General features: G+C 37.3%; 57 protein-coding genes and 1 tRNA gene (1 of these 58 running past the window's edge). 11 read left to right on the top strand and 47 right to left on the bottom strand.

The genetic code is table 11. The features are described from left to right. The 5 genes from bglX to J4Q03_RS02820 all read right to left on the bottom strand — a co-directional run. On the bottom strand, nucleotides 1-399 hold the 5' portion of the coding sequence (gene bglX, locus J4Q03_RS02840) for a beta-glucosidase BglX (protein ID WP_426046706.1). Its footprint begins 1,929 nt before the window's first position; the window shows 399 of its 2,328 coding nt (coding positions 1-399); it begins with the start codon at nucleotides 397-399; its stop codon lies off the left edge, out of view. Nucleotides 400-578: 179 nt separating this feature from the next. Next, nucleotides 579-1,286, bottom strand: a complete 708-nt coding sequence (locus J4Q03_RS02835) for a prolyl oligopeptidase family serine peptidase (RefSeq protein ID WP_426046705.1) — start codon at nucleotides 1,284-1,286, stop codon at nucleotides 579-581. A gap of 96 nt (nucleotides 1,287-1,382) precedes the next feature. After that, a complete protein-coding gene (locus tag J4Q03_RS02830) occupies nucleotides 1,383-2,774 on the bottom strand; it encodes a glucoamylase family protein (RefSeq protein WP_426046704.1) in 1,392 nt (463 codons plus the stop codon). A 75-nt stretch (nucleotides 2,775-2,849) separates the two neighbouring features. Beyond that, entirely contained in the window at nucleotides 2,850-4,268 is a 1,419-nt protein-coding gene (locus J4Q03_RS02825) for a RagB/SusD family nutrient uptake outer membrane protein (protein WP_426046703.1), read from the bottom strand. Nucleotides 4,269-4,279: 11 nt separating this feature from the next. After that, nucleotides 4,280-7,108: a SusC/RagA family TonB-linked outer membrane protein gene (locus tag J4Q03_RS02820; RefSeq protein ID WP_426046702.1), complete on the bottom strand. Its 2,829-nt coding sequence runs from the start codon at nucleotides 7,106-7,108 to the stop codon at nucleotides 4,280-4,282. Between the two features lie 349 nt (nucleotides 7,109-7,457). On the opposite strand from J4Q03_RS02820, the gene J4Q03_RS02815 reads away from it, so the two are divergent. Beyond that, a complete protein-coding gene (locus J4Q03_RS02815) occupies nucleotides 7,458-8,129 on the top strand; it encodes a DUF4197 family protein (protein WP_426046701.1) in 672 nt (223 codons plus the stop codon). Between the two features lie 41 nt (nucleotides 8,130-8,170). Next, a complete protein-coding gene (locus J4Q03_RS02810; protein WP_306846047.1) occupies nucleotides 8,171-8,476 on the top strand; it encodes a DUF493 family protein in 306 nt (101 codons plus the stop codon). A gap of 37 nt (nucleotides 8,477-8,513) precedes the next feature. Here the strand turns inward: J4Q03_RS02810 and J4Q03_RS02805 are convergent, their stop codons facing one another. From J4Q03_RS02805 to J4Q03_RS02700, 22 genes are all read right to left on the bottom strand, one after another. After that, on the bottom strand, nucleotides 8,514-8,864 hold the full coding sequence (locus J4Q03_RS02805) for an arsenate reductase family protein (RefSeq protein WP_426046700.1): 351 nt from the start codon (nucleotides 8,862-8,864) through the stop codon (nucleotides 8,514-8,516). 83 nt (nucleotides 8,865-8,947) lie between these two features. After that, nucleotides 8,948-9,562: a deoxynucleoside kinase gene (locus tag J4Q03_RS02800; RefSeq protein ID WP_426046699.1), complete on the bottom strand. Its 615-nt coding sequence runs from the start codon at nucleotides 9,560-9,562 to the stop codon at nucleotides 8,948-8,950. Between the two features lie 28 nt (nucleotides 9,563-9,590). Beyond that, nucleotides 9,591-10,556 carry a hypothetical protein gene (locus tag J4Q03_RS02795; RefSeq protein ID WP_426046698.1) on the bottom strand — a complete coding sequence of 322 codons (966 nt, stop codon included), beginning with the start codon at nucleotides 10,554-10,556 and terminating at the stop codon, nucleotides 9,591-9,593. A 78-nt stretch (nucleotides 10,557-10,634) separates the two neighbouring features. Continuing rightward, nucleotides 10,635-11,660 (bottom strand): glutaminyl-peptide cyclotransferase, encoded by a 1,026-nt coding sequence (locus J4Q03_RS02790; protein ID WP_426046966.1) that lies wholly within the window; start codon nucleotides 11,658-11,660, stop codon nucleotides 10,635-10,637. A gap of 101 nt (nucleotides 11,661-11,761) precedes the next feature. Continuing rightward, nucleotides 11,762-12,784, bottom strand: a complete 1,023-nt coding sequence (locus J4Q03_RS02785; RefSeq protein ID WP_426046697.1) for a glutaminyl-peptide cyclotransferase — start codon at nucleotides 12,782-12,784, stop codon at nucleotides 11,762-11,764. A gap of 193 nt (nucleotides 12,785-12,977) precedes the next feature. Continuing rightward, the gene (locus J4Q03_RS02780) at nucleotides 12,978-13,487 is read right to left on the bottom strand and encodes a GNAT family N-acetyltransferase (RefSeq protein WP_426046696.1); all 510 of its coding nucleotides are present in this window, start codon (nucleotides 13,485-13,487) and stop codon (nucleotides 12,978-12,980) included. Between the two features lie 6 nt (nucleotides 13,488-13,493). Further along, nucleotides 13,494-13,919 carry an SRPBCC family protein gene (locus J4Q03_RS02775; protein ID WP_426046695.1) on the bottom strand — a complete coding sequence of 142 codons (426 nt, stop codon included), beginning with the start codon at nucleotides 13,917-13,919 and terminating at the stop codon, nucleotides 13,494-13,496. A gap of 21 nt (nucleotides 13,920-13,940) precedes the next feature. Beyond that, on the bottom strand, nucleotides 13,941-15,554 hold the full coding sequence (locus J4Q03_RS02770) for a Na+/H+ antiporter (RefSeq protein ID WP_426046694.1): 1,614 nt from the start codon (nucleotides 15,552-15,554) through the stop codon (nucleotides 13,941-13,943). A gap of 114 nt (nucleotides 15,555-15,668) precedes the next feature. After that, nucleotides 15,669-16,673, bottom strand: a complete 1,005-nt coding sequence (locus J4Q03_RS02765) for a bestrophin family protein (RefSeq protein WP_426046693.1) — start codon at nucleotides 16,671-16,673, stop codon at nucleotides 15,669-15,671. 87 nt (nucleotides 16,674-16,760) lie between these two features. After that, nucleotides 16,761-17,438 (bottom strand): DUF2490 domain-containing protein, encoded by a 678-nt coding sequence (locus J4Q03_RS02760; RefSeq protein WP_426046692.1) that lies wholly within the window; start codon nucleotides 17,436-17,438, stop codon nucleotides 16,761-16,763. A 137-nt stretch (nucleotides 17,439-17,575) separates the two neighbouring features. After that, a complete protein-coding gene (locus tag J4Q03_RS02755) occupies nucleotides 17,576-17,968 on the bottom strand; it encodes a DUF1398 domain-containing protein (RefSeq protein ID WP_426046691.1) in 393 nt (130 codons plus the stop codon). Between the two features lie 137 nt (nucleotides 17,969-18,105). After that, nucleotides 18,106-18,555 carry a VOC family protein gene (locus tag J4Q03_RS02750; RefSeq protein ID WP_426046690.1) on the bottom strand — a complete coding sequence of 150 codons (450 nt, stop codon included), beginning with the start codon at nucleotides 18,553-18,555 and terminating at the stop codon, nucleotides 18,106-18,108. A 37-nt stretch (nucleotides 18,556-18,592) separates the two neighbouring features. Then, nucleotides 18,593-19,135, bottom strand: coding sequence for an SRPBCC family protein (locus J4Q03_RS02745; protein WP_426046689.1), 543 nt, complete (start codon nucleotides 19,133-19,135; stop codon nucleotides 18,593-18,595). Nucleotides 19,136-19,144: 9 nt separating this feature from the next. After that, nucleotides 19,145-19,516: a VOC family protein gene (locus J4Q03_RS02740; protein ID WP_426046688.1), complete on the bottom strand. Its 372-nt coding sequence runs from the start codon at nucleotides 19,514-19,516 to the stop codon at nucleotides 19,145-19,147. Further along, nucleotides 19,513-19,920 carry a hypothetical protein gene (locus J4Q03_RS02735; protein WP_426046687.1) on the bottom strand — a complete coding sequence of 136 codons (408 nt, stop codon included), beginning with the start codon at nucleotides 19,918-19,920 and terminating at the stop codon, nucleotides 19,513-19,515. The genes J4Q03_RS02740 and J4Q03_RS02735 overlap by 4 nt, the downstream gene beginning before the upstream one ends. A gap of 2 nt (nucleotides 19,921-19,922) precedes the next feature. Then, nucleotides 19,923-20,393, bottom strand: a complete 471-nt coding sequence (locus J4Q03_RS02730; protein ID WP_426046686.1) for a hypothetical protein — start codon at nucleotides 20,391-20,393, stop codon at nucleotides 19,923-19,925. 12 nt (nucleotides 20,394-20,405) lie between these two features. Next, nucleotides 20,406-20,861 (bottom strand): DUF1569 domain-containing protein, encoded by a 456-nt coding sequence (locus tag J4Q03_RS02725; RefSeq protein WP_426046685.1) that lies wholly within the window; start codon nucleotides 20,859-20,861, stop codon nucleotides 20,406-20,408. A gap of 218 nt (nucleotides 20,862-21,079) precedes the next feature. Then, nucleotides 21,080-22,264, bottom strand: a complete 1,185-nt coding sequence (locus J4Q03_RS02720; RefSeq protein ID WP_426046684.1) for an ABC transporter permease — start codon at nucleotides 22,262-22,264, stop codon at nucleotides 21,080-21,082. A gap of 2 nt (nucleotides 22,265-22,266) precedes the next feature. Further along, nucleotides 22,267-23,223 (bottom strand): HlyD family secretion protein, encoded by a 957-nt coding sequence (locus J4Q03_RS02715; RefSeq protein WP_426046965.1) that lies wholly within the window; start codon nucleotides 23,221-23,223, stop codon nucleotides 22,267-22,269. Nucleotides 23,224-23,241: 18 nt separating this feature from the next. Continuing rightward, nucleotides 23,242-24,651, bottom strand: a complete 1,410-nt coding sequence (locus tag J4Q03_RS02710) for a TolC family protein (protein ID WP_426046683.1) — start codon at nucleotides 24,649-24,651, stop codon at nucleotides 23,242-23,244. Between the two features lie 466 nt (nucleotides 24,652-25,117). Next, on the bottom strand, nucleotides 25,118-25,606 hold the full coding sequence (eco, locus tag J4Q03_RS02705; RefSeq protein WP_426046682.1) for a serine protease inhibitor ecotin: 489 nt from the start codon (nucleotides 25,604-25,606) through the stop codon (nucleotides 25,118-25,120). 44 nt (nucleotides 25,607-25,650) lie between these two features. Continuing rightward, nucleotides 25,651-31,500, bottom strand: a complete 5,850-nt coding sequence (locus tag J4Q03_RS02700) for an alpha-2-macroglobulin family protein (RefSeq protein WP_426046681.1) — start codon at nucleotides 31,498-31,500, stop codon at nucleotides 25,651-25,653. 78 nt (nucleotides 31,501-31,578) lie between these two features. Here J4Q03_RS02700 and J4Q03_RS02695 point away from each other — a divergent pair, with 78 nt between their 5' ends. From J4Q03_RS02695 to J4Q03_RS02685, 3 genes are all read left to right on the top strand, one after another. After that, complete coding sequence (locus tag J4Q03_RS02695) at nucleotides 31,579-32,274, top strand: hypothetical protein (protein ID WP_426046680.1); 696 nt, start codon at nucleotides 31,579-31,581, stop codon at nucleotides 32,272-32,274. Nucleotides 32,275-32,277: 3 nt separating this feature from the next. Further along, entirely contained in the window at nucleotides 32,278-33,381 is a 1,104-nt protein-coding gene (gene recF / locus J4Q03_RS02690; protein ID WP_426046679.1) for a DNA replication/repair protein RecF, read from the top strand. A 145-nt stretch (nucleotides 33,382-33,526) separates the two neighbouring features. Next, nucleotides 33,527-33,823: a DciA family protein gene (locus tag J4Q03_RS02685; protein ID WP_426046678.1), complete on the top strand. Its 297-nt coding sequence runs from the start codon at nucleotides 33,527-33,529 to the stop codon at nucleotides 33,821-33,823. 313 nt (nucleotides 33,824-34,136) lie between these two features. Here J4Q03_RS02685 and J4Q03_RS02680 read toward each other — a convergent pair whose 3' ends face one another. From J4Q03_RS02680 to J4Q03_RS02670, 3 genes are read right to left on the bottom strand one after another with little or no spacing between them, the layout of a single operon-like run. After that, on the bottom strand, nucleotides 34,137-36,167 hold the full coding sequence (locus J4Q03_RS02680; RefSeq protein WP_426046677.1) for a recombinase: 2,031 nt from the start codon (nucleotides 36,165-36,167) through the stop codon (nucleotides 34,137-34,139). Between the two features lie 13 nt (nucleotides 36,168-36,180). Further along, nucleotides 36,181-36,825, bottom strand: coding sequence for a monofunctional biosynthetic peptidoglycan transglycosylase (gene mtgA / locus J4Q03_RS02675; protein WP_426046676.1), 645 nt, complete (start codon nucleotides 36,823-36,825; stop codon nucleotides 36,181-36,183). 43 nt (nucleotides 36,826-36,868) lie between these two features. After that, the gene (locus tag J4Q03_RS02670; RefSeq protein ID WP_426046675.1) at nucleotides 36,869-37,915 is read right to left on the bottom strand and encodes an ABC transporter substrate-binding protein; all 1,047 of its coding nucleotides are present in this window, start codon (nucleotides 37,913-37,915) and stop codon (nucleotides 36,869-36,871) included. Nucleotides 37,916-37,974: 59 nt separating this feature from the next. Between J4Q03_RS02670 and J4Q03_RS02665 the strand changes: the two genes are divergently transcribed. Beyond that, a tRNA-Arg gene (locus J4Q03_RS02665) sits at nucleotides 37,975-38,048 on the top strand. Here J4Q03_RS02665 and J4Q03_RS02660 read toward each other — a convergent pair. Then, a complete protein-coding gene (locus J4Q03_RS02660; protein WP_426046674.1) occupies nucleotides 38,014-38,418 on the bottom strand; it encodes a hypothetical protein in 405 nt (134 codons plus the stop codon). The genes J4Q03_RS02665 and J4Q03_RS02660 overlap by 35 nt on opposite strands. 446 nt (nucleotides 38,419-38,864) lie before the next feature. Between J4Q03_RS02660 and J4Q03_RS02655 the strand changes: the two genes are divergently transcribed. Next, nucleotides 38,865-40,058 carry a hypothetical protein gene (locus J4Q03_RS02655; protein WP_426046673.1) on the top strand — a complete coding sequence of 398 codons (1,194 nt, stop codon included), beginning with the start codon at nucleotides 38,865-38,867 and terminating at the stop codon, nucleotides 40,056-40,058. A gap of 77 nt (nucleotides 40,059-40,135) precedes the next feature. On the opposite strand, the gene J4Q03_RS02650 is transcribed toward J4Q03_RS02655, so the two are convergent. From J4Q03_RS02650 to J4Q03_RS02630, 5 genes are all read right to left on the bottom strand, one after another. Then, entirely contained in the window at nucleotides 40,136-40,498 is a 363-nt protein-coding gene (locus tag J4Q03_RS02650) for a nuclear transport factor 2 family protein (RefSeq protein WP_426046672.1), read from the bottom strand. Nucleotides 40,499-40,801: 303 nt separating this feature from the next. After that, nucleotides 40,802-41,350, bottom strand: coding sequence for a putative glycolipid-binding domain-containing protein (locus J4Q03_RS02645; RefSeq protein WP_426046671.1), 549 nt, complete (start codon nucleotides 41,348-41,350; stop codon nucleotides 40,802-40,804). 22 nt (nucleotides 41,351-41,372) lie between these two features. Beyond that, nucleotides 41,373-41,918, bottom strand: a complete 546-nt coding sequence (locus tag J4Q03_RS02640; protein WP_426046670.1) for a hypothetical protein — start codon at nucleotides 41,916-41,918, stop codon at nucleotides 41,373-41,375. An 83-nt stretch (nucleotides 41,919-42,001) separates the two neighbouring features. Further along, complete coding sequence (locus J4Q03_RS02635) at nucleotides 42,002-42,193, bottom strand: DUF3606 domain-containing protein (RefSeq protein ID WP_426046669.1); 192 nt, start codon at nucleotides 42,191-42,193, stop codon at nucleotides 42,002-42,004. A gap of 344 nt (nucleotides 42,194-42,537) precedes the next feature. Continuing rightward, nucleotides 42,538-44,004 (bottom strand): T9SS type A sorting domain-containing protein, encoded by a 1,467-nt coding sequence (locus tag J4Q03_RS02630; protein ID WP_426046668.1) that lies wholly within the window; start codon nucleotides 44,002-44,004, stop codon nucleotides 42,538-42,540. 615 nt (nucleotides 44,005-44,619) lie between these two features. On the opposite strand from J4Q03_RS02630, the gene J4Q03_RS02625 reads away from it, so the two are divergent. Beyond that, nucleotides 44,620-44,796: a hypothetical protein gene (locus J4Q03_RS02625; protein ID WP_426046667.1), complete on the top strand. Its 177-nt coding sequence runs from the start codon at nucleotides 44,620-44,622 to the stop codon at nucleotides 44,794-44,796. Nucleotides 44,797-45,305: 509 nt separating this feature from the next. Here J4Q03_RS02625 and J4Q03_RS02620 read toward each other — a convergent pair. Genes J4Q03_RS02620 through J4Q03_RS02610 form a run of 3 tightly spaced genes read right to left on the bottom strand, consistent with a single transcriptional unit; the run spans nucleotide 45,306 to nucleotide 48,474 of the window. After that, nucleotides 45,306-46,364, bottom strand: coding sequence for a hypothetical protein (locus J4Q03_RS02620; protein ID WP_426046666.1), 1,059 nt, complete (start codon nucleotides 46,362-46,364; stop codon nucleotides 45,306-45,308). A gap of 10 nt (nucleotides 46,365-46,374) precedes the next feature. Next, nucleotides 46,375-47,412 carry a hypothetical protein gene (locus J4Q03_RS02615; RefSeq protein ID WP_426046665.1) on the bottom strand — a complete coding sequence of 346 codons (1,038 nt, stop codon included), beginning with the start codon at nucleotides 47,410-47,412 and terminating at the stop codon, nucleotides 46,375-46,377. Between the two features lie 9 nt (nucleotides 47,413-47,421). Further along, a complete protein-coding gene (locus J4Q03_RS02610; RefSeq protein WP_426046664.1) occupies nucleotides 47,422-48,474 on the bottom strand; it encodes a hypothetical protein in 1,053 nt (350 codons plus the stop codon). 934 nt (nucleotides 48,475-49,408) lie between these two features. On the opposite strand from J4Q03_RS02610, the gene J4Q03_RS02605 reads away from it, so the two are divergent. Both J4Q03_RS02605 and J4Q03_RS02600 read left to right on the top strand, forming a co-directional pair. Beyond that, nucleotides 49,409-49,591: a hypothetical protein gene (locus J4Q03_RS02605; RefSeq protein WP_426046663.1), complete on the top strand. Its 183-nt coding sequence runs from the start codon at nucleotides 49,409-49,411 to the stop codon at nucleotides 49,589-49,591. A gap of 136 nt (nucleotides 49,592-49,727) precedes the next feature. Then, entirely contained in the window at nucleotides 49,728-50,543 is an 816-nt protein-coding gene (locus J4Q03_RS02600; RefSeq protein WP_426046662.1) for a hypothetical protein, read from the top strand. A gap of 140 nt (nucleotides 50,544-50,683) precedes the next feature. On the opposite strand, the gene J4Q03_RS02595 is transcribed toward J4Q03_RS02600, so the two are convergent. From J4Q03_RS02595 to J4Q03_RS02575, 5 genes are all read right to left on the bottom strand, one after another. Further along, a complete protein-coding gene (locus tag J4Q03_RS02595) occupies nucleotides 50,684-51,016 on the bottom strand; it encodes a helix-turn-helix domain-containing protein (protein WP_426046661.1) in 333 nt (110 codons plus the stop codon). Nucleotides 51,017-51,036: 20 nt separating this feature from the next. Continuing rightward, a complete protein-coding gene (locus J4Q03_RS02590; protein ID WP_426046660.1) occupies nucleotides 51,037-51,327 on the bottom strand; it encodes a hypothetical protein in 291 nt (96 codons plus the stop codon). A 200-nt stretch (nucleotides 51,328-51,527) separates the two neighbouring features. Further along, on the bottom strand, nucleotides 51,528-51,692 hold the full coding sequence (locus J4Q03_RS02585; protein WP_426046659.1) for a hypothetical protein: 165 nt from the start codon (nucleotides 51,690-51,692) through the stop codon (nucleotides 51,528-51,530). 417 nt (nucleotides 51,693-52,109) lie between these two features. Further along, complete coding sequence (locus tag J4Q03_RS02580; RefSeq protein WP_426046658.1) at nucleotides 52,110-53,162, bottom strand: hypothetical protein; 1,053 nt, start codon at nucleotides 53,160-53,162, stop codon at nucleotides 52,110-52,112. A gap of 212 nt (nucleotides 53,163-53,374) precedes the next feature. Beyond that, entirely contained in the window at nucleotides 53,375-54,943 is a 1,569-nt protein-coding gene (locus J4Q03_RS02575) for a helix-turn-helix domain-containing protein (protein WP_426046657.1), read from the bottom strand. 435 nt (nucleotides 54,944-55,378) lie between these two features. Here J4Q03_RS02575 and J4Q03_RS02570 point away from each other — a divergent pair, with 435 nt between their 5' ends. Continuing rightward, nucleotides 55,379-55,555, top strand: a complete 177-nt coding sequence (locus tag J4Q03_RS02570) for a hypothetical protein (protein WP_426046656.1) — start codon at nucleotides 55,379-55,381, stop codon at nucleotides 55,553-55,555. Nucleotides 55,556-55,904: 349 nt separating this feature from the next. Here the strand turns inward: J4Q03_RS02570 and J4Q03_RS02565 are convergent, their stop codons facing one another. The 3 genes from J4Q03_RS02565 to J4Q03_RS02555 all read right to left on the bottom strand — a co-directional run bounded on the left by J4Q03_RS02565 (nucleotide 55,905) and on the right by J4Q03_RS02555 (nucleotide 57,555). Then, nucleotides 55,905-56,285 carry a VOC family protein gene (locus J4Q03_RS02565; RefSeq protein WP_426046655.1) on the bottom strand — a complete coding sequence of 127 codons (381 nt, stop codon included), beginning with the start codon at nucleotides 56,283-56,285 and terminating at the stop codon, nucleotides 55,905-55,907. Nucleotides 56,286-56,309: 24 nt separating this feature from the next. Further along, on the bottom strand, nucleotides 56,310-57,041 hold the full coding sequence (locus J4Q03_RS02560; RefSeq protein ID WP_426046964.1) for a helix-turn-helix domain-containing protein: 732 nt from the start codon (nucleotides 57,039-57,041) through the stop codon (nucleotides 56,310-56,312). 295 nt (nucleotides 57,042-57,336) lie between these two features. Next, complete coding sequence (locus J4Q03_RS02555; protein WP_426046654.1) at nucleotides 57,337-57,555, bottom strand: aldo/keto reductase; 219 nt, start codon at nucleotides 57,553-57,555, stop codon at nucleotides 57,337-57,339. Nucleotides 57,556-57,671 lie beyond the last annotated feature (116 nt).

Raw genomic sequence — 57,671 nt, 5'->3', positions numbered from 1 at the left:
ACCCAACGGAATCGGGAAAGTGGTTTCGTAACCATGGATAACATCCATACCGAAGATCAAAGGAATTTTCAGACGGCTTTTTTCCATAGCGACTTTCTGAACTGCTTTGATCTTTTCAGCTCCTTTTATATTGAATAGTCCTCCTACTAATCCCTGTTCTACTTTTTTTCCGATGTCTGAACTTTGAGCCTGCCCTGTTGTAAAATCTCCGGAAGTAGGCAAGTTGAGCTGGCCAATCTTTTCATCTAAAGTCATTTTAGACAAAAGATTTTCTACGAAAGCCTTTCTTTTTGCCTGATACTGGGCTGTCTGATAAGACTGAACCGGCTTTGTTACCATTTCCTGTGCGGAAAACACGGGAGAAAGCGCTAAGGCTGCAAGTACAATTAACTTTTTCATAAATCTATCTTCTTAAATTATAGTTCTAATTTTATTGTTTACTGGGGTGTTTTTTGTTGATAACGCAAGTGCTAGTTTTTCCAAACTTCATGTTTTAGGGCTCAAAATTGGTTACATTTTCATTTTCCGGCCTTTTTTAAACATATATAATTCTTAGTTCTTCACTATTTATCCAATCTCTATTCTCCTTTTTTCTTAGACAGCATCCATTCGTACAGTTTAGGGTCTGAATAGGTGGAATCCCAGGAATTATGATTGTCATCGGGAAAAATAGTTAATGTAGCCGTTGGGTTTACTTTTTTTAAAGCCTGATACATTTCTATCGAATTCATTGGAGAAACGACATCATCATTCCCCCCGTGAAAAATTTTTACAGGCAACTGTTTAAACCGATCAATATTGGCTCCCATTACTCTGTCTGCCGGAGCACATACAGGAACTACCGCTGCAAACATTTCCGGATGTTCCATAGCTAATTTCCAAGTTCCCCAGCCTCCCATCGAAAGTCCTGTAAGGTAAATTCTTGAGTCATCAATTTTATATTTTTTCTGAATTTCTTTGATCAGGTTATAAACCGTTATGGTATCCCACCATGAATCTGCAGGACACTGTGGTGCCAGAATAGCTACGGGTTCCTTGATCAGGTTTTTATAAGTAAACGGACTGTGCGCCTTGACAGCTTCAAGATTATTTCCTCTTTCTCCAGAACCGTGAAGGAACACGATCAGGGGAACGCTGCCTTTTTCCTTTTGAGGGTAATCGAGAATGTAGGATATTTTCTCTGTCCTTTTAATTTCTTTATTGAGCTCTGCTTTTATTTCCTGGGCATTCACCTGTAATGAAAATGCAAGGAGTAAAAAAGGCAGATGTTTCAGTTTTAATTTCATATTGTTATTCGATTTTGGCTAATTGTTTAAACGAACGAAAGCTTTCTCGATTGAATATAATTTATTATTGAATAAAAATAGCATTTAAAAATCAGATTATTTGATTCCGTACTTCTCGGACTGGAAACTTAATTTTTTAAGCCCCTGCTGAATCTCGGGTGCATTCATAAATAATTTCCAGAGGAATCCGGTTCTGTAGTTTTCAATCATAGGCGCTATTGTTCCCTGATCTATGGCTAAATACCTTGGTGTAAACCAGTTGTTGTAATTCACTGACGTTGCATCATAAGGTCCTGCCGACCCAATAAATTCCGGTTTCTGGGTATATAGGAATCTCAGAAAGTTCATAGATTCTTTTGGGGTGTACGGAAAGCTGCTCAGTGCTGCGGTAGGTGTGATCACGCCATTGTCATTGGTTGGCATATGAGCGGTGTATCCTGTACTTCCGTCTTTATTTCTTGTATAACCGGCTGTCAGTCCCCAGTAGTTTGGGCCGTAACCTTTCCACTGTTTTGGATTTTCAACGCAGTATTTATAGTCGATAAGGACTTGATTTTTGTTTAAATCAAAATAATTTTTCACGAGTTTATCAGAAAGCCCGGTAGGATCCAGACCGATATAGGAATATTGTGACCAGAAAAGCGGTCCGCCGTATTCTTCGGCATAATTGTGTTTTACATACAGAGGAAGTCCGTATTTTGTTTTATCTGTAAGGTATTTCCCGTTTCTCGTCCAGCCTTTGTAATAGGTTTCGGCATCAATAGGATGTGTAGGTGATGAAGCGGCTAAGATGTAGGTAATCAGACATTCATTGTATCCTTCCAGCGGAAAATTCATTTCCCACTGATATTCCGGTGACCAGTGCCAGTACAGGACTTTTTCACCTCCTTTTGTATACCAGTTCCATTGAATTCCTTTCCAAAGCTCATCGCATTTTGAGGCAAGAGCTTTTTCTTCTGTATTCCCGTTTTTAAAATATTCGCGTACCATCAGGATTCCTGAGGTCAGAAATGCCGTTTCAACGAGGTCTCCGCCGTTATCTTTCTTTCCGAAAGGAACTGTTTTTCCTGTTTCTCCGTTGATCCAGTGAGGCCAGGCACCTTTATGACGATCTGCTTTGGCAAGGAAATCCATCATATGGGTCAGCCTTTTTACAGCTTCTTGTCTTGGGATAAAACCTCTCTCTACTCCTACCAGAAGCGTTGCCAGTCCAAATCCTGAACCACCTGTAGTCACTACATGTTTGTCATTATCCGGATAAATATTGTCTTCGTGATAGCGCTCTCTTCCCAGCATGGATGTTGGTTCAGCATAATCCCAAAAATATTTCAGGGCATCTTTCTGAACCCTGTCCATGAGCTGTTCATCGGTGATGTTACTTTTCACAGCGTTGGCTTGAGCAGTTTCCTTTTTTAATGTCTGAGAATTTTTGCAAGAATATGCAAAGAATAAAGATGCTACAGCAATTGATAATACGGTCCTTTTCATGAAATCTTTTTTTTACCTGGTTCAACTAAAAGAAGAGGAGAACTTTCATTCTCCTCTAAAGTTTATGGTTTATTTTTAATAACCGGGGTTTTGGGTAAACACCCCTCCACTTTCGTTCATAGCATCCAGCGGAATTGGGAAAACCTCGTTTTTTCCAGCTTTGAATCCGTAAGGAGCCAACACTGTTGCTGCCTCACCAGTTCTTACAAGGTCTACAAAACGATCACCTTCTAAAGCCAGCTCTACTCTACGCTCGTGCCATATTGCTGCACGCAATGCTGTCTGAGTGGAAGCTGTTGTTCCTAAAAGATCTGCTCTGTCTCTGACTTTATTCAGATTGAGTATAGCTGTAGCAGTGTTACCCAATTCATTTGCTGCTTCTGCATTTATTAAGAGAATTTCTGCAAAGCGTAAAATTCTAATATTCTGAATAGATCCATAGCCACAAGAATTATTATTGAGTGCTTTAGGTACATAAATTTTCTGATTGTAGGTAGTAACCGATTGAGGATCACCCATTGCAATCAAATCTCCTTCCGGTGTAGTTTCTCCATTTCTCAGAATGGTTAATTCTTTACGGATATCTCCCGGCTCAAATGCATTTTCCAATGACTGAGAAGGGGTAAAGAATCCCCAGCCAAACTGGTTTCTTACTCCCTGAACTTCAGCATACTGGCTACCTCCAAACTGTGCTGAACACTGGCAGTTAACTTCAAATACAGATTCTGATCCAAATTCACCCGCTGGTCTGAATAAATGGTTAAAATCCGGATCCAAACTATACCCCATTCCAATAACCTGATTAGACGTGTCGTACGCCTTTTGCCAATCCTTTTTATAAAGATAAACTTTGGAAAGCAGTCCCAATGCTGCTCCTTTTGTCACTCTTCCCAAATCTGCTGCCCCATAGCTCTGAGGAAGAACTGACGCTGCTGCAGTAAGATCTGAAATTATAAAATCATAAACCTCATTTACAGAATTTCTTGGTTTCTTATAATCCGCCTGAACACCATCATATATAGGAACTCCACCATAGATTCTCACTAAATTGAAATAGAAATATGCTCTCAGCATTTTTGCTTCTGCAATTAATCTGTTTCTCAGCGTAGTGTCCATATTGATATTAGGAACATTTGTAATCACCTGGTTAGTTCTGTTTACAGCCTGCCACTGCCCAATCCAATATCCTCTTACTCCTTCATTGCTTACGGTGTAGGTGAAATTATCATACTCATTGATAAATGAGGAATCTCCGGGATTTGATCCTTTTAAAACATCATCTGCGGGTACTCCAAAAACAAATTGATAAGGAAATGCTGAATTTTCCCAACTTCTGAGAAAACTATAAATAGCATTGGTTGCGTTCATAGCATCCTGTTCTGTTGTAAAGAATGTAGATGCTTCAATTTCTCCTTCTTCTTTTATATCTAAAAAATCATCATTGCAACTAGCTAAAAGAGAAACTAATGCGATTGACAAAAATATTTTTTTCATAAGTCTTCTAATTAAAATGTTAAATTCATACCGAATGTATAGATTGCAGAAATAGGATAGATATTTTGATCAACACCCATTTGCACTCTGTCCGTATTCATAATCTCAGGAGAAAAACCTTTGTACTTAAAGCTTGTCCATGGGTTCTGTGCACTTAGGTACAATCTCAGTTTAGTGATAGACATAGCACTTGTAAAGGCTTTCGGCAGGTTGTACCCGATCTGGATGTTTCTGATTCTGATATAGCTTCCACTTTCCACATAGAAACTACTAGGCAGAATTACTGACTGGTTATTTGTTGTCAGTGCATAGCTGTTAGACGATCCTTCTCCCCTCCATCTGTTATTATAAAAATCTAAATCCCAATTTTCATTTCCGAAACGCTGTTCACGGTTATAGTTATAGATTTTATTACCGAAAACTCCCTGGAAGTCAATAGCAAAGTCAAAATCGTAAATATTCATATTAACACCAAAGCCATAAGTTCCTTTAGGAATAGGATTTCCTAAGAATGTTTTATCTCGTGTGTCAATAACTCCATTTCCGTCCAAATCTGCAAACTTAAACCATCCTGCTTTTGCCAGCCCTCCATTTTGTCCTGATGCAACAGCTTCAGCATCTGTTTGAAATACTCCTGTTACCTGATATCCATAGTAAGAACCCACAGCCTGACCTTCCTGCAATCTGATAACGGAATTACCAAATAAACTTGCTCCTGCCGCTAAATATGAATCACGATATACTGAAGTGATTTCATTTTTTAATGCAGTATAATTACCATACACTCCTATACCAATATTTTCATTAATTTTAGTGTTATAATTTATAGAAGCTTCAAATCCTCTGTTATTGAAAGAATAGGCATTTGTAACAAAATCATTCCAGTTACTCGCACCGGAAACTGTTCCCTGAACAATACCATATACAACATCTTTAGAATCCTTACTAAAATAGGTAGCATCTATTTTCAGTTTATTATTGAATAAAGCCATTTCCAAACCGACATCTCCACCAGAGGTAGTTTCCCAGCCAATGTTCGGATCTATTATTTCGTCAATAGTTTGTGCTGGGTACCCAGTATTTCCATAATAGGCACCGCCGGCAATGCTGGAAACATTTAAAGTATATTTTCTTCTTATGTTAGGATTTCCCAATTTACCATAGCTTGCTCTTAACTTCAAAAGATTGAATGTATTTTGCTCACTCATGAAATCTTCTTTAGTTACTACCCATCCTACGCTAACTGCCGGAAAAATCTTGTTTCTATCATCTGCAGAAATCTGTGAGGTTCCGTCTCTACGGATAGAGGCATTCAAGAGGTATTTCCCTTTATAATCGTAATTCAATCTTCCAAAGAATGATTCAATTCGGTATTGATCCTGATTTAGATTTAAATCTTTTCTGTCATTGTTATAAATCACAACATTCGTTCCGTTGCTTATACTTAAAGATTCGTTTGTTCCGTCATAAGGTACATTTTGTGCTTCGGCATATGTTTCAGCATAAGAATTTCTTGTTCTGGAAAAACCTGCCAACACTTCAAAATTATGATCCCCAAAACTTTTTTTCCAGGTCAGGGTATTATCCCAAACATAATTTCGATCTCTGGAATCCCTCGTAATTAATTTTGTTGGTTTTTGGTCTGATACAGGAACGTAAGTAAGCGTTGGCGAATATTCATATTTATTTGTATTAATATTATCCGAAGTATAGCTAACCCTTAACGTGAAGTCTTTCAGGAATTTGTATTCTCCCCAAATATTATTCAGCAACCTTTCCTGTCTGATCTGTGAACGGAATAAATCCAGCTTGGCTCTCGGATTAGGTATAGAATATCCATTGAAAAACTGATAATCTCCTGTTGTAGGATTCATTGTTGAAAATATCGGAGGAGCGGTATAAGCATCTAATAATGGATTTTGTGCAGCATCCGTACGCATTTTCGAAAATGAAAAATTATTTCCAATGGTAATATTGTCCGTTATTTTGTAGGTAAGATTTAACTTTGTATTTAATCTGTTGAAGCCGCTTCCTGAGTTTATACCTCTTCCTGCAGCCAGATTACCCTCATCCTGCAAATTTCCGATACTTCCATAGTAATTCAGTTTTCCTAGATTACCGGAGGCAGAAAAATCATTTGAATTAATAATACTTGTTCTAAAAATTTCTTTAAACCAATTGGTATCTGCAGGAAAGTTTGACCTGCTTAAGAATTTTGTAGGATCAGTTACATTTTCATTTCTTAATTTTTCATTATATAATTCAATATACTGATCCGAATTAGCCATTTCTGGAATATTCGTTACTTTTTTGATGCCCAGATAGGAGTTAAAATTAAAAACAGGTTTCTTTCCTCTTCCTGTTTTAGTTTTTATAATGACAGCTCCGTTAGAAGCTCTGGCTCCAAAAATTGCCAAACTGGAAGGGTCTTTTAAAACACTCATAGATTCAATATCCTGAGGATTTAAAAAGGAGATATCATCAGTAATCATCCCATCCACAATGAATACAGTTTTACCTGTAAGTGATCCTACTCCCCTTATATCTACTCTGGGAGAGCCTCCGGGAGCACCAGAGTTAAGAATCTGCACACCGGACAACTTACCCTGTATAGAGCTTATCGGATTAGCATTCGGTTTATCAGCAAGATCTTTTGCTGTCACCAGCCCGATACTCCCTGTAACATTTTCTTTTTTCTGAGATCCATATCCGATCAAAACCACCTCCTCGATCTTCTGCTCTTTCACAGCAGTATCTTTCGGAGTAGTCTGCCCATTCACATTCATACCGAAGTATAAAACTGCAATGAGGCATGAATACTTTAAATCACGTTGTTTCATATAGTTCAATTTTATTCGTACAATCAAATTTTAAAACATGTCCTTCATGGTGGAGTTATTTAAATTCTCAAAAAAAGACATTACTCAAAAATAGAAAAAAAATCGAACATTGTTAACATATCATAAAAATTTAAAAAAAACAGAAAATTAATAAACAGAAAGTTGAATAAACAGAATTAAGGTAATTAAAATTTATTATAACCATCAAATTATAATAAAATACCCAATTGAAAATCTTTAAGTTTTCATAAGAAAACCCCCAAATTGGTAATAAGAATTTAATATTTTGTTAATACGGTTATAGTGTTTACCTTTGGCGCAATATTTGGAAAAATAAGAAAAAAGATCAATGAAAAAATACATTATAGCAGCAGCGCTATTAATTGGAACCGGAACATTAATTTTCACCAGTGTCCAATCCTGCACAACAGTGGCGACTTCTGACCTTGGCCTGTCTATTATTAAAAGAGTTTTGCTGAACGGTATAGATAAAGGGATGGGTATTTACAGCAACAAGGAAGCTTTCCTTCAAAATAATATGGTAGATAAGGCCCTTCCAAAGGAGTTAAGAGATATCAACTCTACCCTTGAAAAAATTGCCCCTTCACTGGTAGCTAAGGAAAGAGATTTTATTGCGCAGGCAGCAGCGTATACCGTTAACATATCAAAACCTATTCTGCAAGGAGCTGTAAACAGTTTAAACGCACAGGACGTTACGAGAATCATTCAGGGTACTACAGCAACACAGATTTTAAAGGAGAAGACCTCTCAACAGCTCGTAGCTGCCATCGCTCCCAAAGTGGATGAGAAGCTGAACGAATACGGAATTGCAAAAACAATCAATACGGCTCTTTCAGGAAATAATCTTTTGGGAAGTCTTCTTGGTGGAAGCAACACTAACGTAAATACCGGTGGATTAAGCAAATTAGCCTCTGAACAGCTGGTAAATGGACTGTTCAACATCATCGAAGATTACGAGCATCAGAACTCCAAAGCACTGCTTGGACCCCTTGGAAAATAGAAAAATTTTCGCTATATTTATATATAATTTAACAACTGCAGATGGACATATTACAAGGAAACCAACACGCAAGCCCACAGGATTTTTACAATTCCCTGAAGGAAAAACTGGAAGGTCACCATGACTTTCCTGAGGATTATTTATTTAAATTTATCATTCCCACAGATCAGGCAAAGCTTACTGAAATTTATAAAGTTTTTGACGGCATCAAGTTTACGCTAGGAAACCGTGAAAGCAAAAACGGAAAATACACTGCATGCAATATCAACGCATTCGTTCTGGATGCAGACCAGGTAGTGAATATTTATAAAGAAGTCGCCAAAATAGAAGGCGTTATTCTATTGTAGAAAAAGAAAAGTCAGCTTCCGCTGACTTTTTTATTTGTTATTTTTCAATAAAGAATTTCACATTTTCAATAGGTCTTCCCAGCATGGCAACAGATCCTTTGATCAGGATAGGCCTCTGTATCAGGGAAGGATTCTCAGACAGAATCTTGATCCACTCTTCTTCAGAATAATTTTTATCAGCGTAATTTTCCATATACAGCTTATCCGTTTTACGGATCATATGAAATACGCTCTGATTCAGCTTTTTCAATACTGTTTTTATTTCTAAGACGCTCAACGGTTCTTCCATGATGTTGATGATCTCAAAAGGCACACCGTTTTCATCAAGATACTCGAGTACAGCATTTGATTTAGAACAGTTTCCATTATGTAAAACCTTAACCATCATAATATAATCTTTAAATTAAACTCATTCTCTCAAATTTAGGAAGAAATGAACTGAAAGCTGTCTTAAATTCTGATAAAAATTTGTTAAAACAAGCCGTTCAGCTCTGCTTCAATCTTTTCAAGGATAAATCCGAAATCTTCAGGCTTTTCTACGAAATCCAAATCATCCACTTCGATGATCAGAAGTTTTCCTTCGGTATAATCGGAGATCCATTTTTCGTATTTCTGATTAAGCTTTGACAGGTATTCAATACTGATTGATGCTTCATATTCCCTTCCTCTTTTGTAAATCTTCTTTACAAGGTTCGGAACATCAGACTTAAGGTAAATTAAAAGATCCGGAGCAGAAACGAAAGACTTCATCAGTCCAAAAACAGATACATAGTTATTGAAATCCCTGTCCGAAAGCAGTTTCATATCATTCAGGTTTTCAGCAAAAATATGGGCATCTTCGTAGATGGTACGGTCCTGGATAATATTCTTACCGCTCTCTCTGATCTCTTTTACCTGGCGGAATCTGCTTCCTAAAAAATAGATCTGCAGTGCAAAACTCCACTTGCTCATATCTGCATAAAAATCTTCGAGGTAAGGGTTGTGGTCTACATCCTCAAACTGTGCATCCCATCCGTAATGCTTGGCAAGCATCGTGGTTAAAGTTGTTTTACCGGCTCCAATATTTCCTGTAACTGCAATATGCATTCTCCTTAGTATTTTTTATTAATCCTGACTAAACACCTGCATCCTGAACCTCGGAAGCATCTTCCATCAGCTTCTGGAGAGTATTATCAGGAGCCTTTTCATCAGATTCCTTCTTCTCCTCCCCGTCAGTTTTCTTCACCTCTTCTGTTTTTTCAGATGACGGTTCTGTGGCTGGCGGTACAGTTTGCTGCTTGATTTCGGGCTCTATCTGCTGTTTAGTTTCTTTTATTTTTTCAAGGCTGTAAAGATAGAGTTTGTTCGCTTTGATTTCAAAATAAGAAAGGATGTTTTTATCCACAATTTGCGCCTCTTTATCTTCAAAAATTTTAATCATTCCTTTTTCGGGATCATACTTCAGAATCGAATTGTCGGCGACTACCAAAATAACATCGTTCTCCCGTCTGAATCTTTTCCCGTTTTCCAGCGGAGCTTCAAAGAGTTTTTCAAATTTCAGCGAGTATACTCTGATATGCTTTCTGGTTAAAATATAGACTTTATTTTCAAATACCAACAGATCCATCAGATCATCAAAACTGATATCAAAGGGAAAAGAATTGATTGTTGTATCGTTTCTGAAGTTATACTGGATCAGTCGTTTCGTACTGTCATCCAGCAGCCACAGCTGCTGAAGATCTTCAGCGTAGGCCATTTTTATAAAACCGAATTTCTGTCTGAAATCAATCTTTTGGATTTCATTCATATTCTGGTCCACAAATTTCATTTCCTGGGCATTCTCTGAAAATAATGCCAAGCTCAGCGGATTCTGAACAGACTGTACTTTGTACGGCACTGTCAGCATCATTTTACCAAGCTGTTTTCCTAAAGAATCATATTTGGTAAAACTGAAATCTTTATTTTTATAGATATACAGATTCCCGTAATCATCTGCCAGCATATCTTTAGCTTCCTTCAGTTTCAATGTATCCAAAGGAAGGGATTTCTGTGCATTTGCTGTACAGAAAAAGGAGATAAATATGATGTAAAGTAATCTCAAAGTCTATTTTGGTAAAGATAACTTTCCTATGCGGAATGTCGGCAATTTACACACTTTTATTTAAATTAAAAAAATCAATTATTTAATAATAATCTCATAAATCTTTGCCCAATTTTTTCCTGTTACCAGCATGTTTTCACCTTTAAAAGCAATTCCGTTCAAAACATGTTCACTGTTGCCCTGATCATTCCCAGCAGTAATTTGGGTGAAGTCAAACTTTCCCACCGCTTCTCCAGTTGAAGGATTAATCTTTAAAATAATTGGTTTATGCCATACATTTGAATAAATGAAGCCATCGTGATATTCCAGTTCATTAATATTATTGTAAGTTTCGGTATGCCCGGCAACAGCCACTGTTCTTACAACTTTTGAAGGATCATTTACATCCAGAAAATAAAGGTTTTTTGAACCGTCAGTTGCGATAAGGTTTTTGCCGTCATACGTTAAGCCCCAACCTTCTCCGATCACATTTGGTAGAGGAAATTGGGAAAGTTTCTTTAATGAGTTTTTATCGTAAACAAATCCAACTTTATTTTTATACGTCAATTGATATATTTTATCACCTACAATTGCGCAGCCTTCAGAAAAAATATCAGCAGGCTGCTTTTCTATAATACTTGGAATGGATGAACCTAAAGTATATTTTATCAGTTTAGAAGCACCGTCTAATCCTGCACTTTCATAAACCGTACTGCCTTCTATAAGAAACCCTTCAACAAAATTCGTCGGATCATGAGGATATTCTGCTATAATATTGTAGGGAATATTCTTTTCAGGATTTTTTGCAAAAACATTGATTGTAGCATCTTGGTTTAAGCTTTCCCCACCTTTGGTTTTGATGATAAAGGTAATGTTGTTATCTCCCAATGTAAAAAACTTAGGATCAATGGTCAAATTTGAAGTTTCATTTTCTCCAAAGCTTACCGTAATGGCTTCTGCATTATCTGTCACTTCTTTTGGAAGACTAAGTCGATCTCCAAAATGGTAACCCTTTGTTTCTTTTGAGTTATTATAATCAGCCAATGAATCGAGCATTTTTTCCTTATTATTACATGATAATAAAAGGGAAATGACCGCTAAACCTGCTATACTATTTCTTTTCAGTGACTTCTTAATCATTTGTCAAAAATAGTAAATTTTAATCCTTTCATGAAAACAGCGCTCCTGAGGAACGCTGTTTTTTTATCGATAAATCTTTATTGAGATTATTTGATCTGAACTTCATAGATTTTCGGCCAGTTTTTGCCGGTTACAAGCATATGATCACCTTTGAAAGCGATACCGTTCAAAACATCATCACTTCCCTTGGTATTCTGCTTGGCAATATCAGTAAAGTCAAACGTACCTACTACTTCTCCCGTTGCAGGATTAATCTTTAACACAACAGGTTTCTGCCATACATTTGCATAGATAAATCCGTTGTGGTATTCCAGCTCGTTCAGCTGATCATAGATCTGTGAGCTTCCTGCCACTGCAACATATTTGATTAATTTTGAAGGGTCGTTAACGTCAAGGAAGTATAAAAGCTTGCTTCCGTCTGATGCGATCAGACTTTTTCCGTCATAGGTAAGTCCCCAGCCTTCCCCCAAAACATTCGGGTAAGCAAATTCTGAAAGGAGCTTTAAAGAGCTTTTATCATAGATATAGCCTTTTTTGCTCTGCCATGTCAGCTGATAAACTTTATCACCTACAATGGTGCTTCCTTCTGAGAAATCTTCCTGAGCCTGTTTTGTAGAAGCCAGCGGAGTTGTAGTTCCTAATGTATATTTAAGGATTTGTGAAGAACCGTTCTGCCCGTCACTTTCATAGATCGTATTTCCTTCAATCTGGAAACCCTGCACAAAATTCTTTGGATCATGCGGGTATTCAGCTATGATCTGATAAGCGATGTTTTTTTCAGGATTTTTTGCAAATACATTAATGGTCGCATCCTGATTAAGGGTTTTCCCGCCTTTTGTTTTGATATTAAAGGTCACCGCATTGTCACCTAATGTAAAGAATTTAGGATCAACAGTTAAACTTGAAGTTTCTTTGTCTCCAAAGCTGATACTGATACTTTCTGCATTCTCCGTCACCTCTTTCGGAAGCTCAAGTTTATCACCGAAATGATATCCTTTTTCTACCATTGAATTATTATACTCATTCAGAGTGTTCAGAATTTTCTCATCTTTGTTACAAGACGCCAACATCAAAACCACTGCTAAACCTACTATTATATTCTTTTTCATTGAATTTCTAAATATTTCCCCAAAAATAGCAAATTTTATTCCGTATTGCCAATATTATCAGCTGCCTGAACGAATTGTAATATATAATCACTGTTTCCATACACCGCAACTCCCTCCTGTCCTATTCAAAATTCTGATCTCACAGAAGATTTACTTTTGTTTAAATCTTTCGGAGTATAGTGCTGTAATACTGTTATTGTTTAAAGGATTCAAATGCATCCTTATTAATTTTCATATTAACGGAAAGCCATAGCTCATTATCGATACTGACTTCGCTCATGACATCCGGATCAATCTCAAACCCCACTTTTTTATAGCATTCAATGGCTCCGGTATTCCAGTCGTATACATTAAGCTCGGCTGTTTTTCTATCAAAATGGCTGAAGCCATATTTCAGCAGTTCCTGTACAATTTTCTTTCCATAGCCTTTTCCTCTGTTGTTTTCATCCCAGATCAGGATTCTACCAAGCAGAAAGGTATAGTCTTTCAAAAAAATCTGGGCATGCCCTATCCCATTTTGTTCTGTTCTGTCAAAAATTCTGAACATGAATCGGTTTTCGTTTTCCAGATCATTTTCCAGCTGTTCTTTTGTCAGGGGAAAATGATAGGCAGGACCGGCAAACTGAAGAAGTGCTCTTTTATCTTTTATTTTAGAAATCAGTTCAGGAGCATCTTCTGCTTTAAAGAATTGCAGTTCGACCATATCTTTTTATTTTTCCAGGTATTCTTTCAGGCTTCCTCCAATAATCCCATTCCAGCCTTCGGTAAAACTTTTTAAGGAAAAATTTTCACCCAAACCATCGAAACCTTCAATATGATCATGAGTCAATGTTATCAACGTTCCAATATCTTCTTTCTCAAGCTCCCATGTTACGGTAGTTACAACATCTGACAGTTCTGGATATGACCAGGTGTGCTTTAACTTTTTATTAGGAACAATTTCCAGAATCTGGCACTGGTGGTGATATTTTTTTTCTTCACCGGGCTCATAAAAATTAAATATTTCTCCTTCTTCCAAAGTAAAATCCGGGATATCGAAATACCAGGCTTTCATTTCATTTGTATCGGTCAAAGCCTTCCAGACTTTTTCTACCGGAGTATTTATTTTGTACTGAACAGTGATTGGTGTATTCATCTCATCAGGTTTAATTATGGTTTAACTGTGGGAGAATCCGGTGATCTTTGCTTCATCAAAATCCAGCTGCATCTCAATGGTTCTCATGACGTGGTCATCAAAAATCTTCTCCTTTTTCATCCGGTGCAGCTCATTTCTCTGAGCCTGGATGATCTGGCGGAGCACTTCTTTATTTTCATTGATCGCATTGACATAATCTCCCGTAGAGGCCATACATTGGGCTTTATCTGCCATCAGCATCATTTCGGTTTCCAACCTATGTTTCTGGTGGCGGACCAGCGTATTTTTCTCTGCCAGGTCGGAAAAATCATTTTCCATTTTGTGCAGTGCTGTTTCTTTAAGTTTACGCATCAGGATCACTTCCTGTTTTTCTTCAGGCAGCTCACTTCCTGCATCATCTATTTTTAACCATTTCAAAATAGGAGTCAGAAGCAGTCCCTGTCCTACCAGTGTGATCAATATAATAACGAAAGTTACAAATAAAATAATATTACGGTGCGGAAAAGCTTCTCCGTTTGGTAAAAAAGCAGGAATTGAAAGTGCTGCTGCCAGCGAAACCACTCCTCTCATGGCTGCAAAACTGATAATAAAAGGTTCCCGCCAGTCCGGTTTGGGAACTTTTAACCTTAATTCTTTTGAGCAGAGCCTCGGAAAATACATGACGGCATAGCTGTACAGTATTCTGGTAAAAATGATAGCTCCACCAATTACAAGGCTGTAAAAAATCCCTTCTGAAATTGTATAATCTTTCATAGCGGCAACCACCACCGGAAGCTCAAGACCGATAAGGATAAAAATAATAGTATTCATCAGAAATATGAGCACACTCCAGACATTTCCCGACTGTATTCTTGAGGTATGACTTAAATAGCAATGTGAATTATAGGACATCAAAAGACCTCCGGCAACCACTGCCAGTACTCCTGAAAAATGGAAGTGTTCTGCCCCAACATACATAATGTACGGAACAATCAGCGTAATCACTGTATCAATATTGGAATTGGAAGGAATGATCCTCAGCAATGCTCCAAACAGAAGTCCTGTAGCTATTCCCACTGCGACTCCACCTACTGCCATCAGAAAGAAATCCTGAATAGCATCTCTCCATATAAACTGTCCTGAAATCACAGCTGCCAAGGCAAACTTAAATACAATTAAACTGGAAGCATCATTGATGAGACTTTCACCTTCCAGGATACTGGTGATCTTTTTGGGGATCTTCATATGTTTCAGTACTGAAGTGGCAGCCACTGCATCCGGCGGAGAGTTCACCCCTCCAAGGAGAAACCCCATGGCAACGGTAAGTCCCGGAATAATGGAAGATGAAAGATAAGCCACCACAACTGAAGTTAAAAATACAAGCCCAAAGGCCATCGAAAAGATCTGTTTTCTCCATTTATGAAAATCCTGCCATGAGGTAAACCAGGCGGCTTCAAAAAGAATCGGGGGAAGGAAGATCAGGAAGACAAGATCCGGCTCTATTTCAATATGCGGCATTCCGGGGATCAGGCTGATCAAAAGACCAGCGATAACAAGGAAGATGGGATAAGCTACTTTCAGCTTCTGCCCTATCATCACCAATATCATTACAGACAAAAGGACCGCAATGGATATGATAACATAATTGTGAATCATTTTGGGTTGTTTTTTAAATTGTTTTTGATTGAAGCTGGTCAAAACAGAAGGTTGTTTTTAACTTTGAATATTTGATGTAAACAATTATAACCTTGTATTTAACCTTATTCTATTTTAAAGTACAATATTATTTTTGGGATTAATAGCCGGCGGAAGATCAGCTTCATCCAGCATATCTCTCATATCAATCTCTATGGTACGGCTTATTTGTGTTATCGGAACATCATTCGGGCTTCCTTCAAAAGGGTTTACAGAGGCCTCACCTACACTGTCCAGTGTATGGAAACACCAGGTTACCATCAGCGAAAACGGAATATTGAACCATATTGTCAAGCCTTCCAAAACAGTTCCTTCACCCAGTTTATCCAGTTCTTTCAGTAGTCCAAAAGGAACGAAAAGAATGAACAGAAGCAAAAGATAGGTTGTAATAGATGAAAAGTTTCTCGGATAGGGAAAATTCTTGATCCTTTCTGCTTTTCCCTGATCGTCTGTAAATTTTACCAGCTGCTGGTTGATCTGTGTCCATTGAAAGTCATTGATATCTCCTTTGGCATAGGCTTCGGACAGTTCTTTGCTCTGAGTGGCCATCAGCTGTGTTGCCCTGTTTTTTTTACTTAAAATATACTGAAGTTCGGTTTCGGAAATATAGTTTTTCAGCTCATCGTCCAGCTTGCTTAACCTTTCCGGGATATCATACTTTTTAGAATATTCATCGTACTGTGCAGTTCCCATATTCTCCCAGGCTCTGGGCTCTCTCAGCTGAAAACGGAGTGCCGTAAGCCATGCATAATGACGGAGAAACATCTCTTTTACTTTTTGAGAGTCTTTTGCCAAAAGAGAATCTCTCAGAATATATCCGAAGCTGCGGCTGTCATTGATGATGGCACCGTAAATCTGCCTGGCTTCCCAAAGTCTGCTGTAGCTGGCATTATTCTTAAAGCCTACAATAAAAGCTACCGCGGTCCCCAGAATAGCGATTGGCTGCCAGGGAACGGAAACAAATTTCCAGCCTAAAAAATACAATACTGTGGGTATCGCTGACAATATCGTTAAAACATAGATACTGCGTCTTGTCCAGGTGGCGAACTCAAGCGCTCCAAATCTTTTTCCTGAATGCATATGTGTTTATTTTTTTGATCTGTTGATTATATTTTCTAAACTACAGTTTTTTCTTCATCATCCGGCATCCGGCATGGACTGTCAGTATTAATTTTTATTAAAAGGAATATTATTATAAAACCCGATCTGGATTTGCCCGCGGTTTCTGTTTTCCTGGATCTGGTTCATATAACCGGCTTCTATCCTCATATTTTTATTGATAACATACCCTAAAGCTCCGTATACCCTGTTTCTGTCGAAGACCGGACTGTCAACATGCAGAAAAATCTCATTATATACTGAAGCATACAGGGACTTCGGAACCAGTTCTTTTTGAGTGATCGGTATATTCAGCCCGATCATATAACGGAATCTCATTCTGAAATCATCCTGCAGAAAACGTTCTTCCAACCGGTATCTGTGCTGAAGGTTAAAGCGTCCAAACTTCTGCTTTGTAATGAACTGCTGGAAGATCCTGTGTTCAATGTTTTCTTTTTTCTCGCCGTTTACGTAGGGCTGGCTTAAAATAAAACCGTAACCCAGTAAAATATTATTGTTATTTTCGGTAAGGTCATATCCAATTCCTGTACGGATCAACAGCTGTTCAAGGTCTCCTGCTGCATCAAAATTCCGGTACTGAACTTCGTTGTGCCAGTTCAGCTTCTTGCTGATCTTATTATTTCCAAAGTACATATACCATGCTCCCAAATCATTTTTCTGTGCAGCGGCCGTTATTGACCCCAGACTCAATACTGTAAATATCAGCTTCGTAAAGATCTTTCTCATGTTATTCAATTACTATTATCTATCGTACACAACAAAATTAATAATTTAAATCAATAATAGCAAACAATATTGAATGGGAATTTAATTGAAGATTTTCAATAAAAGTATTTCAAATTCATGAAAATAATAGTTCTTAATTAACCGGGAATTTGCTCTATCAAAATCTCATTGTCTTCTGTATCAAAATAGGTGTATGTCATGGCATTAAGATCCATTTCCCAACCTTTTACTCCGTTCTCAGCACAGTCGCTGCAGAATGTGGGATAATCTGTTCCCCCCTGTTGATGAAGCTTTAATCTTATTGTAAACTGATCAAGATTCAGATGTTCTGAAAGAGTAAGGTTATCATACTTCTTTCCAGTATGTGATGTTTCATTATCTGTATCAAAATACTGAGTATTCCCATCAGCAACATATACAGTGTATTTTGAAACTCCAAGATTCTTTATGGCCTGGATATACTTCGGAAAATCTGCTCCGTTTTTTACTTTTTGGTGTTCCGCTTTAATCTGTTCAATTGTAAATCTCATCTGTGTTTATTTTTATTTTTTTTAATGTGTTTTACCCAAAAATATGCTTTTTTGGAATGCAAATATATCATAAAACAAAACCGGCAGATATCTCCGCCGGTTGGTTAGTTTTACTATATTCATGTATAAATATAATCTTAAGGATGCTGCTGCATTTTCGCAGGATCATCATAGTTGACCATCCAGTTGATTCCGAATTTATCGGTAAACATTCCGAAATAGGCTCCCCAGAAAGTATCCGCCATAGGCATTGTCACCTGGCCTCCGGCAGAAAGCCCATTGAATAGTTTATCTGCCTCTTCTTTAGATTCTGCATTGATGGAAATAGAGAAATTGTTTCCTGCTTTAAAGTTGGAAGACCATTCGCCGCCTGTATCACTTCCCATTAAAATTGTTTCTTTTGAAATTGGAAGAGAAACGTGCATAATTTTGTTTTTATCTTCTTCAGGAGTTTCTTTACCTTCCATTGGTGGCATTTCTCCGAAAGTTCCTATGTAAGGATATTCTCCTCCGAAAACTGATTTATAGAAGTCGAATGCCTCTCTGCAGTTTCCATTAAATGTTAAATAAGCGTTTACTGATGCCATTGATTGTTTTTATGAGTTAAGTTGTAATGAGTTTTTTTTAAGATTTTTCAGATAATTCTTTTAATCTGGACAATCCTTTCTGATAATCTTTTCCAATAGCATCTTCCATATTCATAAACAATTTCATTACGGTGAAAGGATAAGGTATTTTTGAGGTGAATCCCCACGTGGCTTTGCTTCCATTGCCTTCCGGAACAATTTTCACATAGGCATTGGCTTCACTTTCATATGGTGTTAAAAATTTGATCTCCGTCTCTATTCTTTTGCCTGCTGCATCCACTTTCTTTACTTCCTGGCATCCTTTTCCGGCAGCATCTTTTTCACTGTCCCAGCATACTTTTTCTCCGGGCTGCCCGGTAGTTCCGGTCCAGTCTTTTTTCATTCCAGGATCCAGATCATTCCAGGGGCTCCACTGGTCCATAGCTCTTAGTGTATTGGTCTGCTGCCATACTTTTTCAGCCGGAGCATTAATCGCTATTGATTTTTCATAAACGCAGTCTCCTGAAACAAAAGCAGCCACAACCATCCATAAAATAAGGATAGAAGCCAGGACAAGGATAATTCTTTTTAATATTTTCATAAACTTTGATTATCGGTGTTGGTCAATTAATATCATGTTTCCGTCCGGATCTTTCAGGAAGATATGTTCAGGGCCGGAAGTGGTTTCATCCGCGGTTTTCTCAAGCTCGACTCCATTTTCTTTTAAATGTTTCTGTATGTCACGAACATCATCAAAAGATTCCAGGTTGCGGGCGTCTTCGTCCCATCCCGGATTGAAGGTCAGCATATTTCCGTCGAACATAGCCTGAAAAAGCCCAATCAGGGTACTTCCGTTCTTCATGATGAGATAATTCTGCTCCATATTTCCGCCCATAGCAGAAAAACCTAATTTTTCGTAAAAATCTTTAGACTTCTGAAGATCTTTTACACTTAAACTGATTGAGAATGCTCCTAATTTCATAGGTGTCTTTTATTTTTTAAAGCTAATTTACTTCCTGCAAATACCAATCCCCATACAAGAATTCCTAAGATCCAGAACCAGATGGGAGTAGGAAGAGAAACCATCATATAAATCGTAATGAGCAAAAAAACAATTCCGCAGATCACTGCAGCGGTATGCTTTCCGTTATTGGAAATTTTTGAAGCCGTGAAGCCTGAAACAAAAGCTGCCAGCGCATATCCAATGATCACAAAGAAGAGTGCCATAAAAGGAGCATGGGCAACGTAGTCTTTCATTGCCACCATATCTCCGCTTGCGGCTCCGGCAGGAGGCGGATACAGCTGATGACCTATTTTTTCAATGACCGTAATGCAGATAATGCCTGCAATGAGCCCGGCCGGAACAGCCAGTATTTTTCTTAACATGGCTACTGATTTTTTAAACGGATTTTGAAGTTCAGTTTTCCGTCATAACTTTTCCAATCACCAATAAATTCTATATACTGACCTTCTACTTTTTCAGTTTTTTTATTCCATTTGAAGGTATAAATAAATTTACCTTTAAAAATACCGGAATGCTTTCCTTTGGGTTCTTCTGCAAGCTCATAATCTCCAAATACGACTCCTTTTCTTTTGGCATCTTTATACTTTGTAATGGTTACTTTGCCTTCGTACTTCGCATAGTTGTCATCCACAAGAGAATAGCCGGAAATAAAATATTCCTGGTCATTTTTTTTGTTCTGTTCGGAAATATTGACCTTAAGCTTCAATTGCTGTCCGCGGTCTCCTATTGTTCCGATATAAGGTTTGCTGTTATTCAGCCAGACTGTTGAAATATCCGGCATCTGGCCCCAAGCAAAATTGCAGGCAAGAATGAGGATCCATAAAAGTTTTTTCATAATGTGTAATGTTTAAACGCCAAATTGGGAAAGGTGATGGTTCAGATGTTTTGCAAACATATTGTTCCACTGCTGCGAGGTTAATTTACCAAAAGAAAATGATTCTTTCCCATCGAAAGCTTCTGCGCCCAACTGCTGTGTTTTTTGAATAAAGCCGATCAGTCTTTTCTTCTCATCGTCAAAATTTTTTCTTCCTGTAATTAAGAACTGAGGGGCTGTAGGGGAATCTCTTGGATAGGCTTTTTCTCCAACCACTTTAGGCTTTACAAAAGTCTTTAAAATAAATTTTGCAATAGAACCCGGTTTTTTATGCTTTTCGGGTTCATATACCATTTCATAGGATACGCTGCAATGAGCAAGCATCTGATCAACCGTCATTTTTCCCCACAAACCGTGGGTATCCTCTACCAGCTTATTTATCCTATCAATATAGTTCTGAGCATCTTTTGCATCAAATACATTTTCCATAATATGTCTAATTATCTGAAAGCAAATATATCAGTTTTTTCCTTTAATTTTACAGGATCATAAAAAAAACGGTGACGTGTTTTGAGGATAATGTATGCCGGTTACGAAGTGCAGGATTACAAGTTCCGAGTTGTTGGTTATGGAAATTGCCGGTATAAGTTAATATTTAACACTTATATCCTAAATTCTAAGACTTTAGCAATCAAACTCTACAAGTCTCAAACATCTTCAGTTTCCTTTGGGGCATTATTTTTAAAAATAAACCAAAGTTTAATCTTTAAGGCAATCCAGCCAAGAACAGCATAGACCAGAAGTAAAATACTTAAATGTTTTAAATAGGGAAATGTAAGTTCTACGGAGCCTTTCTGAATCAGTAGAATTTTAAAGGCCTGCAGGAAGGGAGTCAGGGGAATAATGTTGGCAATGAACTGAACGAAGGCAGGCATTGCACTTAACGGCCATGTAAATCCGCTGATAATAAATGCCGGTGAAGCAATAACCATTAAAATCTGTGTTGCCTTCAATGCATCCGGAATAAGGATACTGATCAATACGCCTAAAAACGAAGCAGAACCAACAAATACTGCTGTCAGAAGAATAAAATTGAGTATTCCTTCAGGCATCGGAACCCGGAAAATCATATGCATAAAGTAATAGACTCCAACAATAAGAACGGAGAAAACCCAGATGGGGATAACTTTGATCAGCATGGTTGGGAAAGCCCATTTTTTCATCTTCAGGTATTCTTTTACAAAAGAGCCTCTTTCGAACTCAGCGGCAAAACTTACAGCCATTGCAAGGAGAATAACCTGCTGAAGAACTACAGCCAGCATCGCCGGCCACATGAAGATGAGATAATTCCCGGTGGTATTAAAAAGCGTGATATAGTTAGCTTTGAATGGCTCGTATTGTGTAGCAGCCTTTGTAGCGGGCATTCCGGCCTTTTGCAAGGCTTTAATTGATGCTCCTGCGGAGAAAGTTCCTATGGTAAGCTGAAGTGCTTTGGATGCAAAATTGGCAGTAAGAACATTTCCGGTATTGATGTATACATTCAGTTCGGGATACTTTTTCTGAAGCATTTCTGCCTCAAATCTGGATGGAATGATCACAACAGCTGCCGCTTCATGACGGATTACCTCATCCTTTATGCTTAAAGGTTCCCGGGCATATTTAATGATGCTGATGCTTTTATTATCATCCAGCATATCTGTCAATTGACTGGATAAAGGGGTATTATCTCTGTCAATAACGAGAACCGGAGTATTTTCCACTTTTCCGCTTTTATAGACGAAACCCAGCAATGTGGCATAGAATACCGGAGCCAGAAAAAATACGGTCCTCAGGGTAGAATTGCCAATAAAAAGCTTGAATTCCCGTTTTAAAAGCCGAAAAAATTCTTTCATAATTATTTCAGGATAACGTTAGCATTCACCAATATATTTTGGGCTTTATTCATATCTGCAGGCTTTACTTTGATCTCGTAAACGGCGTCCTGCAGCTGGTAATCAGGATAAGCGGTTGTAATATCCGCATATCTTGTGAGCTGTTTGATGTATACAACGGTTCCGGTGAGGGTTTCTTTATTATAAACGACCTGCATATTGACCTCCTGCCCTTTTTTGTATCGGGCAATAGCGCTTTCCGGAACTGTAAACCTGAAATAAGTGCTTCCCGGAATATATCCGTTGAATAAAGCAAAACCTGCCGTAGCCAGTTCACCCGTATTCAGGCTTATTGTTTCTATCTCCATATCATTCGTTGCGATAATGTATCTTTCGGAATAGGCAACATTAGCCTCCTGAAGGGCACCTTTGGCCTGTGAAGCCTGTCCTGCTGCCATCTCTACTTTTTCGAAACGGGTCCCTCTTTTTACATCATCCAATTCAGCAATTACCGCATCATATTGGGCTTTTGCCCCCTGAAGTTTTGCATACACCTCATCGTATGCCTGAGGAGACATGAGGCTGTCCCGGTACATATTATTGGCTCTTTTAAATGATTTCTGGGCAAATTCATACTGCTCCTTCAAGCCTTTGTATTTAGCCTGAAGCTGCCGAAGCTGATCTGCCGTAGCACCGTTTTTCGCCATCTGCTCCTGAGCCGTTGCAGCACTCACTGCGCCCTGAGCCTGTGCAATTTTCGCAGAAACCTCCGGCACATCAAGTAACGCCAGAGTATCGCCTTTTTTCACGGTTTGCCCCTCAGTTACATATATTTTCAGGATTCTTCCTGTGACTTTAGGAGCAAAAGAGATCACTTCTTTTTTAGTCTTGCCTTCGGAATCATTCAGGCTTTCTTTTTTTTCGTTGCAGCTCCCTACTAGAAAAAGAACAGCAAAGAGTATGAATATATTTTTATGCATCATTTTAATGGTAAGGGATTAATACAATTTGGTGATATCGAGCTCCTGAGTAGATCTCATCAGCTCTATTCCGGCTCTTCTCTGGTTAAAAAGGGCATTCTGGTATTCAAGTTCAACAATCTCCAGATCATTTTCAGCATCAATGAGCTGTGAAGATTTGCTCATTCCGTATCTGAATTCTTTTTCAGCCTGAATCAGAGCATTTTTGGCCAGTTCTTTTTCTTTGGCTTTTAAAGTGATCTGAGCAGTTGCAATATCGTAATTGGTTTGATTATTAGCCAGATTAAGCGTTAATTTTTTTAAGGCATCTTCTTTTTTATTCTGAAGAACTTCTTTTCCCACTTTTGCGGTTTCTTCTGCGTGTTTCCCTTCTTTTCCGTCAAAGATCTCCCATTTAAAGCCGACTCCAGCTGTGAATAAGGGAAGAATATTAACATTGGTAGGTCTCCAATCCAGTTTTGCGCCTTCATAGCCCAAAGCCGGAACTGCAGGAATGACATTTTCTGAAGTTTTGATACGGCTTCCGTACAGTCCGATATAGTATGCGGATGCCATCAGCTGTACTTTCGGGATCATCCAGGTTCTTTCCGCTTTTATTTTGTAGTCTGCGGCTGTTATTCCATGTTCCAGTGCGCGGACCTCCGCTCTTTCTTCTATTCCTTTTTCTGAAGGCAGCAGTTCTACGGGAGACAGCACAGGATCAATCATTCTGAGACGTTCTTTCTCAATTCCTGTCAGGATATACAGCTGGGTAAGAAGAAGCTCTTTTTTTCCTTCATATTCCACCATTTTAGCATCCAGGGTAGCCTGTGCCAGTTCTATTTTTTTATGATCATATGGAGTAATCAGTCCATAACCCAGAGCTTTATCGGCTGTTTTTCTGTTAATATCCAGCCTTTTTTTACTTTCATCCAGTACTTTTTTAGACTGATGAATCAATGCCAGCTGATCGTATGCCTTGGAAATATTAGCCACCACATCATCTTTGGTCTTTTCAAGGAGAATATCTTCGGAAATTTTCTTTTCTTCATTGGCTTTTTTCAGGTATTTTACCTTTCCGCCTGAATAGAGAAGCATTTTGGCATCTGCTTTTGCAATTCCTGAAAAACCTGAAACGTTAAGATTATTATTGAAACTACCTTCGGGAATATTGATAAAAGGCGCCAGATTAATTTCGGGCGATGTTAATCTTGCAGTAGCATTCAGGTAACCTACCTGTCCGCTCACTTCTAAAGTGGGAAGAAAGATATCTTTCAGTTTATGTGTGTCAAGATCTGTGAGTTTGTTTTGGGTTATCTGCATTTTAAGCTCGGAATCCCGGACCATTGCACTGTCTAAAAGTTCTTTAAAATCCGGCGCAGACTGTGCCCAACCAAAATTAGGGAAAGCCAAAAAACTAAACGTAAAAATCAATAAATTGTTTTTCATGGTTTATGTTTATAACAAATATAATGCAAAAATTTGTTAAATCATTGATGGTAATTCTTCAATATGGTAAATTTAAAATAAGTTTAAAAAATGTTTAGTTTTAATCCACTATTTGTGACAAGGATAGCAGATCCGTTTAACTTTAATTTGATGGATGTTTTAATTGGAAAAAATTGAATTTTCTTTATTCATAGGGATATTTGCCTTTCTAATTTTATTATTTATCTTTTTGAAACATTAAGATGAGTGAAGGATGTAAGAATAGTTAAGAGAAAATCTAAAGATTTTTTTAAGCGTTGTTCTTAAAGCAGGACTAATCTGAATATTCTTAAAAACTTAATTTCATCTTAATGGTCTAAAGCTTTCAACATATCTGTGAGAAAAAAGCTCCCGGTTTACATCATACCTGTCACAAACAAAAACTCCCCACAAAAATGTGAGGAGTCATTTATTTAGATTATTCAGATTATCTCTGAACCGCTGATTTCATTTTAGCATCGGGACGTAAAATCCTGTAGCGAACTTCAAGGTCTTTCGGTACGTAGAATACCAAAGGTAATTTGCTGTTGTATCTTACGATCTCAGGCTTAAGCGTTACAAATTTCTTAGTTTTCTTCTGATCCTGGCATGCCATCAAGGTACCACCTGCTTCACCATTCGACTCTACTTCATAATAGTTGTAGCCCCATCCCTGAAGATCCTGGGTTTTCACATTACCCATCAGGAAATATTTATTACAGTCCAGCATCTTTTCAGTACCTACAAAAAACTCTACTTTCAAATCGTTTTCATTTTTTGCAACAGGCAGCTGAATGTATACCTGCTTAAATCCATCTTTAGCTTTTGGGAACATCTCAATCTCCAGCTTCTCAAACTTTTCTGCTTTCTTTTGTGCGAAAGCATTTACACCTGCAAACATAATCAGTCCCGTCATTAAAGTTTTTGAAAATCTCATCTTATTTTATTTTAAAATTTTTACTAGTTCCCTATAGCCAAAAATCATTCCAAAATCTGAACAGCGCTTCCTTTTGTATGGGCATTCATCTGGGGAGCATAGTAATTCTGCATCGTGGTGATCCCATTGGAGAACTTACCTGCTGCATTGGAAACAAGGTCATATTCAAAGACGTATTTACCTTTCGGCATGTACTGAATATAGAAATTGGTAGAAGCATCTTTGGTAGACTGATAATAACCTAAGCTGTTTTTCCACTGGTATCCTGATAGTGCATCGGTTGGTTCGAAACCTGCAGCACGCATATCTTTAATATGAATAAATTCCATAGCTCTGTCTGTATTCAGGATCATTCTTACCGTTACTTTATCCCCTACTTTTAAAGGCGTGTCCGCTGAAATTTTCTGAAGTTCTTCTCCATTTACTGTTTTTACTTTTTTGTAAAGTTCTTTAGTGATCGAGATATAGTTTTCAGAAGATTTAATCTTATCTAAATCTTCATAATACTGCCAGAACAATCCTCCCTGTACAATTCCAGGACCTGGTTTGGTAACGGTAACGGTTCCTAAATTCTTATCTAACACGTCTGTTTTCACCGTTGATTTCACATAGCCTGTAGCCTGGGTTTGCGGGGCTAATTCTTTTCCACCCCAGACAATTGTTGCTTTGTCGCTTTCGGCACTTGTCCAAGATTTTCCTGAATTTAAGATTGTAAAGATCACTTCTGAGGTGCCTCTTGAGCTTCCCCATGAGTTGACTTCTTTCTGTGTGATCAGCCAGATCTTCATATCTTCGATCATTTTCTGATCATTAGGCTTTAGTATACTGAACGCTTCTAAAGCTCCTGCATGGTTTACTACTTTGGATCCGAACCAGCCCCAGTCGTTTAGGTTCTGTTTCCAGTAAACGCCCTGAGTTTTTGTGTCGGCAGAGGTTTCCTGCAGATAGTTCATTAATTTATCTGAAACATCTTTTAGACCGTAATCATTCATCAGTAAAGCTGCACGGTGAAGTCCGAAGAAGGTAAAATCTGTGATCTTAGCCGTTTTAGCTTTCTGTTTTACCAGTGATTTCAATGAAGCCCCTTTCCCTTTAAGCGGATGTTCTTTTTCCCAATAGTTTCGGGTATCAAGATAATCAATGGCCCAGTTGTTCCAGATGCTCTCCTTTACATTCCAGTATTTGTCGATTTCATTGTCAACATACTGAACCAGTTTTGTTACCAATTCTTTCTGTTCTGTTCCCTGATAATCTTTCGCATTATCTTTTAACCAGACATTGATCTTACCCAGGTTTTTAAGGATATACAGCGATGTTCCGTAAGAACTTGGATATCCCGGATACCATGAGAAGCCACCATCCGGGTTCTGAAGTTTTCTAAGATCTTCCCAATCCTGACTGATTGAATTTCTCATTGTGTTGGCATCAAATAAAAGGGCCAGTTTCTGCATCTGCTCGCCTTCATTTTTACTTTCCAGCACCCAGGGTGTTTCTTCCAGTAAAAGCTGTTTCAGTTCCTGATTTTTTTCCAGGTTTGAATTCAGTAATCCTTTATTCTGATATTCTTCAAAAACGGTCTTCATTTTCGGATTGGCCCTGAATATTTCCGAAGCCAACACATCTGCGAACCATTTGTTGAAAATTACATCGGCAGAACTGTTCTGATCATTTTTCAGACTTGGTAATGCAAACATGATTTCCCAGATCGGATTTGTGGTCAGTTCCAGGGTATTGGAAACATTGGTAATCGTTGCAGAGTTTGTATTGGTAAGGTTATCCAGAACAAAAGTTTTGGTTTCACCTTCTTTCACAAACACAGGGACAGCATCTGTTACCAGCATTCTGTTCGGAAGTACGGCAACCGCCTGCTGCTCTCCGTCTGAATAGGCTCCTGCTTTTGCCACCACTTTTAAAATGATGGAAGATACATTATTGGGAACTTTCAGTTTCCATGTTAATGCACTGTTTCCTTGTTCATTTAAATTAAAATTCTGCGTTCCTGCACTGATTCCGAATTTGGATGAAATATTTTCGTTCGTAAAGGCATCCAGAATCTGAAGCTCTGCTGAACCGCTTAATTTTTTATCGGTAAGATTGGAAAGTTTCGACTGAAGATTCAGTTCGTCTCCTTCTCTTAAGAATCGTGGATAATTTGGTGTTACAGAAAATTCTTTCTGTGTGACCACCTGTTTTTCCAGTACTGCTGCTCTGGCATCTTTGGTATGAGCCAGGAACATTAGCTTCCATTTGGTTAATGCTTCGGGAGAAGTAAATTCAAAGCTTACATTTCCTTCGGCATCTGTTTTCAGATCAGGATAGAAGAATGCGGTTTCGTTCAGGTTCTGACGTACGGGAACTTTTTCCAGGTTTTCTTTTACTGCTGTCATTTCATTTAAAGATACTGCTGAATCAGTCTGGGCTTCCTCATCCCCTACAGCTACTTCCATTTTTCTGGCCATCTTAGCCTGAGCTGCAACAGGAGCCGGCATTGCCATATTTTCAACCTGTATTCCGGCAACTCTTCCTCTCAGACCATAACTGCCAAAATCACCATCAAACCAGTTAAAACTCGGTACCTCTACATATCTTCCATTGTAATATTTCAATCTTTTCTGATAGTATTGCTGAAGCAGATACTGTCTGATATCATAAGAAGTTACAAGAGAATATGGAGTATATAAATTCTGCCAGCTAAATGTATTCACGGCAAACTGATCCAATGACATATCGTACATATTGGCCAGTACTTCTGCATTCACTTTTTCTTTATCGTTTCCTGAAACTTTTACCGTCCATTTTTCTTTTGAGTTCGGTTCCAGCTTGTCTCTGAAGGTAACGGTTTCAATTTTTACAGGCTGCTCCGTATCTTTTATTTTTAAAGTCACAGACTGGGTCTGCACATCATTGAATGCTGCAATCTGAAACTGGATATTCAATGCTGACACGCTTTTGTCTTTCGGAATATCTGTAGTGTATTCCAGGACGCCTTTTTTCATCTGATGTACTTCTGAAACCGTTTTCCCGGAACCGTCCTGAACAAATACGTTGACAATTGCATCCGGAACTGCGGAATAGACATACACTTTAGCCTTCTCTCCTCTTGAAAATTCCTTCTTAGGCTCAATAACGGTCAGGAATGTTTTCTGTGAAGGTTTTAAAGAGCCTTTGTCCCAGATACTGAAGTTCTGAGAAGATTTTATGGTGTCTTTTCCTTCGATATTATAAAGTTCAAGCTGATAATCGCCAGCTTCCAGCTTTCCTAAATCCAATTCCGTGGCCGGTTGCTGCTGTTTTTCAGAAATTACTTTTTCTGCTTTCAGGTTTTTGGTCTCTTCGGTTTTATCAAAAAGATCGTGTGGAAATTTGCTGATGAATTCTTCTCTGGAATATTTCGGAAGGTCCTGAACTTCTGCTGCAAAATTATCTCTGAAAATCCTATTCGGTACTGCTAATTTTGACAGTTTAACGTTATATGATTTTTTAAGATCCTGTTCATTATAATTCAGGGTTTCTACTTTCAGTTTTACATTTTCATCACTGAACGTATTCTTGATTCCGTCAGCTTTAATATAATGGGAAACAGAAGCTACTTTCAACTGTGTGTTGGCAGACTGAGTTTCACCGTTGATATCCGTCACCGAAGCGTTAATTTCATAATTATCAATCTGAATTCCCTCCAGTTTTTCGTCTTTTTTAAGATCAAGACGGATTACAAATTCTCCTTTTTCATTGGTTTTAGCTTCGCCAAGGATAGAATTTTCATTATCGTCACCACGCGGATACCACCAGAAATATCTCCATCTGATGTTGTGTTTTTTGATCTCGTAACTAACGGTCGTGTTACTCAAAGCCACTCCGGAAAACATCATTGCTTTTCCTTTCAGTTCTATGGTCTGTCCGTATTTGTATTCTTCTTTTACAGGATCAAAAGTCACTTCAAACTTCGGTCTTTTATATTCTTCAACCCTTATGTCTTTATACCCCTGAGATCCTTCCTCTGTTCTAAGGTAAAAAACTCCGTTCAGCTGGCCTTTCGGAAGAATAAAGCTTCCATGATAAGATCCGAATTCATTCGTTGAAAAACTCTGGGAAGAAACTTCCTGACTGTTGGCATCCAGAAGTGTGATCTTCTGTTTTAAACCCGAAATGACAGCTTCTGTTTCTTTATCTATTTTAGTATTGATTACTTTGAAGTAAACAGTCTGTCCAGGCCTGTAGATGGCTCTGTCCGTAAAGATCTGCGCCAGGGTGCGGGTCTGTTTGTTTGGGTTGTAGTCTTCTGCATTTCCGTTATTTCCATACACCTGCATGATCTGGAAATCATTGGTCTTTGGCTGGCGGATGAGGAAAGTTCTGTAATATTCTTTGCTGTCTGTGGAAGGGAATTTAAAAACACCGTTCGCATCAGTTTTTCCGTCAATTTTATTTAACGTTTTATTGGCAACAAATTCATAGAAAGCAAGATTTTCATTCGCTGCAGGCTTCCCGTTTTCACTATTGACCAGCTTCAATATATTGGAAAGCTGATTTCTATCTGTTTTGGTTTGATAGATCACTCTGTTTCCGGAAACAATGAAATAGAAATTCTGTCTGGAATTACCGTCTTTTATATCAGATCCTGCAACAGCATATTCCACGACGTAGATTCCGGAAGGAAGAGGTTTTATCTCCAGAGAGGTTTTATGAACCTGATAATCTTTGGAATCGCCAAGCTGGAAGGTTTCTTTTCTTACCAGGCTTTTTTTAACCTTTCCAAAAGTATTGTTATAAGAATTCTGTACATACTGCATCAGTGTTGTAAAATCTTCTTTTACTTCATAAATGTTCAGAGAAAATTCCGCCACATTCTTATGGTCTGCTACAAAATGAATCGGCAGGTTATTCTGGGTCTGCTGTTCGTATTTAATCGTAAGAAACGGATTAATGATCTGGTTTTCTTTATTTTTTATGTTCTCAATGAATGGAGATTTAGGATACTGATTCCTGGCCTGAGCTGCGATGGCTAAAGCTTCTTTTTCTTTCTTTTTAGCCAGAAGCTCATTCATGATATCTTCCATGATGATCACTTTGTAATCTCCTTCGGTATCAGATTTCAAAAGATTCTGAAGCTGCTCAAGTTTATCTTTACATTGATTATAATTACAGTTTTCCGTCAGCTTTTCTTTCATGAAATACAGTTTCGGATTTCCGCTGTTCTGGGCAATCAGTTCATCAAAAATGGCATTAATCTGTGTTCTGTTTTCACTAAGCTCGTTTTTTGTAAAAAGACCATTTTCAGAGAGAAAACTGATCTTTTTCATAGAATACCATTCATATACAGTCGGGAAATAAGCAACATCCTTAATTTCCGTAAAAATATCCTTATACTTTGACAGGGAAATTTTCTTCATCTCCTGCTTCTGCTGGTCAAGTTCCTGATAGCTTTTCTTCAGATAGTTTTTAAAGTCAAGCTTAGTCCAGGTTTCGATCTGGGAAAGATCCTGAGAATTGATATTGGTTCGGCTTTCTATTTCCCACGAATTCTGATCATAGTAATCCATAAAGAAACCGTTCAGAAGCACATTATATACCAATTTACCTTCTCCTTTTAGTTTAACATCTGTTTCCTGAAGTTTCTTAAAAAATTGGGATGCAGAATCATTCTTATCATCATCTACCGTTTGGTTGACGATGCTGAATTCCGCTTTCAGGGAACGGATAAGCTGTATGGTATTATTTTCTTTCATCGCGTGGTTTTGTATGTCTAAAATGATGGGAAGATTAGATTTATAGGCACCTTTCGCACTGTTTTCAGTCACTTTTTTCCACTGGTCGTCGTAATATTTTTGCGCCGAAACAGCAGAAAAGCTCAGCATTAGAAGCAAAAGCATAAAAATCTTGGAAAATCTTTTCATATATGTTATTTTTGATAAATGAATTTCTTAAAAATACTGAAAAAAACTGTTATTGACAGCCAAATTTATGTCTCCGTTATGGGAACTTTATTTGCAGTATTTTTCATGAAAGAGCAAAACACATTCCGTTTCCCAACTGTAATGCTTATTTTCATTACTTATTTCAGCGGTTACCTTTACACAAAATACCAATATACCAGGCACTTTTTGAAAATACTGGTTTTGAACGCAGTAGCGGGCATTATTTGTGCTTTTCTGATCATCCATAATCATAATGAAATAAGACTTCTGAAATGGTTTATCATTGTGGTTCTGGGACTACTTTACAACAGTTTTTTCCTGGATATCTATATCCGGAAGATTCCATTGCTGAAAGTATTTTATGTAGGCCTGGTCTGGGCACTGGTCAACTGCTGGCTTACACTTCCTGAATTCAGTCTTCCTATTTTTCTGATCAGCTTCTTTTTTATAACAGCACTCGTTCTGCCTTTTGATATCCGGGATATGAAAAGTGATACGGTACAGACTTTTCCCAAGCTGATCGGTGTACAGAATACAAAATACATTGCCTATCTGCTTGTGTTTATCAGCCTACTTATTTCCGCAATTTACCTTAAACCTATTTTCGGAACCGCATTTTTTCTATCGGGAATCATCACCTTTATCCTGATCTATTTCTCTGAAAATAAAAGAGATGACACTTATTTTTCTTTCGGGATAGAAACCTGCTCTGCACTTCCTTTTTTATTTTTACTAATAATGGAGTATTTTTGACGAATGATTATCAAAAAGCTTTCCCTTTACAATTTCAAAAACCACTCGGAGAAGAAGTTTGAATTTTCTCCGCAGATCAACTGTTTTGTGGGAAACAACGGCGCCGGAAAGACCAATATCCTGGATGCGCTTCATTATTTATCTGTAGGAAAAAGTTTTTTAGGGAATACTGATGTTAACAATATCAAAAGAGAGGAAGATTTTTTTACCATTGATGCAGAAGTTCTGAATGAAGACACTGAAGACATTATTAAAATCTCTCAGCCCAAAGAAGCTAAAAAAATCATTAAAAAGAATGATAAAAGCTACGACAGGCTTGCAGACCATATCGGCTATCTGCCGAGTGTGATGATCTCACCGTATGACTCCAACCTGATTTCGGATTCGGGGGAAAGCCGGAGAAGATTTCTGGATTCTATGATATCTCAGACCGATTCGGAGTATCTTTTTGACCTGATCCAATATCAGAAAACGGTACAGCAGAGAAATGCGCTGTTAAAATATTTCGCTAAAAACAGAACCTGGGACAAGGCCTCTCTGGAGATCTATGATGCTCCAATCACAAAATTCGGGACCCGTATTTTTGAGAAAAGAAGAAATTTTGTTGAAAAACTCGGGCCTATTGTTCAGAATTTTTACCGGATTATTTCCGGAGGAAAAGAAATGGTTTCCGTTTACTATCAGTCTGATTTAAGTGAAGGCTTCGATTCCGCTCAGCCTGACAGTGCTTTTCAGACCCTTTTAACGGAAAGTCTCGACAGAGACCGGATGCTGACTTACACTTCAAAGGGAATCCACAAAGATGATCTTCTTTTTGAAATGGATCATGTATTAATCAAAAAAACAGGATCACAGGGTCAACAGAAATCTTTTCTCATCTCTTTAAAGCTGGCTCAGATGAGTCTTGTAAAAGAGCTGACAAAAAAAACTCCGATCCTTCTTCTTGATGATATTTTTGATAAGCTTGATGATACTCGGGTTTCCCAACTGATCGAGCTGGTTAATCAGGAAAGTTTCGGACAGATCTTCATTACAGATACGCACAGAGAACGTACGGAAAGTGTAGTAAAGAAAATCAACGAGGAAAGTATAATTTTTGAGGTTTGATGAGGGTCCGGGATGCGAGTTTCGAGATTCAGGATCTGGAGTTAGAATTGATATCCAGTCTTAAAAGTATTGTAATTTTGAAATCATTCCATAATCCACATTTAACCATATTATCCCGAAACTTAAAAACCCGAAACCCGCTAACATGAAAAAGAATAAAAAACGTGAATTTCAATCCTCGGAACTTGTAAAATCTTTTGCAAGAATCCATGGTTTTGAACATAAACTGATTGCTTTTGAAATTAAGGATTTTTTGGAAGATTATCTGGACGAAAGTCTTTTTAAGGAGATCAAAAGCGTTAATATTGAAGACAAATGCATCATGATCAGAATTGATTCTCCTTTACTTAAGCATGATTTTCAGATGCGTAAAAGTTTTTATCTTAAAAAATTCCAGGATAAGTTCGGAGAGGATAAATTCAATGATTTACGTATTCTATAAACTTTTTTTATGAATGATAGTCAATTTTAAATTTAATATTATATTTGAGAACAATATTAAATCACCTAAAAATGAAAAAATCAATTAAAAAACTAAACAGAGAAAATTTAAGACAAGTTATGGGTTCCGGAGGAAAGGTATGCTGCCAGACTGTTTGTGCCACGGGGGAATGTACCTACTACACTGTTCTTCCGGCTACATGCCCAATATTGGAACCTTGTGTATAATAGTATCTGATTTTTGTTAAATAGCTTCTATTTACCTATTTTTAGAACAAAACGCTCTTTCCGGAGCGTTTTATCATTTAGTTATATTAATGATCCTCGGATTTATTCGATATCGTACTGCTCATCAGGTCATCGGCCTTTTTATCCAATCCTGAACGCAACGGGAAGAAAAACTTAAACGGATGCTTTACAAAATATTTGAAAATCTCCCTGTAAATTTCACTTACCTGCCCAAAGTTCATTTTCCTTGATCTGAATGCTAAAAACATAGACAGGCTAAAGCTTATCAGGAAGTTGAAGAATCCAATCAGGAAAACGGTGAAGAAGGATATCCAGAAGGTATAGGAGTCCACTGAAAAATCTTTTCCGTAAAGCCCTAACGCAAAGTTTCCGGCTGCAAAAGTAATGTGCCTGATATCAAGATCCAATCCAAAAAATAAGCCTACCGGAGCTGTTGCCCCTAAAAATACTCCAAACCAGAAATTGGAAACGATTCCCGGCCAGTTTTTAGCATAATATTTAGATAAGCTTTTCGCAAATTTCTTTCCTAAAAAGCTTCTGATGGAAAGATTTTTTGCAATCCTTTCCGGAATCTGGTAGAAGACTGAATTGTTCCCTATATTCCCCGAAATAATTCCTGAAATAAACAGGTAAAATCCTGCAATACTGGCATGTAATACAGCTTTTGACTTGAACGGATCAAGGTCTTTCAGTAATTTATCTGATCGTTCTACGGCTAAATTCTGGGAGAAAAATACATCCAACCCATAAATAATTGCCAGCGCAATCGGAAATGAAAGAAGTACATTTCCCACAAAGGCAATGAACTGGCTTCTGAAAAGCTTTGATACAAGATGGGCAAATTCAGTATTATTACGCTTGCTGTTTCCCTCTTCAGACAGAACTTTGGTCATCGTAGCAGCAGTCATTGCAGGCTGTTTGGTAGCCAGTGTAAAACCCATCAGATAAATCATAATGAACCCCATCGCATAGTTCATCGAGTACAGGAAAGCATGTGAAAAATCACTTCCGGGAATATATCCGTAAAGCATTTTCAAAACACAAAGCGCACCCACGATGATCCCTCCTCCGCTGGCTTTATAAAACATGGTCATATACTCCTTCCGGGTAGATGTAATGTAATGGGTACCGGTTTCTGCCGTGTGGTTGGTAATAAGATGCGAGAGCAGACGTGTGCTGTCGTTGATCAGGTCTGCAATATTATTTTTATGGGACTTGTAATTAAGTATATTAAAGATCAGCTGTTTAGATTTTATGGTAATATCCTGTTCATTATCAATCACCAAAAGCTGTACGATCTCATAGATCCTTTCGGTCTGCTGACGGATTTTAAGCAGCGACTGGTTGATCTTTCCGGAAATCCCATATTTAGCAGAATTTTTAAAAGCAATGTTGACAAATTCATGGCAATGCTCCGTATAGATCTTAATCTGCTTGTAACGGCTGTCTTTGGAATGAAGCTGAAGCTCGGGATCATTTTTAAGGTCTTCGGTAAGTGCTTCCAGCTCATTCTGAAGTGCCAGAAAAGGATTATCCAGATTTCTGTACTGAGGTGCCATTCTTACGACCTCCACTTCCATAGCCATACCTGTAACACGCCAGGAAAGAATGCTCATGGAAAAGATCAGTTCTTTTTTGACATTCGGCTTAATGATAAAATCTGTAGCCCCGAGAAGGTTTAAAAACTCATCAATTTCATTCTCGGGAAGATTGTGAAGATATTTCAGATCACTTTTGGGTCTGAAACTGACATTATCAATCATGTACCACACCGTTTTCTCATTTTCTACGGGCGGCAGTATTTTATTAAGGATTCTTTTTTTCAGTTCCGGAAAGAAGGCATTTTCTGAAAGAATATTAGCTTCGGTAAGGGAAAGATTAAAAGGTCTTCCTTTAAAAATATTATGGATGTAATGTTTAAAATTCTCAGCAAAATCCGGATTATTTTTCAGAAAATTAAGAACATCTGTAAAATCTGCCCTTTTAATGCTCTCTAAAAACTCGGCAAATGGTTCTAAAGAAATAGTCTCGTTCTTAAAAGAGAAATATTTTTTAAGAACTGATTCAAAATTTGTGCTGGAATTAAAAAATTTCATTAGGGCAAAGATACTATTTCAAACTCACATTCCTCATCTGTCTCACGATCCAATTGTGTTTCTTTCTTAAATAAGGGGATGGATTTTTAGGATCATATTTCTTTGGATTAGGCAGTACAGCGGCAATCCATGCTGCATCTGAAGCACTTAAATCTTTGGATGATTTTCCAAAATAATACTGAGCGGCGGCTTCTACCCCAAATACGCCCTGCCCCATTTCTATAGAGTTCAGATATCTTTCTAAAATGATATCCTTGTTCCACACTTTCTCAATAATAAAGGTGTAAACAGCTTCCAGTCCTTTTCTGAACCAGCTTCTTCCCTGCCAAAGGAAAACGTTCTTTGCAGTCTGCTGGGAAATGGTACTTCCGCCACGAATCCTCTTTCCCTTCTCGTTATTCTTCATTGCCTTTTCAATGGCTGTATAATCAAAGCCGTTATGATTAAAGAACTTCTGGTCTTCTGAAGCAATAACCGCTTTTTTAACATTATTCCCCATTTCATCGTAGGAAATATAATCCCTGTGCAATTTTCCAAACTCGAAAAGACCTCCAATCTGCGTAATGGTAATCGGCGGATTAAAAAATCTGCCCCAAATAATAAAAACTACATTCAGGACAAGAATAATAAAGATAGCCTGTTTAACTTTTTTCCACATAATTTTGTCTAAAGGAACTGCAAAAATAAGCAATTCGCCCGAGTTATTGAAGCTCTTTCATATAGGTTAGCTGATATTCCGGAAGAAGTTCGGGATGAAAGATCCTGATGTAATCTTTCAGAATAAGGTCAGCACGTACAGCGCCGCTTTCGAAAAAGTCATTGGCTTTCTGTTTTTCTTTTCCGGCAACAGTATAGATCTTTCCTTTGTTGAATACTTCCAGTTTTCCGTAAAAAGGATTTCCGGTCAGCATTTCTTTTCTTGATGTATGATTTCCTGCATTCACCCAATATTGTACGCTGCCTGATTTTGCATATACTTCTTCAAAGCTCATCGTGAGAGACTTTTCTTCTTTATTATCTTTCATGATATAGGAAGCATTGGCATCTGTAATATAATTGGCCATAGAGGTTTTTCCGCCAGGCAGATACCATACATCTCCATACATTTCGTTGGCCAGTACAACAGGTTTTTCTTTTGCTTTTAATGCCAGCTGTTTCAGATCATTATAGTTTTTTTCAATTTCCTTATATTTCGTTTCTGCTTCTTTCTCTTTTCCAAAGAATTCTCCAAAAATATTGATGTAGGCTGCTTTTTCTAGCGGAAGCTGTTCCATATATTCATCCAGAAAAACCACCTGAATTCCATTATTTTTCAGAAGCTGATAGGCATTGTCGAAACTTGCAATATAATTGGTAAAAACAGCATCCGGCTTCATGGAAATGATCTTTTCTACATCATATTTCTGCTCACTTCCTACATTCTGGATTTTTCCTTCTTTTAAAAGCTTCTGAATTTTCTCTGAATAAATGTACTCCGGACTGGACACTCCGACAACGAGATTTTCGGCTCCCAATTCAGAAATATATCCTGCCATGCTTGCATTTAAAAGGATTATTCTCTTAAACGGAGTCTGATCCGATTTAAAATTATAGGTGAAATTCCCTGACTTCAACTCTAAAAGACCGTCATGCTCTTTAAATTGAGTACGGCTGGATATATTAGTCCAGTCCGAGGACGATTTTTTTTGTTCTCTTTTACAGGAGGTTAGCGCTATAACTGTAAATAAAAGTAAAATTCTCTGTTTCATCTTTCAAAGAAAAGAAAAAAGTGCTATATTTGCAAACCTTAAAACATCAAGGAAACAATGGCCTCGTGGCGCAACTGAATAGCGCATCTGATTACGGCTCAGAAGGTTACAGGTTTGAATCCTGTCGAGGTCACACCATGGTCATCAGAATTTAAAAAATTTTGGTGACCATTTTTTTTCGCCCCTATATTCTTCTTTATCAGGAAGATATGTTCAGCGAAACTGTTCATTCTAGGTGTTTGAAAATGCGTTCCTGTAAAGGTTATCTTTTCGGGATACATCAAACCAATTATTGCTCGCTTATCATCGGTATCTGCATGCTTGTACCGTTCCGATATATCAGAAATTCCATTTATTGCTTTCTCCATTTTGGTGTGGATTTCATTTGTAGTATCAGATGCCTTTAATACACTTAAGTTATATTCTAGATCTTCCAATTCTCGGCCGTATCGTTGTTTTATACTTCTAAAATCTTTCTCGTCCAATTTATCTGATAAATACATATCTCGAGCCTTATCAATCCTTTTCCTTATATGAATCGATCTTAGCTGTTAAAAGTACTTCCCTTCTATTTGAAATATTATAATTCAATGATACGCTATCCTATAAGAATCTGAATTACAAAATTATACATCGTTATTTATTTCACTTTATATGTAATAAAGTAATGTGGTAAATTGTCTTACAGTCAAAAACATTCTTTAATTTTAGAAGGTATTACAAACATATTATTTCATGAAAAAAATTATTTCGACATTGATCTTCCTCATATTGATTTCTTGTTCAACTTCGGCTCCCATGAGTAGCGATTTTGATAATAAAAAAATTGAACAAATATCTGACTCTATTCAAATTGAAAATGTCACCGTCAAAAACGTATTTAAGTATCAAATATTAGCTCATCAGTCTTTCAGGTATTAAAAGCAATAATTATAATATAACTTAAAAAATGGGAAATTCTCAAAACCAAAATCACTGGTTTAAGCACTTAAAAGGAATAAAAATTCTTTTGACTTTATTATTCTTTTTGTTTTCTTTCAGTAGATCAATGGCTTGTACTGTATTTGTTCTTACCGATGGAAAAAAAACTTACTTTTTTAACAATGAAGATTTTACGAACACTAAAACAAGGATTTGGTTTGTTCCAAAAGGGAAAGGTCATTTCGGATGTGCGTATGTAGGTTTTGATGATGGTGAAGGCCAAGGTGGGTTAAATACAAAAGGATTAGCTTTTGATTGGGTTACTGTTGATGGTGATAGTTACACCGTTGACCCCAACTATGTGCCTGATAAAAAATTAATTAAGCTGAACAAAAATACCAGTCAATGGATGCTTGAAAGATGCAAAACAGTGAAGGAAGCAATTAACTTTTATCAGACATACAGTGAACCTGCTTTCGCAAGAACAACCTTATTTATCGCTGACAAATCAGGAAACTCAGTAGTAATAGGTTCTAAAAACGGTAAATTATATTTTGATACGACCTCGAAAAGCAGGGGTTCGGGTTACGGAGAAACTACTTTTCAGAAATTACATAAAACGGAAAATGTCCCAACCATTAGCGAAGGCTCAGAAATTTTGAGGCAATGTGCAGTGGCAGGCAGTGGCGGTACTAAGTACTCAAATTCTTATAATTTACACACAGGCGAGATAGAGTTTTATAATTTTGCCAATCCAAGAGAAAACACAAAGTTTAGCCTTTCAGATGAACTAAAAAAGGGAGCACATTATTATGAAACATCTAAAATTACCGCTCAAATAAATCAATCTGTGGTGCCTTTAACCTTAAATATGAATAGGCATATTCTGACCATGTATCAGCCACTAAAAAACCAAGAACATAAAATAACAGCTAAAATCCAATATTTATTTAGTGAGGTGACAAGTGGTAAATTGAAATACGACGACCTTTCAGATAGTTTTACGAACGACCTAAAAAAATCCGAAGAGAACATAAAAGCGATTTATGGAAGATTCGGAAATTTAAAATCTTTGGAATTGATATATAAAGCGAAAGTTCAAAATTCAACTGATTACAGCTATATAATGAAATTTGAAAATGTTAGTATCCTTTGGCAGTTTCTGTTTAATGACCAACATAAAATATATGACTTTAACACCTTGAGTATCGTTTGGAAATGACAAGTGTATACTGCTGCCGACACTTCCACAAAAATGCAGAGTATTTACATCTGCTTAATCTTTGATTGGAGTTTTAATTATCCCTCGGTTGGAATGGGGAGATTGTGCATTCTTAAGAATGAAAGCTTGTCCCAATACCCGCGTTGAAATTTTATTTTGCCATCTACAATATTAAAAAATCCACATCCTCTTAAACCCAGAGGGTCTTTCCATTCCAATATTGCCCAATCTCCGTCTTCGAAGATATTCTCAGGAATGCACGTCATTTCAGCGTTACCGAATTCAGCAGCAAACATTTCTCGTATTGCCGCTTTCCCCTCTATCGGTTGATTAGCCACCTGATGGTTGATCGCATCCCCATGATATAATTCAGCAATTTCTTCTGCGTTTCCCGCGTTGAAAAGTTTAATCCACTGCTCTAAGAGTTCTCTTGGTTTCATTATTTAAGCTTCTTTGATAACAAATATAAGCATATGAGTATTATGGATCTACTATTCAACTCAAAATTAGTTACTATAACAAACCAACGCCTTCCATTAATTCTGACAGTGTACCTCCAGCCTCATTTTTCACCTTTAAATCAATTAAAAAAAATAATAATTTACGAGAGAATTCTAATATAAACGTTTAGCGGTAGCGGATCCATGTTTTACATAGAGGCTTATGTAAAAACCTTACTGGGATTCTTTAATATTTCCTCTTAAAGTCTTAGGGAGGTTCTCAGGTTGTTTTACATATTTTCTTCACTTTTCAACAACAACTTCAAATAAGCTCGGGTAACTCTTTATGATGCCTTTTGAATCTACCTGAATAGTCGAAGAGAAATCTGAATCACAGTTTTCATATAAGTAATGATCCTTGGAGGTACGTGAATACCGTTGCTTAACTGCTTTAAGCTCATTTCCTAGAATGTCTATATAAAGAACATCAATATCCCGCTGTTCACCAATTTTCATATGCAGATTGTTAATAGGAAGGCTATTTGTAAAGGGAGTTACAGAAATATCTATATACCGTAAACCCTGGAATTCAGGCCTCTGGGTATCGTTAATTATCCACTCCTCCCCTTCCTTTTTTCCAAGTATCACTGTGGCTCCGTCAATTTCAGTTTTTATCTCAAATTCCTGCACACACCAATCCGGATTTATTTTTAAGACATAACTCACGTCATAAATCCTACCTTGATAAGTTCCAGCGACGATTGACTTAACAGCAAGCCTACCAGCTGGTTTCTCAATCTCGCAATGTTCCCGCCATTTATATAACAAACCACGCCATACTATTAAATTCATGTTCAAAACCCTTCAATTATTCTTATTTCCCAGCATACTTTTCGATGGCTTTTTTCAAATCAATGCCCTTTCCAAGTACTGGTTTAAAAATATCTCCTTCATCGTTCATCCGCTCAATAGCTTTTCGGATATGGAAATCACTAATTTTTAATCCCTTTTTCACCTCATCCCAATGCAGTGGCATAGAAACAGTAGCACCAGGCTTCGGTCTTACTGAATAAGCTGCTGCAATCGTCGCATGCGGACGATTCTGCAAGAAGTCTAAGTACATCTTACCCTTTCGGTCTTTAATAGCACGTTCAATACTCGTAAAGTCAGGAAGCTCATTATGCACCAAGGTCACAATCACTCGCGCAAATTCTTTGGACTGCTCATAGGTATATTTGTTCCCAAGCGGGATATAAATATGTAATCCGGTAGAACCACTGGTTTTGCAATAACTCTCCACTCCCATATCATCAAGGATGCTTTTGGTGACTTGTGCGGCTTCGATAACTTGATCTTCATTGACTTCAACAGCCTCTGAGTTATTCTTTTTGTCCGGCAGGGTTGTTTTCTTTTTTGCCATACCTCTAGTTTTACAATTAAAGAGTGCATTATATCCACCCTTCATTAAACTGTGAGGCAGGGCGGATCAGTTTATTATTAAACCTATTTACCGTGACGTTTCTTTAGATATGCCTCCAAGGTTTTCCGGTCATTAGATCCTGTTGCACGCATTGCTCCAGCGACAGCCTGAGAACTGACGCCCATTTTGTCTTTGAAGTATTGGATTTCGTAATTTTCAGAACCACTCACTTTGTTACGATCTTGATGACCTTTATTTGTTTTGTTATCTGCCATGATATTAGATTTAAGTGGGTTATGATTTATATTTTACAAAAGTCACACCGTTTCATTACATTGATTTTATGGTAGAACAGCAATAAACCTGAATTCGATTGTTTTCTTTCGTCAACAGTCAGGTTATACGAGAAATTTTTCTTTTGTACTCATTCTTACGTATTCAAAACTGGATTAAATCTTACCAAAATTCAAATGCGGCAATAGCGCTAAAAAAAAGAAATTGGCAAACGAAATTCCGCTAAGGTGAATCTGAGTTCTATCTTCCTCCACACAGACCTCAAAAAAGATGGTCGCTTCATTAACTGAAGCGACCATCTTTATATGCTTTTTTTTGCCGTTCTTTATCGTGTCAATATAACCTTACCTGTATAGATTTTTTTATCAGTGGTCTGAAGCAATACCACATAAATTCCGCCAGCAAGGTTTGAAGGGAGATCGAAAGTATGAGATCTTAATTTCGATCTGAATACTTCCTTGCCTGAAAGGCTTTTAACAGAAACTAATGCATCTGAGTAGGTTATGTTTCGACCTATATTGATTTGACCGGATGTTGGATTTGGAGAAATTGTGAATATTTCATCCGAATCGGTTGTTTTGCCAAATGATCCCGTAGGGATATTTTGAGGAGCAGGATAGACTTTAAATAATACTTCCATTTCTTCGGCAGTAAGAGCTTTATTATAAATAATAAACTCATCAATCTGCGCTCTGTCCAAAGTAATGTTAATATCTGTATGAAAAGCATGGAGTGTATCAAAGCCTCCCCAGAGCAAATTGACACCGGTGTGTTGCCCATTTTTAAAAATAATGGCCCGCTGGGCATCCGTATTTTTGCTATATCTGATGACATAGTGGTCAAATTGTGTGTTAATACTCGGTGCTTCCAGATTATCACCTAGCGATGGTGTAAGCCCAAACGTTGGCGGTGTAAGATTAAGTTTTATGGCATCAGGAAGGATACGCGATGTCATAGCAAATGCATCAATAGTAATCGAAGGAGGGGGATTGCCGTTTTGTGCCGATGCTGTCTTTGCCCAGAAGGAAATTGTATAACCATCAGCTTGAGGCGATTGGGTATCCTTAACTTTTATAGTGCTAGGAGACCCAGAAGCTGTAAGCCCCTTATTACAGATCATATCAGCGAAGAAGGGCGGCACTGCGCCTACACTTGCAAAGTTGTAACCGGGAAGAATATTGGTAAGATTTTCATTGAAGGGATAATAAGCAGTCGGTCTAAATGGTAGCGCTGTGCAGGCAGATGCAAATACATCTGGAACCTGGTGGGCATAATAAATCCTCAAGCCGTCATTCAGATTAAGGAGCCCTCCATTTAACTTAATTTTGACAGCATTATAATACTTTTTTGTGTTTATTTCAATGGTTGCTCTATTAGCACCTTGAGCTCCTAGTTTGAGTAAGTTGCCATCTATTGTTTGTACATCTCCATTCGGGGCACCCCCGTTCATCGTTTCAACCGTAATACCTTTTAAAAGCTGAACAGATAGTGGTGAACTGCTGTTCCCAATGCCAACAACAAGTTTGGAAAAGGAAACGGTCGATGGGAAATGTAGGGTCTGTTCCATGGTTGCTGCTACGCCTAGGTTGATTTTTAGGGTCGAAAAATCATCTTCATTACTTCCTACTGCATCATTCGGTGAAGTAATCTCACAGGCACACACACCTTGGGTAGCCACTGTTTGACTATTTGCATATGTTTTACCCTGTGCATTGTATGTGTTCGAGAGAAAAATAAATAAAATACAAAGGACTGCTGCCCTGAGGCAGTACATAAATAGATAGGTTTTCATAGTATTAGTATTTAGGTTTAGTGACAATAAATTTAATACAAATTATCAAATTATTCACCGAAAGGTCATATATAATATTTGTAACTGATAAAAACTGGAAAATCCCTATTTGTCAAAAGAACAGTCGAAAAAGAAAGTATACCATATAAACAAAACACCCGAAGATTGGGGGTCATCGGGTGTTTTAGCCATATATTAACCTATTTTATGAAAAGTAGCTCGAACGAGCAAATATTATTGACATTTTAAGAGCCTGTTGACAGATTATTTGTTGAGGTATTATAAAATAAAATTTTACACTGCTTTATAACTGTTGTGTAGAATCGTATTGGTTATGTTGGAAATAGTGTCACTAAATTCTTTATAAAAAAAATGTAGCTCCCAACTCTCGTCAGGTTAATCTGGAATATTGATTCCTTTTGCTTGTTCAAACTTTTTGAAAAACCCTTCTAATGTATATCGTTCGTGCCTACATATACTATAAATTATAGACATGGGAACATTATAACCTTGGGGTTCTTTTAGTTTAGTTATTGTTGAGGCGCTAACTCCACAAAGCTTAGCAATGGGCAGTTTTCAGTAGCACAGGAAATTACTGTTCAAATGACTGCTGATATGACAGCTGCTGGCTTTCCGGGTGCTACGGTAGCTAATCCTATTGGTAATCTCAATAATGAAATTATCAATAACGAAAATCTTTATACGGGAACGGCTGCAACTAATTCCTTTAAAGTTTCTGCCGACGGGATTTATCAGGTGAATATGAATGTACAGATTTCCACTGCCAACTGAACTTCACCGGTTATTGGTATATGGAATAATAATACGGGATTGTGGGTAGCCAGAGTAAATGACACGTATGCAGCTCCGACTGGCGGGTTACAAACCTATACCTTAATTACTTCGATTCCGATGCAGGCCGCAAATACCTATTCTTTTAGAGCTATAAACACGCAAGATTATACACTAAAATATTCAAGCTCTGGCTCGACAGGTTCTGGTCCGATCACGCAAGTTTCTGTAAGACGGTTAAAATAAGGACTAAAACCCAAATTATAAGTTAATTTTAAAATCTACCCTTAATCTTTTTGAAAGAGGGAACATTAATGAATTGGCTAAGTCCGGCAAGTTGCTGCAAGGTGATACTCTCTCCGCGAGGTGTAAAGAAAATCTTTAGTAACAAAAAATAAATCCTGCCATTCAATGAATGGCAGGATTTTTTGCTTATACGAATTGCCGTAATTTAAAAATACTCAGAAGTTTGTGTCGAATTTGCGGTGAAAATTTTGAAGTATTCATGATTATTGACCTAAATAAACAAAATAATTAGCATTTAATGCTGCCGGCTGGATGTTTATAGGAGTTGCTGTTCCTCCGGTGCTCACTGTATAGGTATGGTTATGGCCTACTGAGGTAGAATTTATACTATAGAGACCTCCACCTCCAACAACCGCTCCTGCGAGCCAGTATACATGGATATTATTTCCGCCACCAAACGAAGTGGTAGCTCGGATCCTTTGGTAGGTCATTGTATGGGAGTGTCCTGCTTCCGCATCTGTTGTATAGCTGAGGTTTACATTGGGCAGATTGGCTCTGGTAAGAGTTGCTGTACTGCTTCCTGAAACAGCACCGGTAGCTGCAGTAGTCCCCATAGAATAGCGACCTGCCGCATTGGGCAGCACTGTGGTTATCCCTAATATACTTGATGCATTATTTTGAGCTGTTTGCGGAAGTGTTGTTATATCTCTTCCGTCCAGCAGATACCATCCATCATGGTCAGCTGTAACAAATGAAGGTTTTACATCTCCTACATCAAAAAAATCCAAAGTATTCATAAGCACACCCTGAGCATTGGATATAACACCAGCTACCTTGTTCAAGGTTTGAATTCTGACACTACCATCCACATCAATTGTCTGAGTGGGAGAAGTGGTAAGCACTCCCATAGCGGAGGAGGCTCCATCCAGATAAAGCAGCCCCGGACCTATATTAAGCTGTTTTCCATCCTGGTTCACTTGTCGGTTGGATGTTAAAGTTCCGTTTACAGTATAAATATTTTCATGATTACTCCCGTCCCCTGTTAGAGGAAACCAGGTTCCTGAATGAAAATACCAAAACCCCTTTCTGGTGATTCTCATTCCATTATCTGTTAGTGAATAAGCCAGTTCTGATTCATCAGGATTTTGTATGCTTTCGATCTGAATAGCTGTTTGACGGGGAATCAGGATTCCGTTATTGATAGAAACTATATCCAATACAGCTTGGGGACTAGCAGTTCCTATCCCTATTAATGGCTTTTGTGCCAGGGAAGGTATAGAGAGTCCTAAAGAGAAAATAAATAGTATAATTATTCTTGTCATTGATTTAATTTTATTGTCCTAAGTAAATAAAGTAGCTGTATGATATATTTTGTGGTACAATAGTAAGCGGAATTCCGCTTCCCCCCGTATTAACAGTGCCGGTATGGGTGTGGGCGCCGGAAGCGGGCAAGGTTATCGCAGTTGTTCCGGATACTGTTCCCCTTCCTGCTCTAAAGACATAAGCATTACCGGCGGCATTCTGTGCAAAATTGTATCCGCCAGCCGTTAAAGAATGCGTATGAGCTGTTGATGTCGATGTTACTCCTGTTAAATTAACATTAGGTAGGTTAGCTCTGGTGAGTGTCGTTGTATCAGAGCCTCCTGCAATGAATGGTGCTCCTTGTTTCATAAGCCTGCCATTGGTATTTATCAGGGTAGCACCAAGTCCTATTGCTGAAGCATTGCTTTGTGCCGTGGCAGGGAGTGTATTTACAGCCCTGCCGTCAAGTTTATACCAGCCGTTATGGTCATTTGAGCGTAGAGATTCTTTAACGGTGCCGTAAGCTACTTTAGGGCCAATAGATAAAGTTCCATCTGAAAGGGCTTTTATATTTCCACCTGTAAGATTTCTGACACGTATATCTCCATTTACATCTACTGTGTAAGCAGGAGTACTGTTGCCTATTCCTATTTTCTGTTCCATGGAGTGAATCGAAAGCCTATCTGTATCAAATGACAAATTGTGGCCGTTCATTGTTACAGTACGGGCGGAAGCCAGAGTACCACTATTATTATAAATGTTGATAACTGGTTGGGTACCTCCTCCAAGGGGGCGCCATACACTGTTGTCATAATACCAGAAACCAGTTTTATTAATAACAGTGCCATTGTTTGTAATGACATACACCAGTTCTCCTGTGACGGGACCTGTAATGGCTTCTGCCTGCAGAGCCGTCATTCTGGGGATGAGTATTCCCTGGGTAGTGGAGCTGATATCCAATGCTGCATTGGGATTGGCTGTCCCAAGGCCAACACGCTGTGCACTGACCGGAAGGAAAAAAAGAAGATTGAATATGGATATTATTTTAATAGAAGTTGTACTAAACATAATTGAATTTTAAATTCCTAAATAAATAAAGTAATTAAACTGTATGTAATCGGGAGCCAGTACAACACCGGTTCCCGTTCCTCCGGTAGGTATAGTGACGGTGTGATTGTGTGCTCCCGATGCTGAACTTGTATAGGTTCCGTTAGAAAGTATTGAGCCCACTATTGCCCCTCCCGCCAGCTGCCATGAATTGGCATTACCATTAACGGTTTGTAGAATATCCGTTCCTCTTACCTGAGCTGCGCCCGGGCTTACCAGTGGATGAGTATGATACAAAGTTGTTGTATTTCCGCTAAAAACAAAATTTGGTAAATTAGCCCGGGAAATAACTACGCTTGTTGCTCCGCTTAGTGTTCCCGGAGTACCTTGTTTAATATACCTTCCTGTAGCATTAGGGAGGCTTCCTGCAATTCCAAGAGCTGTTGCTCTTGATTGAACATTTGCCGGTAATGTAGAAAGTGCTCTGCCATTAAGTAAATACCAGCCTTCATGATCTGTGGAAGTATAGGAATATTGGATATCCCCATAATGATTAATCAGCCCGGTATCAAAAGATAATACACCTTCTCCATTGGTGATTACATTTCCCTTAGGGAGGCTGCGGATTCTCATTCCTCCGTTAACGTCTAATTTTTCTGTTGGAAGATCAGTATTAACTCCAATATTACCTGTACTTCCGGATATAAACAGTTTACCGGGCCCAATATTCATATCAAAATTGTCAAGAGTGACAATTCTATTGCCGGTAAGGATGCCGTCAGAATTATAAATATTCTCACCTATTGAGTTATTGGCAGTAATAGGGTTCCAGATGGTGCCGTCAAAATACCAAAATCCGATAGTATTGACTATACTGCCGGCATTCGTTGTACTGAAAATAAGCTCACCTTCGGTTGGAACATTGATTTGTTCTATTTGGGCGGCGGTCATTCTGGGAATTAAAATCCCGCTTTTATCCGATACAATATCTAAAGCCGCATTGGGCTTATCTGTATTGATTCCTATTTGAGCAGAGACTAAGGATGCAGTAAGGATTCCTGAAGTGATCAATAATTTTTTCATGCCTTAATGTTAGTTTTATGTATATTATTTCTGTAATTGTTCTATTATCTTAGAGAACAGACAAGGGTAAATAATACATAATAGCGAAACGTTTTTGTTCATTATTTAAAGTTGCTTAGTGTTTGGATAAAATAAAAGATGAACAAAAGTACATTAGTCTATAGCTGGTAAAAAGGATATATCTTGTCTTTTTCGGGAAAATGATAAAACATAATAGATATGTAAACGATTATATAGCAGTGTATTGCTACGAGAAAAACGAATTTTATAAGAAGCACTTTTACAAAAGATAAAAGTTAGTTTAAAGTGAATTTTAATGATAACAAAGACAGCATATATCTAAGAAAGGAATGTTGATCTGAAGGATACCGCATTGTGACAAATCACCTGTGTTTTTAGACCAATGTGGGAAAATTAATTATAGATGTTTATTTTTTGATTTTATATAATTGATTTTAATAGGATGAGAAACGTTACGAACTTTAATATTGCAAAACATTCTATTTAGAGTTAAGCCGGTCTATTCATCTTTTGCTTTACAATATTAATCCTACTGTTGTGATAAAACAAGAAAATGCTTGGCCCTTTTCCTGAAAAAAGACAAAGTGCAAATAGAGTTAAATGCCGATAATAAAGCAGTTAAAATACTTATTTTGAGTTTTTACGCAGATATTTTGACAAAAGGGATAAAGAAAGTTTCTTTCCTACCTGCTTTGCTGAATTGCCTATCGGGGAAATCTGGACTTCATACTGAAATGAACAAAATCTTCATCTTGGTCTATAAAAAGAGAATTTTTTTTTGGTAATAATTTGGAAATCAAATTACTGAGGTTATAAAACAGGTTGTCGTTTTCCAGAAAATGACCATCTGTTATCTTTCTGTATAACATGATGAAAACTACTTTTGTGGTCTTTAGCGAGAAAATCTTTCGAAATGAAATTACAGACTTATTCCATTCTGATTTTTTCAGGTGCAGAAATGCTCAACAAAGCGCAAGTAGGAATTAATAATGCTAATCCGCAGGCCACGTTACATATTAGATATGACTCAGAGAAACCAATAAGCCGTCAAGAATTAATTATCCCAAATCTGTTACTATATTTCTCCGGCTCATAAATAACATAATATAACCACTACTAAATTCTCTTTCATTGTTTCTGGTTCCCCGTCATTGAAATATTTATAAATCTGTTTTCGCAGCATATAAAAAGCTCAACTTCATATAAATAAGTATAATTAATTTAAGATTATTATGAAAAACAACGTTCTCCTTTTAATGTTTCTGATTGCAGGGAATGCGGTGGTAACAGGTCAGGTGGGTATTCAGACTTCAAACCCGCAAGGTTCTTTCCATATTGATGGTGCAAAAGATAATCCTGTTTCCGGAATTCCGACGGCCAATCAACAGGCAAATGATGTAATAATAACTCCTGAAGGGCGTCTAGGTGTGGGGACTATTGCACCGGATTCCTCTTCTTCTGTGGAAGTTAGCACAACCAGCAAGGGGTTTCTTCCTCCACGGATGACTAATACCCAAAGGGATGCAATTGCCTTACCGGCAACGGGACTAATGATTTATTCAACTACCAACAAATGTCTGCAGACCAATATTGGTACCCCTGCTTCTCCCAATTGGGGATGCGTGGCGGTACAAGGCAGTACAGGTGCTGCGGTTGTACAGGTAAACTCTTATACTCCTAATACACCAGCTGGATCTGCGGCAAGTGAAACCTGTCTTGGAAGTCTCTGTGTGAGGCACAATGGCACTGCGAGCGAGGGAAGTATTTTGTTGAGAAGTAACATAGGTGCACCAATTCCTAATTCAAGTATAGCGGGATTTCAGGTTGCTACCAGTGGGATTAACATGGGGGATACTGAAATTGTAAGTTTATCTACAGCCTATACCCAATTCTACAGGGGAGGTGCCAGTGGTGGCGAATTTATCAACTATCAGGTATGCACAGGCACTGGTGAAAATTATAGAATTTTTCTGACAATGGTGGCCTCAGTAACCAATCCAACAGCGGGAAATGGAATGTATCTTCTCAATCTTGAAAGAATAAGATAATGTACCAAAGCATTAAAGTTATTATCTTAAAAACAGATCATTTAAGAGAATGACAATGCAGACCCGAATAATAAAAACAAGCACCTGACGATCAGGTGCTTTTGTTGTGAAAATGCTGGTTGAGTCATTTTGTGCAGCATTTAAAAAAGCTTATATATTTTCTTCCAACGGGCAAGAGTATTCCTGCTGAGCTTAAAATGCCGGGCTGCCTGACTATTGTTAAGCCTGTTTTTATCCTGATATTCTAATATTTCCAGAATTGCTTTTTCATTGTATGATCGGTGTGCCTGATTAAAGTTATCAAATTCTTTTTCTATAGTTTTAAAAAGAATTTTTTCAAGATTAATAACATCCAGTGATGAAAGACTATCCTTTGACAGTATTGTTTGGCATTTACATTTTTTTTCAGGATATTTTAGCTCAATAAGATCTGTATATATTTTTATATAGTCCGGCTTAAATTGTTTTTCCAATGAAATGATTTTAGATTTTATCAATTTTTTTTGTATTTGCTGATCCATTTGTAGAGTGTAGTTTTGGGAATCTGATATTCGTCAATGATCTGCTTCTTTGTTTTTTGTCCTGTACTGATCAGCTCCAGAATAAATTCAATCATTATTTTGGTGTAAATGTTCTTGCGAAACTGAGGAAGCTCAGATTTTCGGTCCTGTTCTTTCTTATGAGGTGATGAAGGGGGCGAAAAAAGCAGCAAATGCTGAGTATAGATGCGGAAAAAATCATATTTCAGTAATTTGCACCATTTTAGGAGAAAACTTGTATCCATATCCTTTTGTTTATACATTTCGTCGACATCTTTTTCAACACAGTCAAAAAAATTGCATATGCGGGATACTTGTATATTGCATTCCAATACTCTTTTTTCAATAAGGCTACCGATGTGTATATTCTTATAATTGGGTGGCATAGAACTCTTTTGTTTTAAGAAATTATTTTTTATTGTAAATTTTAAAAAGCAGTATTTGTTTACCTGAAATGGCTGTTTCCCTGCAAGCAGAAGAGGCGGATAGGTCTATTATTCCCTTTTTGATCCATCATATACTGTATATCTCCGGTTTTGATCTGATCTACTATAAGTCTTGGAGCATTATGTCCTTCGGTCTGTTGCCATCCGTATTTCTGCCTCTCCATCGTGGGCTCATTTGGGTTGCTTGTACCCGCACCGGTTTGGGGAAATAACAATGGTATGCATGCTAAGGCAACTGGGAGATTAATTTTTATACTTTGATAAAAAAAACTCTTTAAGATAAAATAAAGAACATAAACATGGCCGAAAAAACCGGCCATGGATAACTTGCAGAAAGAATAGAGGGGATATTCTGCATAGTCAAAAATCAGTTGTATTTCTGAATCGCAAAGTAGAATGAAAAATGATGAGGGTTACCATTTAATGGTTTAATTCAATTGAGCCTGCTTAAACATATATTAGTACTTTTTGTAGGATGGGAATCAGTTATTCATCTATAAACAGAAGCTTCAACAGCTGATGTATACCTGTTTGGCTTAATATAACCAGCTGTTGTGTTATCTATCTTCATAAGAATACTATCATCTTTGAAGCTCCACAAAAATATATCCTAATGCACCAAAACCAAGTCCGTCTCCATCTGCTATATGAAAACTTAGTCTGTAAAAAGTTTTATCTACATAAGAGAAAAATGTAAACTGTGCATGGCCATCCTGCGTACAATTGATGGGGATCAAAGCTGGATTGGGATTACTCGGTATTCCGGCTCCTATATTTGCAAATGTTGGAGTTATGGTTAAAGGCACACTATTAATAAATCCGGAGCCATTCTGTGCCGTTCTGTATATACCGTGGATAATCCCTGTATTATTGGTTCCTGTTGTTGTTCTTATCTGGAGGTAGGAATCCGTATTTGTGCAGGTAGTAGATGGATATCGAAATTCTAAAGAACCAATGGCTACAGAAGAGCTCGTAGGAGTTGTTGCATTAATATTAAAGGATCTGAATGAGGTGGTAACTGAGCTTTGTACCACCACATTACCACTGGCATCAATTCCAAGCGGTGAAGTATTTGATGTAGGTGGAGTGGTATTGTTTATATTGGTAAATTTCAATCCTGAAGATCCGTCTGCACCAGATGCAATTTCCATTTTTGCCGTTGGAACGCTGGTTCCTATTCCCACTCTGTTATTGGCTGCATCCACAGAGAAAGTGGCTCCGTTTACCGAGAAGGCATTGGTGGATGTCCCGTTGAAAGCAAGAGTGTGATCTGTTTGCGTCACCGTTCTGTTTTCTGTAAGAGCACCATCCGAATTGTAGATATTGGCATTGACTTTTACCCAGGCTGTTCCATTGAAAAAATAAAAACCAGTATTATCAATATTAATGGCATTCCCTGTTTGTGCCCCGGTTGATGTGTCATTAATATAAATAAGCGTGGATACTGGGATTGCGGTCATATTTTGGGCTCTTTGTCTGTCGATCCTTGGAATCAACATGCCGTCTACTGCTGTTGTTATTCCTGTTGCATTTTTTGCGGCGATCTCCAAAGTTGCAGCAGGCATAGAAGTATTAATACCGACTTGCGCAAAAATTCCGCAAGGAATTAAAAAAGGCAATACTAGTTTTTTCATTTTTTATTCTGAATTAGTTAAAAGTGTTTAGGAGATGGGATAAAGCTTAATGCATACAATAGCCACTTATTCCAGCTGAACATTAAAAGTGCTTGTTTGCTAATTGTCGAACAAAAATAGCTCACCCATTGCTGGGATAAAAGAAAACACCTTGTCTTTTTCCCGAAAAAAACAAGGTGTATAGAGGTGGTAAATTATTGATTATACTATATTTAAATCTTTTCTTCAAGATTTTCTTCGTCAATGTATTTTATAAATAAAGATGGAGATAAAGACGTTACTTTTTTAAACACTTTACTAAATTTACTGTGTGATGAAAACCCAACTTCATCGGCTAAAGAAGCCATTTTATATTTCCGGTACTGAGGCTCATTTTTTAACTTTTCAATGATATAATTAATCCTTAGTTCATTAATATAATTATTGAAATCTTTTTCTTTATGGGTATTGATAACATAAGAAAGATACTTGGTATTGGTTTCAAAGCGCCCCGCTAAAAAGGGAAGTGAAATATTTTTATTGTTGAAAAGATTCGATTTCTCAAATTTATTCAATTTTGCCAGCAGCTTTTCTTCCGTTTCTGATGTCATCAAAACAGGAATTTCATTATTTTGTACCGGCAATACAGCTATAGCTTCTTTTGAGGCAACGGAACCAGCGAGCCGGATTTTTTCATTAGATTTTCTTAATATTTGTTTAAATTTTTCAATATTTTTCCTTTGCTGTATTTTAGATCTTATATATAAAACAAGGATAAGGATCACAAGGAATCCGGTCATTAAGATGAGGTAATTTTTCAGGGTGCTTTTCTGCTCTGCCTTTACTATTTTTTTGTCAAGATTAGTATAAGATTCATCAATAAACTCACGTGTTTCCGAGGTTATTTTTTCTTCTATCGTATCTTGTTTTTCTGCAACATCTTTTAATTTTTCAATATTTCTGGTTTTTAAATAGTATTTCTCAATCGTATTATAAACATCATTTTTTAAACCGAAATATTGGCCTTTATCAGCTACATTCTGAGCCAGATCAACATATTCTTTTGCTTTAATCAGGTCATTTTTTTCTAAATATGCATTGGCCAGACCGTCATATATTTGCCCCATAAGCTTGCTTTCCGGAATATTCTTGGCCAATTCCAATGCCTTTTTATAGTGGAACAGTGAGGCATCAACATTCTTGAGGCTGTAATAATTAGAGCCTAGAAGATGTTCATTATCAGCGGCAAAAAAATCCTTATCTTTTTTGATATTATTGAAATGAAGCTGTGATTGCTGAACATACTGAATAGATTTTTGATGTTGTTTCCTGTCCATCTCGTAACAGGCCATTTCCTGTAAAATCAGGCCCTGAATGTTGTGTGCAATTAAAGTATCCTTAATCATTTTCCCTGCCTCCAACGTTTCTTCAGCATATTTTTTAGACCGTCCGTAAAGTTTCAATGCCCGATACTGACTTGCTAAAAAAAGAGAGGTTCTGGCTTTCCAGTTTATATTCTCTGTATTTTTAATAATTCCTTCTGCTTTTTCGGCATACCATACTGCCTTTTTCAGATCTTTTGCATCCCTGTATAAAGTTGCAGAAAGCATCAGACTTTTAGTCTGCAGGGTTGGTGTTTCCGAAGTTTTGTATAAAGAATCGGCAATATAGAGAGCCTTTTTAAAATCTGTATTGGCAGTTTCTAAATAGGTTTTAGTGTATATTTTATTAAAGTTTGCTAAATCCTGAGCGTTAGCGGGTATACAGGCAATAAGAAGTGGAAGGAAAAATCTCTTTTTCATTGGTTATGTCTATTAAAATGTAGATAAGCAAGATTGTGTTAATGATATGATCAATAGGATAGTGGAAGGTAGATAAATACTCAATTATCTTTGATAGCCATTAAGTAAATTATGTATTAAGATTTGGATCATTTTTTTTACATTAAGAATACGGATTCAATCCTGGATTAGATTATTTTATCATTATCATGGGTAATAATTTGTAAATTTTTGCAAAATTATAGTTTTTTTAACTAAATAAATACTAAAAATTAGATCATTTTCAAAAATATTGATAATGTTAACTATTTTGGATAACCTGAAGACCGGTCTTTCATTCGTTAAAATATTGTTTATCATCTGAATGCAAAGTGCTGCCGCTAAATGAAGTCATGAAACAACTTCTGTCATGTAAATTTTGTAGCTTTGAGATATTTTTAATAAAAACAGAATCTTATGAAAAATATAATCGGTGAATTTGAAAAAATAAAAACAAAGGACGTTATCCCTTTTTTAGCAGAAAAATCCAGGACCAATAAAACATTTGCAATTCTAATGATTGCTCTATCTGCCTTATTTATTTTTTTAGGTGGAAAAAGCTTCGGTGAATTTCTATATTATCTTTTAAATTGATAATAATCACGAAAATACTTTCGCCCTTATTCATAGTGCCAATTACAGGTAAAACCTAGCCATAGAGGCACTGGGACAGCACATCAGAAGGTATTTTAGCCGTAAATGTTTACTATTTTCCATAAGATGATAATAGTTTGGCTAGAGTCTAAATTTATCTTGTATTAAATTTATCTACACCTGCACTATCCCTGTGTCGTTCCAACCAATTGTCTACACGTTCAACAACGTCATTATTGTCCTTTGCTGCTTATTGGCCCAACTGCAAACCGTACAAATTTATCCATCGGATATTATGCACATGCATTTTTCTATAAAAAAGTTCTTAAGAAACAGAGTAACTTATGAGTCAGAAAGTATAAAAGGGATTTACACTGATCTCAATCATGAGATTCTCAAAATAAAAGTAAAATCCAAAGGTATTACGCATTTTTTTCGGCTGGCCATCCAGTCTGATATACTGTTCAGTTCTGATCTTTTCAAAGATTTGGCTGACCTCGTTTTCATCCTCCTGATAAAATCCAATATGGAAGTTAGCTGGATATTCGGGTAAGTTTTCTTCATTATTCATCACTTGTCCCCAAATGACCAACGCAAATGTTTTGTTATTTTGCAGAACAGCCATCTTACTGTTGCGATTGGTAATCAGTTCAAAGCCCAGATACTCAGAGAAAAGCTTAATAGCTGTATCTACATCCTTTACAACCAAATTAATGTGATTTAATTCCATATTTTTTTGTTTAATAACACAAAATTAATCAACGTACAGGGTTGTCAATTGGATAAATCGGTCATTATCATTTTTTCGTAAAACAGTAGGTTTGGATCCAGAAAATTTCTTGACTGCTCTAATAAAGTGGGATTGGTCTGAATAATCTAGTTCGGGATAAAAATTTCCAGTTTTTATGTCTTTAAGTGAATTGCAGAACTTTATGATATCAATATAGTTTTTCAAGCTTATCCCAAACCACTTTTTAAAATATCTGTTGATCTCCCTGCTACTCCATCCAAGTTCTGTTGCGAGCGCTCCAACTTTAATTTGTCCCTTTGAACTACTGATCAGATCAAATAGCTTTATTTTACGACTATCAATTTGCTCAGCAAGCATAAGCAGCTGAACAGTATGGCATGTTTTCTTGTAAAAGGCTTCAAAATCGTTCATGTCCCCTCTGCTGAATCCCATAAAACCCGACGCCACGTTAATTTTTTCATTAACGGAGGTAGCAAAGGAACGTTTAAATATGAATTCTGCTGCTGTCGGGTAAAAACTTACGGCAAACATTGTAGATTTGGGAAAAGGATGTTTTACTATTGGTTCATTGCATATTCCACCTATGAATATTTCGAAATTCGAACCATTATCCAAAAAAAGGAAAAGATCAATCTTCCCGTCGGGAAGTATGATTCCTTCCACACTCTTTTCAGAATGATTTTTTACCATCCAAATACTTTCTATGATATAGTGCAAGCTTACTGGTGGCAGCAATGATATGTATTCCAACTCAGTTTTCAAAAGATAAAATTATTAACATGGCAACGATGATGGTTTGCAGTCCTTACATTGAATTCATCCCATAACAAATTTAAAAATTTGTCAATTACCAATATTTAATAAAATTGCAAAAGATTCACCAGCATCTTTCCGGGAACTTTACAGAATCACTATAAATATACGCCACAACAAATGAATCCCCAAGGAAAAATCAAGTCGTTGGTAAAAAGAGTAAATTCTATCGTATGAGAAATCTTTACCTAAATGGCTTAACTGGCTCAAAGTTGAATCAGCCATTTATTAGTTTCAGTGAGTCTATACCGTACCTTTCTCCGGTATTTGGATATTCATTAACAATATCTATAATGGTGCTAAGGTCTTCCCCTGACAATTTAACATCAATGGCCTGGATATTCTGTTCTATATATTTTTGTTTCTTTGTACCCGGAATCGGAATAATATCATCTCCCTGTGCTAACAACCAGGCAAGAACCAATTGAACTTGCAACTATTTTTGAGACAAAATTTATATACTCTTTATGCTACATTTTTAGATAGATTAGACATTAAATTTTGATACTCTTTTATGGTTAAATTCCCTAAAGCCGAATGCCTTCTCTGAGT

The organism is Chryseobacterium sp. NFX27, from assembly GCF_049887855.1.
Classification (GTDB): domain Bacteria; phylum Bacteroidota; class Bacteroidia; order Flavobacteriales; family Weeksellaceae; genus Chryseobacterium.
Note: the sequence above shows the minus strand (reverse complement) of the source record. Positions and strands in the feature narration are given on the sequence as shown.

Excerpts from the sequence above, each read along its gene's own strand:
- J4Q03_RS02835 (WP_426046705.1), bottom strand. The coding sequence starts at position 1,286 with ATGAAATTAAAACTGAAACATCTGCCTTTTTTACTCCTTGCATTTTCA.
- J4Q03_RS02830 (WP_426046704.1), bottom strand. The coding sequence starts at position 2,774 with ATGAAAAGGACCGTATTATCAATTGCTGTAGCATCTTTATTCTTTGCA.
- J4Q03_RS02825 (WP_426046703.1), bottom strand. The coding sequence starts at position 4,268 with ATGAAAAAAATATTTTTGTCAATCGCATTAGTTTCTCTTTTAGCTAGT.
- J4Q03_RS02820 (WP_426046702.1), bottom strand. The coding sequence starts at position 7,108 with ATGAAACAACGTGATTTAAAGTATTCATGCCTCATTGCAGTTTTATAC.
- J4Q03_RS02815 (WP_426046701.1), top strand. The coding sequence starts at position 7,458 with ATGAAAAAATACATTATAGCAGCAGCGCTATTAATTGGAACCGGAACA.
- J4Q03_RS02810 (WP_306846047.1), top strand. The coding sequence starts at position 8,171 with ATGGACATATTACAAGGAAACCAACACGCAAGCCCACAGGATTTTTAC.
- J4Q03_RS02805 (WP_426046700.1), bottom strand. The coding sequence starts at position 8,864 with ATGATGGTTAAGGTTTTACATAATGGAAACTGTTCTAAATCAAATGCT.
- J4Q03_RS02800 (WP_426046699.1), bottom strand. The coding sequence starts at position 9,562 with ATGCATATTGCAGTTACAGGAAATATTGGAGCCGGTAAAACAACTTTA.
- J4Q03_RS02785 (WP_426046697.1), bottom strand. The coding sequence starts at position 12,784 with ATGAAAAAGAATATAATAGTAGGTTTAGCAGTGGTTTTGATGTTGGCG.
- J4Q03_RS02780 (WP_426046696.1), bottom strand. The coding sequence starts at position 13,487 with ATGGTCGAACTGCAATTCTTTAAAGCAGAAGATGCTCCTGAACTGATT.
- J4Q03_RS02775 (WP_426046695.1), bottom strand. The coding sequence starts at position 13,919 with ATGAATACACCAATCACTGTTCAGTACAAAATAAATACTCCGGTAGAA.
- J4Q03_RS02770 (WP_426046694.1), bottom strand. The coding sequence starts at position 15,554 with ATGATTCACAATTATGTTATCATATCCATTGCGGTCCTTTTGTCTGTA.
- J4Q03_RS02765 (WP_426046693.1), bottom strand. The coding sequence starts at position 16,673 with ATGCATTCAGGAAAAAGATTTGGAGCGCTTGAGTTCGCCACCTGGACA.
- J4Q03_RS02760 (WP_426046692.1), bottom strand. The coding sequence starts at position 17,438 with ATGAGAAAGATCTTTACGAAGCTGATATTTACAGTATTGAGTCTGGGG.
- J4Q03_RS02755 (WP_426046691.1), bottom strand. The coding sequence starts at position 17,968 with ATGAGATTTACAATTGAACAGATTAAAGCGGAACACCAAAAAGTAAAA.
- J4Q03_RS02750 (WP_426046690.1), bottom strand. The coding sequence starts at position 18,555 with ATGGCATCAGTAAACGCTTATTTAACATTTAATGGAAACTGCAGAGAG.
- J4Q03_RS02745 (WP_426046689.1), bottom strand. The coding sequence starts at position 19,135 with ATGAAAATATTAAAAAGAATTATCCTTGTCCTGGCTTCTATCCTTATT.
- J4Q03_RS02740 (WP_426046688.1), bottom strand. The coding sequence starts at position 19,516 with ATGAAATTAGGAGCATTCTCAATCAGTTTAAGTGTAAAAGATCTTCAG.
- J4Q03_RS02735 (WP_426046687.1), bottom strand. The coding sequence starts at position 19,920 with ATGTTAAGAAAAATACTGGCTGTTCCGGCCGGGCTCATTGCAGGCATT.
- J4Q03_RS02730 (WP_426046686.1), bottom strand. The coding sequence starts at position 20,393 with ATGAAAAAACTTTTATGGATCCTCATTCTTGCCTGCAATTTTGCTTGG.
- J4Q03_RS02725 (WP_426046685.1), bottom strand. The coding sequence starts at position 20,861 with ATGGAAAATGTATTTGATGCAAAAGATGCTCAGAACTATATTGATAGG.
- J4Q03_RS02720 (WP_426046684.1), bottom strand. The coding sequence starts at position 22,264 with ATGAAAGAATTTTTTCGGCTTTTAAAACGGGAATTCAAGCTTTTTATT.
- J4Q03_RS02715 (WP_426046965.1), bottom strand. The coding sequence starts at position 23,223 with ATGCATAAAAATATATTCATACTCTTTGCTGTTCTTTTTCTAGTAGGG.
- J4Q03_RS02710 (WP_426046683.1), bottom strand. The coding sequence starts at position 24,651 with ATGAAAAACAATTTATTGATTTTTACGTTTAGTTTTTTGGCTTTCCCT.
- eco (WP_426046682.1), bottom strand. The coding sequence starts at position 25,606 with ATGAGATTTTCAAAAACTTTAATGACGGGACTGATTATGTTTGCAGGT.
- J4Q03_RS02700 (WP_426046681.1), bottom strand. The coding sequence starts at position 31,500 with ATGAAAAGATTTTCCAAGATTTTTATGCTTTTGCTTCTAATGCTGAGC.
- J4Q03_RS02695 (WP_426046680.1), top strand. The coding sequence starts at position 31,579 with ATGGGAACTTTATTTGCAGTATTTTTCATGAAAGAGCAAAACACATTC.
- recF (WP_426046679.1), top strand. The coding sequence starts at position 32,278 with ATGATTATCAAAAAGCTTTCCCTTTACAATTTCAAAAACCACTCGGAG.
- J4Q03_RS02685 (WP_426046678.1), top strand. The coding sequence starts at position 33,527 with ATGAAAAAGAATAAAAAACGTGAATTTCAATCCTCGGAACTTGTAAAA.
- J4Q03_RS02680 (WP_426046677.1), bottom strand. The coding sequence starts at position 36,167 with ATGAAATTTTTTAATTCCAGCACAAATTTTGAATCAGTTCTTAAAAAA.
- mtgA (WP_426046676.1), bottom strand. The coding sequence starts at position 36,825 with ATGTGGAAAAAAGTTAAACAGGCTATCTTTATTATTCTTGTCCTGAAT.
- J4Q03_RS02670 (WP_426046675.1), bottom strand. The coding sequence starts at position 37,915 with ATGAAACAGAGAATTTTACTTTTATTTACAGTTATAGCGCTAACCTCC.
- J4Q03_RS02660 (WP_426046674.1), bottom strand. The coding sequence starts at position 38,418 with ATGTATTTATCAGATAAATTGGACGAGAAAGATTTTAGAAGTATAAAA.
- J4Q03_RS02655 (WP_426046673.1), top strand. The coding sequence starts at position 38,865 with ATGGGAAATTCTCAAAACCAAAATCACTGGTTTAAGCACTTAAAAGGA.
- J4Q03_RS02650 (WP_426046672.1), bottom strand. The coding sequence starts at position 40,498 with ATGAAACCAAGAGAACTCTTAGAGCAGTGGATTAAACTTTTCAACGCG.
- J4Q03_RS02645 (WP_426046671.1), bottom strand. The coding sequence starts at position 41,350 with ATGAATTTAATAGTATGGCGTGGTTTGTTATATAAATGGCGGGAACAT.
- J4Q03_RS02640 (WP_426046670.1), bottom strand. The coding sequence starts at position 41,918 with ATGGCAAAAAAGAAAACAACCCTGCCGGACAAAAAGAATAACTCAGAG.
- J4Q03_RS02635 (WP_426046669.1), bottom strand. The coding sequence starts at position 42,193 with ATGGCAGATAACAAAACAAATAAAGGTCATCAAGATCGTAACAAAGTG.
- J4Q03_RS02630 (WP_426046668.1), bottom strand. The coding sequence starts at position 44,004 with ATGAAAACCTATCTATTTATGTACTGCCTCAGGGCAGCAGTCCTTTGT.
- J4Q03_RS02625 (WP_426046667.1), top strand. The coding sequence starts at position 44,620 with ATGACAGCTGCTGGCTTTCCGGGTGCTACGGTAGCTAATCCTATTGGT.
- J4Q03_RS02620 (WP_426046666.1), bottom strand. The coding sequence starts at position 46,364 with ATGACAAGAATAATTATACTATTTATTTTCTCTTTAGGACTCTCTATA.
- J4Q03_RS02615 (WP_426046665.1), bottom strand. The coding sequence starts at position 47,412 with ATGTTTAGTACAACTTCTATTAAAATAATATCCATATTCAATCTTCTT.
- J4Q03_RS02610 (WP_426046664.1), bottom strand. The coding sequence starts at position 48,474 with ATGAAAAAATTATTGATCACTTCAGGAATCCTTACTGCATCCTTAGTC.
- J4Q03_RS02605 (WP_426046663.1), top strand. The coding sequence starts at position 49,409 with ATGAAATTACAGACTTATTCCATTCTGATTTTTTCAGGTGCAGAAATG.
- J4Q03_RS02600 (WP_426046662.1), top strand. The coding sequence starts at position 49,728 with ATGAAAAACAACGTTCTCCTTTTAATGTTTCTGATTGCAGGGAATGCG.
- J4Q03_RS02590 (WP_426046660.1), bottom strand. The coding sequence starts at position 51,327 with ATGGATACAAGTTTTCTCCTAAAATGGTGCAAATTACTGAAATATGAT.
- J4Q03_RS02585 (WP_426046659.1), bottom strand. The coding sequence starts at position 51,692 with ATGGAGAGGCAGAAATACGGATGGCAACAGACCGAAGGACATAATGCT.
- J4Q03_RS02580 (WP_426046658.1), bottom strand. The coding sequence starts at position 53,162 with ATGAAAAAACTAGTATTGCCTTTTTTAATTCCTTGCGGAATTTTTGCG.
- J4Q03_RS02575 (WP_426046657.1), bottom strand. The coding sequence starts at position 54,943 with ATGAAAAAGAGATTTTTCCTTCCACTTCTTATTGCCTGTATACCCGCT.
- J4Q03_RS02570 (WP_426046656.1), top strand. The coding sequence starts at position 55,379 with ATGAAAAATATAATCGGTGAATTTGAAAAAATAAAAACAAAGGACGTT.
- J4Q03_RS02565 (WP_426046655.1), bottom strand. The coding sequence starts at position 56,285 with ATGGAATTAAATCACATTAATTTGGTTGTAAAGGATGTAGATACAGCT.